Genomic DNA, 57,671 nt, shown 5'->3' on the forward strand with positions numbered 1-57,671 from the left:
TCTTCCTTTTTATTCATACCCACACCCCCCACAGATTCTCCACCCTACCTCTTCGTCGGCAGCATAAGAGGTATATAAGAAACACCCCCAGGACCCCACCCCGCCATGACCCTGAAGAACAGCGCCGACCGCTGGGGTGGCATCAGCCAGTTGCTGCACTGGAGCATCGCCGTGCTGATCCTGTCGATCGGCGCGATCGGCCTGGTGATGGGCGAACTGCCGCGTTCGCCGAAATTCTTCTGGGTCTACACCGTGCACAAGTCGCTGGGCCTGACCGTGCTGGCGCTGGTGCTGGCCCGGATCGGCTGGCGCCTGTATGCCGGTGCGCCGCAGCCGGTCGCGGGCACGCCGCGCTGGCAGTCGAAACTGGCGTCGCTCACGCACGGCGCGATCTACATGCTGATCCTGGCGATGCCGCTTTCGGGCTGGCTCTACGACTCGGCCAGCGGGCTGAGGCCACTGCGCTGGTTCGGCCTGGCCGAAGTGCCCAAGCTCAGCCGGCCCAACGAGGGGCTCGCCGGTGCGATGCACGAAACCCACGAACTGCTGTTCTGGGTGCTGCTCGCGCTGGTCATCGGCCATGCAGGCGCAGCGCTGTACCACCACTTCGTCCAGCGCGACGCGACCCTGGCGCGGATGCTGCCCCGCCGCTGGATCGATGCCCCCCCACCCAAGGAATCCGAATGACCATCAAGCTCACCTCGCCGGCGGCTGTCGCCACCGCGCTGGCCGCGATGCTGGGCGCCGCCCCGGCTGCAGCCGCCGACTACGTGCAGGCGCCCGGCTCGACCCTGGCCTTCGCCAGTCGCTATGACGGCGAACTTTTCACCGGGCGCTTCTCCAGCTTCGACACCAGGCTCAGCTTCGACCCGGCCAAGCCGGAAACGGGCACGCTGGACGTGACCATCGGCCTGGCCAGCGCGGTCACCGGCAATGCCGATCGCGATTCGACGCTGAAGACCTCGGACTTCTTCGACGCCGGCCGCATCGCGCAGGCGAAATACAGCGCCAGCGGCTTCCGCAAGCTGCCCGATGGACGCTACGCCGCGGACGGCACGCTCGAACTGCGCGGCGTGCGCAAGCCGGTAACCCTGACCTTCAGCTGGAGCGGCGGAGCGCAGCCGGTGCTGGAAGGCAAGGCGGTGGTGAAGCGCCTGGATTTCGGCGTCGGCGGCGGCGACTGGGCCGACACCGCGACCATCCCGGACGAAGTGAACATCAGCACCAAGGTGGCGTTCAAGCCGCGCTGAGCGGCAGCCGCACGCGGGTCCATGCGCGGCGGCGGCGCGCTCGATCCAGCGAGGGAAGCGACGATGCGAAGGCGGCGTCGCAGCCCTCGGCCACACACCCGCGGGCGCGAGGCAGCCCACCCACGTTCACCCCAGCCACCGGCGCAAGCCTTCAGCGTCGAACGGCCAATCCAGTTCGGCGCCGGTCGTCACATCGCGCAGTACCGGCACCCGGTGCCCGTAGCGCGCCTCCAGCGCCTCGTCGCCGTCGATGAATACGCTCTCCGGCTCGTCCAGCCGTGCCTGGGCCAACACGCCCAGCGCCATGTCGCAGAGGTGGCAGTCGTCGCGCTGGTAGAGGAGGTAGGGCGGCATGCAGCTTCCTGGTTCGGGGCGATGCGGGGGGCGCCACGGTAGCCCAGCCGGTATCGCCCCGCATCCCATCATGCCGGTTGCAGGTGCAACCAATACAATGGCCGTCCTTCCGGTTTTCCGTACTCCCGCCCCTATGGCCGTCAGCACCTTCGACCTGTTCAAGATCGGCATCGGGCCGAGTTCCTCGCACACGGTCGGTCCGATGCGCGCCGCCGCGCGCTTCGTCCAGCGCTGGCTGGCCGAACCCGGCCACCTGGACCAGGTCGCGCGCATCCGCTCCGAGGTGTTCGGCTCGCTGGCCCTGACCGGTCGCGGCCACGGCACCGACAAGGCTTTGCTGCTGGGACTGGAGGGTTACCTCCCGAACAGCATCGACCCGGACATCATCCCGGCCACGCTGGACAGGATCCGCGCCGACAAGTCGCTGCGCCTGCCCGGTGGGCGCGTCATCGGGTTCGAGGAAAAAGGCGACCTGGTGATGAACAAGCGGCAGAAGCTGCCGTTCCACACCAACGGCATGCGCTTCACCGCCTACGACGCCAGTGGCGCGGAGATCGCGACCCGCGATTACTACTCCGTCGGCGGCGGCTTCGTGGTCAACCAGGACGAAGCAGCCGAAGACCGCATCGTCGCCGACGACACCGTGCTGCCGCATCCGTTTTCCAGCGGTGACCAGCTGCTGCAGCGTTGCCGCGAGACCGGCCTGCCGATCGCCCGGCTGATGTTCGAGAACGAACTGGCCTGGCGCAGCGAAGCGGAAGTCCGCGACGGACTGCGCGAGCTCTGGGAGGCGATGCAGGCCTGCGTGGCCCGCGGCATGCGCTCGGACGGCACCCTGCCCGGCGGCCTGCACGTGGTCCGGCGGGCGCCCGCGCTGTATCGCGAACTGTCGTCCAAACCCGAAGCGGCGATGCGCGACCCGCTGACCACGCTGGACTGGGTGAACCTGTACGCGCTGGCCGTGAACGAGGAGAACGCCGCCGGCGGCCGCGTGGTCACCGCGCCGACCAATGGCGCGGCCGGGATCATCCCGTCGGTGCTGCACTACTACGACCGCTTCTGTCCCGGATCGAACGAGCAGGGCGTGTTCGACTTCCTGCTCACCGCCGCGGCCATCGGCATCCTCTACAAGGAGAACGCCTCGATCTCCGGCGCCGAAGTCGGCTGCCAGGGCGAAGTCGGCGTGGCCTGCTCGATGGCCGCCGCCGGCCTGGCCGCCGCGCTGGGCGGCAATCCCGGCCAGGTCGAGAACGCGGCCGAGATCGGCATGGAGCACAACCTGGGGCTGACCTGCGATCCGATCGGCGGCCTGGTCCAGATCCCCTGCATCGAACGCAACGCGATGGGCGCGGTCAAGGCGATCAACGCCGTGCGCATGGCCATGCGCGGTGACGGACAGCACAAGGTCAGCCTGGACAAGGTCATCAAGACCATGCGCGACACCGGCCGGGACATGCAGGACAAGTACAAGGAAACCAGCCGCGGCGGCCTGGCGGTCAACGTCATCGAATGCTGAATAGGGGAAGTTTCAGATTTCGGCGTCCGGGCCGCTAGTGCAGCTCAAGGAAAAGCCTTAAAACATGTCCACGGGAACCGGGGGGATCTCGATCAACGGCTTCGTCGCCATGCTTCGTCGGCCCCGCCTGCCGGGCAGGCCATCGATATCCGCACGCCGCGCGTGCCGGGCAGGCCTCCGCCTGGCCGGCGGCCTGTTGCTGTGCGTGGCCGGCGTCGCGGGCGCCCTGCAACCCGACAAGCCGTTCCGCGACTACGTCGGCGACACCTGGGGCGTGGAACACGGGTTACCGCAGATCAGCGTCCTGTCGATCACCCAGGACCTCGAGGGCTACCTCTGGCTGGGTTCGCAGGGCGGCCTGGCCCGTTATGACGGCAGCCGCTTCGTGGCCTTTGGCCAGGAAGATGCGCCCGAGCTGGGCAGCCACGTGCTGGCGCTGCAGGGCGACGCGGAGGGCCGCCTGTGGATCGGCACCTCGCAGGGGCTGCTGGTCCACAGCGACGGCCACTTCCAGTCGATCCCGGTCGCGGCCGGACCAGACCAGGCGCAGGGCGCGTTCCCGATCCGCAGCATCGTCGAAAGCGGCGGTGAGCTGCGCTTCGCAGGCCCCGACGGCGTGTATTCCACCAACGGTGCATCCCTCGCGCTGCATTCCCCGCTGGACGGTCCGGCACTGAGCCTGCTGTCCGATGCCGATGGCCTGTGGGTCGGCAGCACCGGGCGGGTGTTCCGCATCGATGCCGAAGGCGTACAGCAGACCACCCTCCCCGCCAGTGCCGCCCTGGCCCAGGTGTCGCACCTGGCCGCCGATGCCCAGGGAGACCTGTGGGCCGGCACCGCGCAAGGCCTGTACCGGTTGCACGCGGACACCTGGCAGCGGATGGACGCCGGTCCGGTCGAAGCCCTGCGCAACGACCACGATGGCAACCTCTGGGTCGCCACCACCACCGGGCTGCTGCGCTTTCGCGATGGCCGGCTGGTCGAGCGCGTGCAGGAGCTTCCCGGCAGCCGCGCGATCCGCTCGATCCACGAGGACCGCGACGGCAACCTGTGGCTGGGCAGCCTGACCGACGGCGTCACCCGCCTGTGGGACGGCTGGACCACGCGCCTGGGCGCCGCCCAGGGCCTGGGCAATCCGCTGCTGTGGGCGATCGCCCCGGGCAGCGATGGCGAGGTGTGGGTGGGCGGGAGCGATGGCGTCGACGTCTACCGCCAGGGCCGCTTCCACCTGCGCGTGCCCGGCACGCGCCTGCCGCACCCGGAAGCCTACAGCCTGCTGGTGGAGCGCGACCGCGCCTGGATCGGCACGCGCAGCGGCGTGGCCCTGCTCCAGGGCAACCGCGTCGAGGTGCCTCCCAAGCTGGGACTCCTGCGAGGTTCGCAGGTCAACGGCATCGTCCGCGATCGCGGCGGCCGCCTGTGGTTCGCCACCACCCAGGGCTTGTTCGTCCTGGGGCCCGACAACCAGCTCGCCCACTACACCGAAGAGCAGGGCCTGGGCGACCGGCGCGTGCGCCTGGTCCACGAGACCCGCGACGGCCGCCTGCTGGTAGGCACCTACCGCGGCCTGTACGAGTGGCGCGACGGCCGGATCCTGCCGCTGGGCCACGATACCGGGCTGGATGACCCGGGCATGGTCACCGCCATCCACGAACTGGATGATGGTCGCTGGGTGGTCGGTGTCAGCGGTGGCGAAGACCTGCGCCTATACGACGGTCGCCGCTGGATCCGGCTCGGCCGCGAACAGGGCCTCCCGGCGAACATCGCGTTCCACATCGCCAGCGCCAACGACCACCTGTGGGTGGCGGGCATGCGCGGCGTGTACCGCGTGCCGCTGGCGGCGCTCGAAGCCCACGCCCTGGATGCCGCGATCGCGCAGCAGTCCCCGCTTGCCGCGGAGATCGTGATCAATTCCGGTGCCGACCGCGCCGGTGGCCAGGCGGACAAGTGCTGCAACGGCGCGGGAAACAGCCGCGGCCTTCTGGTCGGCGACACCCTGTGGTTGCCCACGCGCGACGGCGCGTTGCTTATCGATACGGCCAAGCTGCAGGCACGGGGCGCCGAGCCGCAGGCGCAGATCGAGCGCCTGCAGGTGCAGGGCCGATGGCGGCATCCGCAACGCGATGCGGCGCTGGCGCTGCCGCTGGGTGCGCGCGACATGCGCTTCGAGTTCAGCGTGCCCTCGTTCCAGCCGATGCATCCGGTGCACCTGCGGTACCGGCTCGTCGGCTACGACCCGGACTGGCGCGAGCCCGATGCACCGCACCTGCGCACCGCGACTTATACCAACCTGCCGCCGGGCGAATACAGCTTCGAAGTCGCCGATTTCGCGCAGGCTGATCCGGTCGCGCGCGCGGCACGACTGGCGCTGTCGGTGCCGCCCCGCTGGCACGAGACGCTCGCGTTCCGCCTGCTGCTGCCGCTGCTGGTCGGCGGCCTCGCGTACCTGGCCTACATATGGTTGCAGCGCCGCCACACCAGCCAGCGCGCCGCGCTGGAATCGCTGGTGCAGGAGCGCACGCGCGACCTGCAGGCGGCGAATGCACGCCTGGAGGCGCTGAGCTTCACCGACCCGCTCACCGGGCTGCACAACCGGCGCTACCTGTCGCGGCAGATCCCCGCCGACCTGTCCTTCTACGAGCGCGACGCGGCCTACCAGTCCGGCGAGGAGGCGCTCGTGTTCGCGCTGCTGGACGTGGACCACTTCAAGTCGATCAACGACACCCATGGCCACGCCGCCGGCGACCGCGCACTGGAACAGCTGGGTGGGTTGCTGAGCGCGCTGGTGCGCAAGGGCGACTACGTGGCGCGCTGGGGCGGCGAGGAATTCCTCCTCGTGCTGCGGCCGTTGCCGCGCGGAAGCGTGCCGCAGATCGGTGCGCGCCTGTGCGAGGAGATCCGTGCCCATGTCTTCGAACTGGACGACGGCGCCACGCACCGCATGACCGCGTCGGTCGGCCTGATCGAATGCCCGCTGTTCACGGCCGCGCCTCGCCTGCTGCGCTGGGAACAGATGGTGACCCTGGCCGACCGCGCGCTGTACCGGGCCAAGGCCGCCGGACGCGACACCTGGGCAACCTACCGGCCGCGCGAAGGCGCGCAGCCGCCCGCCGGCATGACCGCGTTCGGGGGCGACCCGTCGTGGCTGGTCGAGACCGGGCTGCTGGAGCTGTCCGGCCCGGAAGAAAACGCGGGGGCGGCGACTACGCCGCGCTGATCCGCAACACGTCGTCCAGCAGAGCGGCGGCCGTGACCTCCGCACCTGCGCCCGGCCCCTGGACCACCAGCGGCTGCACCGGGTAGCGGTCGCTGACCACCGCAACGCGGTTGTCGGTGCCGCCACCGCCGCACAGCGGATGGTCGGCCGGCAACGCGCGCAACCCGACCGTGGCCGCTTCACCGTCGAAGCGTCCGACGAAGCGCAATCGGGCCCCGGCAGCCTGCGCTTCGCGCAGGCGCGCCGCCAGCGGCGCATCAAGCAGTTCGAGCAGGCCTGCGGACGCCTCCTGCGAGGCAGCCGCCAGCGCCGGCGGCAGCAGCGATTCGACCTGCACCTGCGCAGGCTCCAAGGGCAGCCCCGCCGCGCGCGCCAGGATCAGCAGCTTGCGGCGCACGTCCTCGCCGGACAGGTCGATGCGCGGATCCGGTTCGGTGTAGCCGGCCGCCATCGCCTCGCGCACGCATGCCGAGAATGGCCGGGTGCCATCGAAACGATCAAACAGCCAGGCAAGCGAGCCGGACAGCACGCCTTCCACCGCGTGGATGCGGTCGCCACCGGCGACCAGCGCACGCAGGCTGCCAAGCAGCGGCAGCCCCGCCCCGACCGTGGCGCTGTCGCCGTAGCGGCCGCCGGTCCCGCGCTGTGCATCGGCGATGGCCTGCGACCGGGCGAGCAGGGAACCGTGGCCCAGCTTGTTGGCGGTGACCACGCTGACGCCCCGCGCCAGCCATTCCGGATGCCAGTCGGCGACCAGTTCGCTGGCGGTCGCATCGACGAGAATGTCGCCCGCCTGCAGCGCTTCGGCCTCTGCCCAGCCCTGCAATGCCAGCGTGCGGCGTGGCGCGGCGTTGGCGCGCTCAATCGCCGGCAGCAGGCCCTCGCCGCAGCCCTGCACGCTGCGCGAATTCGCAAGCCACGCCACGCGCGGCAGTTCCAGGCCGCGCGCCTGCAGGCGCTGGTAGCGATCCACGAAGGCCGCACCCACCGTACCTGTCCCGAGCAGCGCCATACGGCGCACTGGCGCGCTTCGCTCCAGCGCGGTGCGCGGTGCGATTGCGCGCCGTGGCGCCAGCCCGGAGGCAGCGCTCATGCATCCACCCGCTGCACCACCACTTCCCCGCGCGCGCCGACCACGGCAGCCTGCGCGGCCTGCAATGCCGCAGCGACATCGGCGACCAGGTCCTCGCAGGCCTCGATGCCGATCGACAGGCGCAGCAGGCCGTCGGAGATGCCAGCCTTGGCCCGCGCTTCGGGGCTCATCGCCGCATGGGTCATCGTCGCCGGATGCGCGACCAGGCTTTCCACGCCACCCAGCGACTCGGCCAGGGTGAACCAGCGCAGCGCATCGACGAACGCGCGCACCGCGCGTTCCTTGTCGCCATCGGCGCCGCCGGCCAGCTCGAAACTGAGCATCGCGCCGAACCCGCTCTGCTGGCGCGCGGCCAGCGCGTGGCCCGGATGCGACTCCAGGCCGGGGAAGTAGACCTTCTCCACCGCAGCGTGCCCGTCCAGCAGTGCCACGATCGCCGTGGCGTTCTCCTGGTGCACGCGCATCCGCGCGTCCAGCGTGCGCAGGCCGCGCAGGGTCAGGAAGCTGTCGAAGGGCGAGCCGGTCAGGCCCAACGCGTTCGCCCACCAGACCAACTGCTGGTGCAGCTCCGGATCGCGCGCGACGACCGCCCCGCCGACGACGTCGCTGTGGCCGTTGACGTACTTGGTGGTCGAATGCAGCACCACGTCGGCGCCGAAGGCGAGCGGACGCTGCAGCGCCGGCGAGAGGAAGGTGTTGTCGACCACGGCCAGCGCGCCAGCGCGGTGCGCGGCCTCGATCACGAAGCGCAGGTCGGTGATCCGCAAAAGCGGGTTGGACGGCGTCTCGATCAACACCAGCTTCGGCGACTGGCCCAGCGCATCGGCCAACGAGCGCGGATCGGTGAGGTCGGCGGTGATCAGCTCGAAATGCCCCTTGGCCGCCAGCGCGTTGAACAGGCGCCAGCTGCCGCCGTAAGCGTCGTGCGGCACCACCAGCCGGTCGCCGGGCTGCAGCAATGCGTGCAATACCAAGGTGATCGCGCCCATGCCGGTGGCGGTGACCACGCCGCCGGCGCCGCCTTCCAGGTCGGCCAGCGCCTCGCCCAGCAGGTCGCGGGTGGGATTGCCGCTGCGCGTGTAGTCGTACTGGCGCTTGTTGCCGAAGCCGTCGAAGCTGAAGTTGCTCGACAGCACGATCGGCGGCGTGACTGCACCGTAGGCCGTGTCGCGGTCGATGCCGGCGCGTACCGCCGCAGTGGCGGGGCGACAGCCGGGGGTTTCGTTCGCGGGGGTGGGGGTCTTGCTCACGTGGAAGCTCCGTTGCCGCGCAGGACGGCGGCGAGAATGAGGTCGATGCGATCGGTTTCTTTCAGGAAGGCGTCGTGGCCGTACGGCGAGCGCAGCACGCGCAGCTGGCCGCGGTCGTGCAGGCCCTCGACCAGGGCCACCGAATCGGCCAGCGGCACCAGGCGATCGCCTTCCACCGCGACCACCGTCACCGGCACGCGCACCGAGGCCGGATCGAGCCGGTGCAGGTCGATCGATTCGGACAGGCGCAGGTAGGCGGTGACCGGCGTGCGGGCGACGTACTGCGCGCCTGCGGCGTCCAGGTAGTCCTCGGCGGCGCAGCGCACGCGGCCGTTGATGATCTCCGGCGCGCTGTCGAAGCGCTCGCCGAACTCTTCCGGGGTGCGGTAGCTGAGCATCGCGAATTGCCGTGCCAGTGCCAGGCCCTGCGCGTCGGCGCACTGCAGCTGGCCCAGTGCCACCGCACGGCGTTGCAGCGCGCGCCACGCCGAGGCGTAGGGATGCGGGCGATGCGCGCCACTGACCGCGATCAGGCGATCCAGGCGACCGGGGTGGCGGGCGGCGAACTGCAGACCGACCATGGCCCCGTACGAATAGCCGACGAAGGCCTGCAGCCGGTCGATCTCCAGCGTCTCCAGCAGCGCGGCGATGGCGTCGGCCTGGTCGATGGTGTCGATCGGAGCGTCCAGGCGCCCGTCGGCACCGACGTAATCGAAGGCGAGGATCCGGTGGCCGGCCGGATCGAGCGTGCGCCCGGTAACTACCAGCGCATTGGCCCAGCCCGGTTCGGCGAAGGCTCCGCTGGCCGAGACATGGCGATGCGCGGAAATGCCGCCGGCGACGAACACCACCGGCGCGTCGGCCGGACCTTGCAGTTCGTAGCGCAACACGACCTGGCGTACGCCGGCATGGCGCATCGGCAGCGTCACCGCGATTTCGCCGCGCTGGGCGGAGGGCACGGCATCGGCCGCGGGCGGCGCGCTGCTCAGGTCGGGAAATTCGGATTGCAGGACAGTGTTCACGAGGCTCATGGCGGGGATCCGGAGGGAAACCGCCATCGAGCCTTCGCGGGGCCCGCGTTCGCCGTGCGCTGGCACGGTACGAACCATCTTCCGACGGACGCTAAGGTCCCCCGCAGGATTTGGCACCTACGCGGACGCTTTGCGTCCGCGGGCTGCCCCGGCATCAAAGGGCCTGTTCCCTCCGCCGGTCTCGATGGCGGGGCCAGATTGCCACCCCCCGCCGGCGGCTGTCAATCTTTTCATCCGGATAGAGAGATGGTTACAAACTTCACGTTTTACCCCGTACCTGCCGATAATCACGTCCATGCAGGCCATCCCCCGACTCCTGCGAGCCTCCGCGGTCTTTCTCGCGGCAGCCCTCGCCCCCTCCGTCCCCGCCGCCCCGGCCGCCGCCGCGTCCCTCCCGGTCATCCACGAATCCTGGATCTCCGCGCCCATGACGGGCGAAGAGATGGATTCGCTTGCGGTCTGGCAGAACACCGGCCAGCGTCCATGGCTGATCGCCTCGGCCAAGGAGGGCCAGCGCCTGCTCCTGTTCGACGCGGACAGCGGCGTGCGCATCGGCGCCTCCGGTGGACCGGGCACCGGGCCCGGGCAGTTCCATCGCCCGAACGGCGTGGCCGTGTCGGGCGACCTGCTGTTCGTGGTCGAGCGTAACGGCCAGCGCGTCCAGGTGATCCACCTTCCGGACTTCACCGTGCTCGGCGACTTCGGTACCGGCGAGTTGCAGCTTCCTTACGGCATCTGGATCGATGCGTCCGCGCCGGAAGGTCTCGTCGTCTACGTCACCGACAGCTTCATGGCCGATTTCGCCACCGCGCAGTTGCCGCCGCGCGAACGCCTGGCCGAACGGATCAAGCGCTATCGCGTCTCGGTGGATGCCGGTGGCCGCCTGCAGGCTGGCTACCTCGGCGCCTTCGGCGATACCGGCGACGCCGGCGCCCTGCGCATGGTCGAATCGATTGCCGGCGATCCTGCCCATGGACGCCTGCTGATCGCCGAAGAGGACAAGCGCGTCGGCGCCACGCTGCGCGAATATTCGCTCGATGGCCGCTTCCTCGGGCGCAACCTGCCACCGTTCGAGGACGACGCCGAGGGCGTGGTGCTGTGGCCCTGTGGCGACGACGCCGGCTACTGGGTCGCGGTCGACCAGCTGGATCCGACCCGGTTCCACCTCTTCGAACGGACCACCCTGAAGCCGGCCGGCAGCTTCACCGGCGCACGGACCGCGTTGACGGACGGCGTCGCACTGCACCCGCGTGCCACGACCCGCTTCCCCCACGGCGTGCTGTTCGCCCTGAACCGTGACCACGCCGTGTCCGCTTTCGACCTGGGCAACCTCGTGCGCCGCCTGCGGCTGGCGCCCGCCTGCCTGGAATGACGCACGGCCGCGCCCGCCCGGTCGGCTGGCTGCTGGCGGCTGCGGCCGGAGTGGCGCTGGCGATCGCGCTGCCCGCGGACGCTGCACGCTTCTGGCGCTGGAAAGACGCACAGGGCACGCCGGTCTTCGGCGATCGCCCGCCTGCCGGGGAAGTGGACGGGGTACAGGCGTCCTCGTTCCGGCGCAGCCCCACCGATCCGGTCGGGCTGCATGTGCAGGACCGCGGCAGCCATTACGAGGTGGTGGCCGACAACCGCGCGCCGGGCCCGGTGGAAGTGCAACTGGCGCTGGCACGCGCGGAGAACGTGCGTCCGGTGCCCGCGCTGCCGGCCAGCAGCGTGGTCCCGGCCGGTGGCAAACGGGTGCTGGCGAGGGTCTACCCGGTCGATCCGCGCATGCCCAACGCCTTCGAGGTGGTCCTGGACCAGCTGCCGGGCGACCCGCGGGCGCGTCCCTTCGATTTCGAGTACCGCGTGCCGTTCGACTACGGGCGCGTCCGCGTCGACCAGGGCTTTGGCGGCCGCTTCAGCCACAACGACCCGCAGAACCACTACGCGGTGGATTTCGCCCTGCCCGAGGGCACGCCGGTGCTGGCCGCGCGCGGGGGCGTGATCCTGCAGGTGGAATCGGATTTCGAACGGACCGGGCTGGATCGCGAACGCTACGGCGGTCGCGCCAACTACATCCGCATCCTCCACGACGACGGCAGCATGGCCCTGTATGCGCACCTCAAGCCCGAGGGCGTCGAGGTGCGCGTCGGGCAGCAGGTCCGGCAGGGCCAGCGCATCGCCCTGTCGGGCAACACCGGCTTCAGCACGGCTCCCCATCTTCATTTCGTCGTCCAGGCCAACCGCGGCATGCGCCTGGAGGCCATCCCGTTCCGCATGTTCGGCGCGCTGGGTGAACTGAAGTTCGCCCGTGACGAAACCGGCCGCTGAACCCCGGTCGGGTCCGGGAGGGCCGGGCCGGTATAATCCGCCGTTTCCGCCAGCACCCCGCGCCTCCCGGCGCCAGCCCCCATGTCCGAAATCTCCCTCGAAGCCGCGCGCCGGCGCACCTTCGCGATCATCTCGCACCCCGACGCCGGCAAGACCACGCTGACCGAGAAGCTGCTGCTGTTCGGCGGCGCGATCCAGATGGCCGGCTCGGTCAAGGGCCGCAAGGCGGCCCGCCATGCGACCTCGGACTGGATGGCGCTCGAAAAGGAGCGCGGCATCTCGGTGACGTCCTCGGTGATGCAGTTCCCGTACGAGGGTCGCGTCATCAACCTGCTCGACACCCCCGGCCACGCCGACTTCGGCGAGGACACCTACCGCGTGCTCACCGCGGTCGACTCGGCGCTGATGGTCATCGACGTGGCCAAGGGCGTGGAGGAGCGCACGATCAAGCTGATGGAGGTGTGTCGCCTGCGTGCCACGCCGATCATGACCTTCATCAACAAGCTCGACCGCGAGGGCAAGGACCCGATCGACCTGCTCGACGAGGTCGAGACGGTGCTCGGCATCCAGTGCGCGCCGGTGACCTGGCCGATCGGCATGGGCCAGCGGCTGAAGGGCGTGGTCCACCTGATGACCGGCGAGGTCCACCTGTACGAACCCGGCCGCAACTTCACCCGCCAGGACTCGACCATTTTCCCGTCGCTCGACGCGCCGGGACTGGAGGAGAAGATCGGCAAGGAGATGCTGGCCCAGCTGCGCGACGAGCTGGAGCTGGTCCAGGGCGCCAGCCACCCGTTCGACAAGGCCGCCTACCTGCGCGGCGAGCAGACCCCGGTGTTCTTCGGCTCGGGCGTGAACAACTTCGGTGTGCAGCCGCTGCTGGACTTCTTCGTCGAGCACGCGCCGTCGCCGCAGCCCCGCGCGACCACCGGGCGCGAAGTGGCGCCGACCGAGAACAAGCTGACCGGCTTCGTGTTCAAGATCCAGGCCAACATGGACCCGCAGCACCGCGACCGTGTCGCGTTCATGCGCGTGTGCTCGGGCCAGTTCACCGCCGGCATGAAGGCTTTCCACGTGCGCACCGGCAAGGAAGTGAAACTGGCCAACGCGCTGACCTTCATGGCCTCCGACCGCGAGATCGCCTCCGAGGCCTTCCCCGGCGACGTGATCGGCATCCACAACCACGGCACGATCTCCATCGGCGACACCTTCACCGAAGGCGAGGCGCTGTCGTTCACCGGCATTCCCAACTTCGCCCCGGAGCTGTTCCGCCGCGCGCGCCTGCGCGACCCGCTCAAGCTCAAGCAGCTGCAGAAGGGCCTGGCCCAGCTGTCGGAGGAAGGCGCCACCCAGTTCTTCCGCCCGCTGATGAGCAACGACCTGATCCTGGGCGCGGTCGGCGTGCTGCAGTTCGACGTGGTCGCCTATCGGCTCAAGGACGAATACGGCGTGGATGCCAGCTTCGAGCAGGTCGGCGTGGCTACCGCGCGCTGGATCCATTGCGCCGACGCGAAGAAACTGGAGGAGTTCCGCGAGAAGAACGCGATGAACCTTTCAATCGACGCAGCCGGTGAACTGGTCTACCTCGCGCCCACCCGGGTCAACCTGCAGCTGGCCCAGGAGCGCGCGCCGGGCGTCATCTTCCGCGCCACCCGCGAGCATGCGCACAGCGTCGCGGTCGATTGAGCCCGTCAGGCGCCGCTTGCCGGCGCCTGCCATGCACGACCCGCCACCATCCCATTCGGGCCTGCTGCGTACAGATGCACGCATCGCGTGCTTGCAGTAAGTTGCGGCGCATGCCGGCCGCCCCGTCCCCCACCCGCGACGCCGCGCACCACGTGCGCGACGAAATCGCCAACGCACTGACCCATGGCCTCGGCGCCGCCGCCGCGCTGGCCGGTGGCGCGGTGCTGATCACCCTGGCGGCGATCTATGGCGATGGCTGGCAGCTGGCCGGGGCGATCGTGTTCGGCGTGGCGCTGCTGCTGCTCTACACCGCTTCCACCCTGTACCACGCCATCCAGCACCCGGTGGCCAAGGGCCGGCTGAAGGTGTTCGACCACTGTGCGATCTACCTGCTGATCGCCGGTACCTATACGCCCTTCACCCTGATCGGCCTGCGCGGCCCCTGGGGCTGGGGATTGTTCGCGGCGATCTGGACGATCGCCCTGGCCGGCGTGGCGTTCAAGCTTTTCTACACTGGGCGCTTCCCGCGCCTGTCCACGGCCCTCTACATCGCCATGGGCTGGCTGATCGTGGTGGCGTTGAAGCCGATGCTCGAATCGATCGATGCATGGACGCTGGGCTGGCTGCTCGCGGGCGGCGTGTTCTACACCCTCGGAACCTACTTCTACCATCGCGAATCGATCCCCTATTCGCATGCGATCTGGCACCTGTTCGTGATCGCCGGCAGCGTCTGCCATTTCGTCGCGGTCAGCGCGCAGGTATTGATGCCGCGCCTGCAGCAGGCCTGACCCGCAGGCCTCGCGTGAACATGCGCTCCGGCGCTTCGCGTGGCGTGCACACGGCATGCCGATACTGGCCGCATGAACGGGTCAGCTTCCAGCAGGAACCGCCTTTATCGTGTCCGCCAATGGCGCCCCTCGCGCCGGGCCGGCATCGTGCTCGGCACGCTGGCGCTGGTCGTGCTGGTGGTATGGCTGCTGTTCGACTGGAACTGGTTCAAGCCGCCGCTCGAGCGCGCGGTCAGTAGCGCCACCGGGCGCGAGTTCCGCATCGACGGTGACCTGGACGTCGACCTGGGGCGCACGATCACCGTCTCGGCCGACCAGCTGCGGCTGGCGAACGCGCCCTGGTCTAAAGAGCCGCGCATGGGCAGCGCCGAACGCGTGGAGATCGACATCGCGCCGTGGCCCTTGCTGGCACTGCGCCTGCGCATGAAGGAGGTGCGCGCCACGCGCGCCAATGTCTGGCTCGAAACCGCTCCGCGCGGCGGCGGCAACTGGGTATTCGACGACGGCAAGCCCGACGCGGCCGAGACCGATGAGCCTCGCTGGCGACTGGACCGCTTGTGGATCGAGGACAGTCGGCTGCGCTTCACCGATGCGGCCGAGAAGACCGACATCGACATCACCCTCGACAGCGTTGCGCCGGAAGCCGCGCAGCGCGCCCAGCCCGCGCAGGCGGCTGCCCCGGTTGCGGTGAAGGGGCGCGGGCACTGGCGGGGCGCGGCGTTCCGGCTCGAAGGCCAGGCCGCGTCGCCGCTGGCATTGGCCGACAGCGACACGCCCTACCGCATCGACCTGGATGCCCGCGCCGGGGCGACCCGGGCCAGCGCCAGCGGCACGCTCACCAATCCATTCCGGTTCCAGACCTTCGACGTGCAGATGCAGCTCGCCGGGAAGGACCTCGAGGACCTGTACCCCCTGCTCGGCCTGGCCCTGCCGCCCTCGCCGCCCTACCGCCTGGACGGGCGCCTGCGCCGCAACGGCGATGTGTGGCGCTACGACGGCTTCAAGGGCGTGGTCGGCGACAGCGACCTTGCCGGCGACGTGCAGGTCGACGTCTCCGGTGCGCGCCCCATGTTCACCGCGCAACTGCTCTCGCGGCGCCTGGACTTCGACGACCTCGCCGGGTTCCTCGGCGCCCCGCCTTCGACCGGGGGCAAGGAGACGGCCAACGCCGAGCAGAAGGCCGAGGCGGCCAAACGGGCGGCCAGTCCACGCCTGCTGCCGGATACGCCCTACGACCTCACCAAACTCAACGCGATGGATGCGGACGTGCGCTGGCGCGCGGAGAGGATCCACGCGCCGAAGCTGCCGATGATCGACGACATGGACGCGCACCTGCTGCTCGACGGGGGCGTGCTGCGCCTGGAACCGCTGAACTTCGGCGTAGCCGGCGGCGACGTGCGCTCGACCATCCGCATGGACGCGCGCAAGCAGCCGATCGATACGCGGGCCCGGATCGCGGTGCGCGGGGTGGAACTGCCCAAGCTGCTGGCCCAGGCCGAACTCGCGCAAGGCGCTGCCGGGCGCATCGGCGGGGACATTTCGCTGCACGGCCGCGGCGATTCGATCGCCGCCATCCTCGGCAGCGCCGACGGCGACGTCGGACTGGGCATGGGCCGCGGCCGGATCAGCAACCTGGTCATGGAACTGGCCGGCCTGGATATCGCCGAGTCGCTCAAGTTCCTCCTCACCAAGGACCGCCAGGTGCCGATCCGCTGCGCGTTCGCCGACTTCGGCGTGCAGGATGGCCTGATGACTTCGCGCGCGCTGGCGTTCGACAGCACCGATACGATCATCGTCGGCGAAGGCACGATCAACCTGGAAGACGAGAGCCTGGACCTGCTCCTGCGGCCGCGCCCGAAGGACCGCAGCATCCTCTCGCTGCGCTCGCCGCTGCGGGTCGGCGGAACCTTCAAGGATCCGTCGTTTCGCCCGGATTTCGCCGCGCTGGGCCTGCGTGGCGCGGTGGCGCTCGCGCTGGCCAGCATCACGCCACCGGCGGCGCTCCTGGCGACGTTCGAGACCGGACCGGGCGAAGACAGCGACTGTGGCGGGAAGTACGCGCGCTGAAGCCTGCGCGCGCCGCTCAACTGGCGATGTAGCGCTGCAGCTGTTCCAGTTCGAGCTGCTGGTCGGCGATGACCGCCTTGACAAGGTCTCCGATCGAAATCACGCCGATCACATGCCCGTCCTCGACCACCGGCAGGTGGCGGATGCGGCGCTCGGTCATCAGCTGCATGCACGCGTGCACCGGCGTGTCGGTCGAAACGGTGATCACCTGGGCGGTCATGATGGCGCTGGCCGGCGTATCGGCGGACGACCGTCCCTGCAGCACCACCTTCCGCGCGTAATCGCGCTCGGACAGGATGCCGGCGAGTACGTCGCCGCGCAGGACCAGGACCGCGCCGATCGACTTGTCGGCCATCAGGCGGATCGCTTCCACGACCGGCGCCTCCGGCGCCACCGCGAAGACTTCAGCCGGCTTGTCCGCCAGCAGTTGGCGTACCGTGCGCATGGACAACTCCGTCAGCGTATTCCTCGCCAGAGGATACTCCTGCGGCGACCGGTTGCCATGTATCCACCACATACAGCGGCCGCTGCTTGGCTTCCTCGTACAGGCGGCCCAGGTATTCACCGATGAGGCCCAGTGCGATCAGCTGAACCCCGCCCAGGAACAGGATCACGACCATCATGGTCGGCCAGCCGGCCACGCGATCCCCCCAAAGCAGGGTCTTGGCCATGATCGACAGTCCACCCACGAACGCGGCAAGCGCGGTCATGATGCCGACATAGGTGGCCATGCGCAGCGGCGCAGTGGAAAAACTCGTGATGCCTTCCAGGGCGAAGTTCCACAGCCGCCAGAAGCCGAACTTGCTGCTGCCGGCCAGCCGTGGCGCGCGCCGGTACGGCAGCGCGATGCGACGGAACCCGACCCAGCCGAACAGGCCTTTCATGAACCGGTGCCGTTCGCGCAGCCGGGCCAGCGCCGCCAGCGCCCGCGGCGAAAGCAGGCGGAAATCGCCGGTGTCGGCTGGAACGGGCGTGGGCGAGAGCCGGCCGATCAACCGGTAGAAGACCGCTGCCGCGCCGCGCCGCATCCAGCCGTCGCCCTCGCGTTCGATCCGCGTCCCGTAGACATCGTCCCAGCCTTCGCGCCAGCGCGCGACGAATTCCGGGATCAGTTCGGGCGGATCCTGGCCATCGGCATCGAGGATCATGGCCGCCCCCTCTTCGACCTGGTCCAGGCCCGCGGTCAGGGCCGCCTCCTTGCCGAAGTTGCGCGAAAGCCGCAGCAGCGCCACCTGCGGATCGGCAGCCGCGATGCCCTGCAGCACCTCCCAGGTACCGTCGTGGCTGCCATCGTCGACGTAGAGGACGCGGGTACGCAGCCCGGACAAGCCGGCCAAGGTCGCGCGGATCCGCGGATGCAGCAGCGGCAGCGCCTGCGCCTCGTTGCAGGCAGCCACTACCACGGTGATCAGTTCGTGCCCGGGTGATTCTGGTCGCATGGAGCCGATGGTACGGAGCACCCGCCGCCGCGGCCAGCCCGATGCGGTCGTGCCGGCAACGACGCGGCGTCGCGACGGTTCAATCGAGCTGGTCCAGGTAGTCCGGCCCACCGAGCTGGCGCATCTGCCGCTGGATCCACTGCGCGCGGCGCTGCACGTAGGGCCCGGGATTGCGCGCGCTGTAGCGCCGCGGCGCCGGCAGCACCGCGGCCAGGCGTGCGCTCTCGGCCGCGGTCAGGCGGCTGGCGTCCTTGTGCCAGTAGCTGCGCGCCGCCGCCTGCGCGCCATAGATGCCATCGCCGAACTCGGCGACGTTGACGTACACCTCGAGGATGCGCTCCTTCGGCCACATCACCTCGATCAGCAGCGTGTACCAGGCTTCCAGGCCCTTGCGCAGCCAGCTGCGCCCCTGCCACAGGAACTGGTTCTTGGCGACCTGCTGGCTGATCGTGCTGCCGCCGCGCACGCGCTTGCCGCGCGCATTGTGGTCGATCGCCCTCTCGATGGCCTTGAGGTCGAAACCCGAATGGCTGGCGAAATTCTGGTCCTCGGCGGCGATCACCGCCATCGGCAGGTAGGTGGATATCTCGTCCAGGTCCCGCCAGTCGTGGGCCACCCGGAAATCCCAGTCGCCCTGCCGCCAGGCCTCGCCCTGCCGCGCCAGCATGAATGCCGAAACCGGGGGATCGACGAACCTGAGCACTGCCACCTGCAGCGCGGTCCCGGCGACGAACACCAGCGGCAGCCACAGCAGCCACTTCCACAGGCGTCGCCTACGCGTGCTGGTTTCGCTTGCGATGACACGCCCCCTGTCTGCCGGTGCCCGCTGGAATGATAATGCGTCCGCCCACCCTGACCGGCCCCACCATGGACACCCGCCGCCCCGAACAGCTCGCCGCCCTCGTCGCCGAAGCCGAGGCGCTGACCCGCAATGGCCGGTCACAGGAGGCGCATGGCCTCTGGGAGCGGATCCTGGCCATCGATCCCGAGCACGCGAGCGCACTGAACCAGCTGGGCGCGCAGGCCCTGGCCCGCGGCGACCTGGACAGCGCCGAGTCCTACCTGCAGCGCGTCCTGGCCGTGGCGCCGCGCACGGCCACCACGCATGCCAGCCTCTCGCGCCTCCACGCGATCCGCGGCGACCGTGACAGGGCCCTGGAGGCCATCGATGCGGCCATCCAGATCGATCCGACCGCCTGGGTCCCCCATGTGGAGAAGGCCCGCCTGCTGGAGGAGGCCGGACAGCTGCGCGTGGCCGGCCTGCACTGGGGCAACGCGCTCAACTACATGCCCGAATCCGTGCAGCGCCAGCAGCACCTGCAGCAGCTGGTGATGCACGCCCAGGCGGCGGTGCGCCGCAACCAGGACGATCTGGCCGGGCATCTGGAGGACAACCTGTCACCGCTGCTGCACGGCCACGGAACCCGCGAGGTCGAGCGCATCCGCCACAGCCTCGACATCCTCGCCGGGCGCCGCAGCTTCCCCGCCGCCCGCCCGCTCACCCTGCCCATTCCACGGCTGCCGGCCATCCCGATCTTCCATCGCGAGGATTTCGACTGGGCGCCCGACGTGGAGGCGGCGTTTCCCGACATCCTCCGCGAACTGCATGCCCTGCTCGACCACGATGCCGACTTCGAGCCGTACGTGCAGACGCCCGACGGACAGCCCAAGGGCCAGTTCGCCCCGCTCGACCGCAACGTCGACTGGGGCGCCTACTTCCTCTGGAAACATGGCCGCCGGATCGACGACCAGGCCGACCGTTGCCCGCTGACCGAGGCCGCCATGGCCCGCGCGCCGCAGATGAAAGTTCCCGGTCGCGCGCCGGTGGTGTTTTTCTCCGCACTCAAGCCCGGCGTGCACATCCCGCCGCACAATGGCGCCACCAACGCCCGCCTGACGGTGCACCTGCCGTTGATCATCCCTCCCGACTGCGCCCTGCGCGTGGGGGACGAGACCCACGTGTGGGAGCCCGGCAAGCTGGTGATGTTCGACGATACGATCCGGCACGAAGCATGGAACCGCAGCGACCGGCTGCGGGTGGTCCTGATCTTCGATGTCTGGCATCCCATGCTCACGCCGCTGGAACGCGACCTTGTGACCGCGATGACGGGCGGACTGATGAGCTTCTACGGCAGCGACGCCGACCTGGGGGAACTGTGACCGATCCGATGCCCGACCTGATCACCCGTTTCCTGCTCCCGCACGCAGGCGTCCGTGGCGTGCACGTGCAGCTGCATGACAGCTGGACCACGCTGCTGTCGCATGCCGAGTACCCGCCCGTGGCGCAGCGCCTGCTCGGCGAGGCCTGCGCCGCGGCGGCGCTGCTGAGCGCGCACGCCAAGGTGGACGGGCGCCTCTCGCTGCAGCTGCGTGCAAATGCCGGCCTGCGCCTGCTGTTTGCCGAATGCACCGCCGCTGGCCAGCTGCGCGGCATCGTCCAGCTGGACGAGACGATGGACCTGCCATCGGACCTTCGCAGCCTGGAGCGCCCGATGCTGGCCATCACCATCGAGAATCCCGGCCTGGACCCGCGCGAGCCGCTCCGCTACCAGAGCCTGGTCGAGCTCTCCGGCGCGTCGCTGGACGAGGTGCTGGAGGACTATTTCCGCCAGTCCGAACAGCTCCCCAGCCGCCTCCTGCTCGTCGCGGGCAGCGGATATGCCAGCGGGCTGATGCTGCAGAAGCTGCCGGGCGATGAAGGCGACCAGGACGGCTGGGTACGCGCCTGCGCGCTGTTCGACACGCTGGGCACGGATGAACTGGCCACCACGCCTGGGCCATTGCTGCTGCACCGGCTGTTCCACGAGGAAGCGCCACAGGTACTGGCGGAGAAGGCCCTGGCTTTCGGCTGCTCGTGTTCGCGCGAGCGCGTCGCGGCCATGCTCCAGTCGCTGGGCGAGGACGAGGCCCGGGCCGCGGCACAGGATGGCCAAACCGAGATCCAGTGCGGCTTTTGTGGCCGTCGTTATACCTTCCCTTTGACCGAAATCGGCGTATTGTTCGAGCAGCCGCCGGCCAACGCGCCGGCGCCGGATCGCCTGCAGTAAACGGTTACAGGGGCAACGGATCCAGCTGTTCTGGGGAGGGCGGCAACTTGTTAATCAATTGTAAATCCCATACGATCGGGTCACCGTGGATCCGGGAACTGCCGTTCCCGCCGCGGGTCTGAGAATCCATCATGTCCCTGCGCCGCCTGCCCCTGCTGGCCGTCCTGCTGACCGCGCTCTGCGCGGCGCCGATGGTGCACGCCCAGGGCAGGACGAACTCCCCGACGCCGGACAAGCAGACCGTGCTGCCTGTCTGGAACAAGGGCAGCGGCAAGGTCGAGGCGATCCTCCTGCTCGAGCCTACCGGTGAAGCCGGACCGGGTGCCCGCTGGCACTTCGGCAACAATTCGCTCGACGCGGCTTTTGGCCTGGGCGCCGGTGATTCGCTGGGCCTGCTGTGCAGCGGCCCCGGCGGCGGCGACATCAACAGCCTCGCCAGCCACTGCCTGCTGGCCAGCCTTGGCGCCGATGGGCGCGCGGAAGCTCCCGGCGCACGCCGGCTCTCCGCCACCACCGCCATCAGCCGCCAGGGCAGCCGTTTCGGCCTGTCCGCCGGCACCACCCAGAACGCAGGGCTGCCGGCCTGGCTGAGCGCCGATGGCGGCAGCGCGCTTGCGCATGCCGACCGCATCGAACAGAACGACCTGCAGGTGTTCGGCCAGAAGAACCTGGGCGCCGAAGCCTACGTATCCATCGCCGGCACCTATGCGCGCGCGCGGCTGGTCCCGCTCGCCGATGCCGCACCCGGCGTGGCCGACCGCTGGGACAGCAAGAGCCTGAGCGTTGGCGGCGGCTACGGCCCCTTCAGCGCGAGCATCATCGGCCGCGTGGTGGACATGCCCGGCCAGCCTGATGGCAAGTGGGAAGGCCTCGGACTCGGCCTGACCTGGCGCACGCCGTGGAGCGGCCAGCTCACGGTCGGTGCCGAGAACGTCGTCACCCGGGGCAAGAACCCGTTCTCGCCGTCGAACAGCGACGGAGACGAGGGCACCGTGCCCTACGTGCGCTACGAGCAGGGCCTCTGATCCACGCACCCGGCACATGCCGCATGGCATGCAGCTCTTCCGGGTAGCGAACGGCACATCGGGACGATCCGGCGATAATGTCTGTCCTGCAGCGCGGACAGACCACCAATGCATCCCTCCAGCCCCATTTCCGGCACCCTGCGGCAAGCTGCGCTTCTGGAGCGCGACGGCAAGGTGGATGCCGCCCTGCGCCTGCTGAAGCAGCCGGGCATCGTGGATCCGGGAGATGCGGATGCGCACCGGCAGGTGGCCCAGGTAGCCATGCGACTGGGCGATGCGGAAATGGCGATCGTGCACATGCGGCATGCGACGGACCTGATGCCGGGCGATCCGGCCACCCGCTTCCAGTTCGCCTGCCTGCTCGCCCATGAAGGGCGGCACGCGGATGCGGTGACCCACTTCCAGCACAGCCTCGAGCGCGCGCCGGGCAACGCCCAGGGATGGCACCTCCTCGGCATTGCCCTGCAGCGCCTGGCACGCCATGGCGACGCCCTCCAGGCGTTGCGCCGCGCATACGGGCTGGCCCCGGACAACGTCCGCACGCTGGAGGCACTGGCAGAGTCGGAGTTCCATGCTGGCTATCCGGAGGACGCGTTACCACTCTGGCGGCAGTTGCTCACGGCCCGACCGGACGATGCCCATGTGGTCCTGCGCACATCGGAGACGCTCAACCGGCTCGGCCGGCACGGCGAAGCCCAGGCGATGCTGCGTGAAGCGACCACCCGCCATCCGCAGACCGGAGATCTGTGGATGGCCCTGGCACAGACCGAGGAAGACGTCGGCGACCGGGATGCAGCGCGCTCGGCCTATCGCGCGGCACTCGTGGAGCATCCCGGCTGGGCGCCGCCGGTCAGCGGGTTGCTCGGGCTGGACCGGGGCAAGGCCGACGACACCCTGGTCGCGCAGGCACAGGAATTGATGGCGCAAGCCGACCTCCCCGACGCTGACCGGGCACTGATCGGCTACGAGCTCGGCAAGGTCCTGGATGGGCGCGGCCTGCATGCGGACGCGATCGGATGCTGGCACCAGGCCAATGCCGCGCGCCGGCGCATGACCGGCCCCGGCGACGTGGCCGCGTTCGAACGCAATGCAGCCCATACGATGGCCACGCTGACGCGCGCCCGGCTCGACGCCCGTCACGCACGCTGGTCGGGCAATCCCGATCCTCGCCCGCTGTTCATCGTCGGCATGCCCCGCAGCGGCACCACCCTCACCGAGCAGATCCTGGCGGCGCATCCCGCCGGTCACGGCGGCGGCGAACTGCCCGACATCGCCCTGATCGCACGCAACCTGCGCAGCGGCCCCGCGACGCGCGATGCGTGGCCCGATTCGATCGACGCGCTCCCCGACAACCTGCTGGAAGCGGCGGCGCAACGCTATCTGCGTGCCGCCACGCGGGAGGCATCGCCCGATGCGTTGCGCCTGGTCGACAAGGCTCCGTTGAACTTCTTCCACCTGGGCCTGATCGCGCTGCTTTTTCCCCGCGCCAGGGTGATCTGGTGCAGGCGCGATCCGCGCGATATCGCGGTGTCGGTCTATGGGGAGAATTTCTCGCTGGACGAAAAGCTCGCCACCGACCTGGAAGACATCGGCCACTACATCAATACCCAGGTCCGCCTGATGCGGCACTGGCAGGCGTCGCTTTCGATACCGATCCTCGAACTGGACTACGAGCAGCTGGCGACCCGACCGGAGGAGCAGGCGCGTCGACTGATCGAGTTCGCGGGCCTTCCATGGGACCCCGCCTGCCTGGAGTTCCATCGCAGCGAACGCGGCGTGCAGACGCCAAGCCGGTGGCAGGTCAAGCAGCCGGTCTACACCCGCTCCATCGGTCGCTGGCGCAACTACGAGCAGGCGCTCGGACCGCTGCTCGCAGCGCTTGCGGAAGACGCTTACACGTCGCCGGTCGCCGGACTTCCCGACGGCGTGGAAACCAGCGACCAGGCCAACACGCCCTCGGATTGACTCAACTCGCGGCATTCAACGGAGCTGCCTGGCCTGGCCGACTGCAACTGTTCGCGCAGTTGCTCCACCTGCGAGCGATCCAGCGCATGCGACACCATCTCGGCCGTCCGCAACCTGCCCCGTTCGAGTTCTCCGCGGTAGGCATCGAGGTCGGCCAGCACGGAAGCGGCGTTCCCGGCCCTCACACTGGCGAGCAAGCGGTGGACCTCCTCGCGCGCCTCGAGGAGCAGGTCAGGCGCCAGTGACGCATGGGCCGCGGCAGCCAGCGCTTCCATCGCATGGTTGTAACAGTCGCGCGCTCGCGACGCCGCCACCGGATCGCTGGCAGGCACGCCCGACCTCGCCCGCGCGATCCATGGAATCGCGTCGTGCGCGGCATGCATCAGGCCGTCCTCCGCCACCAGCCTCGCATGGTGGCCGAGTTCCTCGCGCCCTACCTTGACCAGTACCGAACCCGCGTGGTGCATCACGAACGCGATATGCGCCTGCGGCCGCGCGACACGCTGGCATTCCGCCAACGCGCGGGCACGATCGGCATACTCGAATCCGAACTGGCTGACTACGCCGTCGAAAGACGCATCGGCGAAAGGCAATGCCTCGATGCGCACCGCGGAATGGAATCGCACTCCACCGTGCAGGGATGGCTCGTGCCAGGCCGGCGCCAGTTCCGCCAGGTCAACCGCATCGATATCGGCGGCATCCTTGCGCAGCTCCCACAGCATGTGCGGCAACGGCCCGTTGCCGGTCGCCAGGTCGAGCAACCTGCCGGACGGCGGGAATCGGCCGAAGAAGCCACGCCAGAAGCCCGCGATCGCGCCCCCATAGTTGTTCCCGTAGCTCGTGGCACAGGAATGCATGCGCCCGCTGGACCAATAGGCGGACCACGCTGCGCGACGCGTGCTGTCGTCACTGGAACTCATCGAAAACTCCGGCGTGTCTTGAGATCAGCATGGCGGCGATCGACAGGCATGCCAAGTGATGCCGTCGTCGCGGGAAAGCGTACAAAAAAAGAAGGCCCCGTTTCCGGGGCCTTCCAGTTACCGCAGTCGTTCAACTATCAACTATCAGAACGTCTGGGTGTAGCGCAGGTAGATCGTACGGCCGTAAGCGTCGTACAGGTAGATCGTACGGCCGTAAGCGTCGTACAGGTAGAAGTTCCACGGACGGCCGTCGAACGCCTTCAGCTCCGGATAGCGATCACCCACGTTGGTGGCACCGATCGCGACCTTGCCGTTCCACGGAGCGCTCCATGCAACCTGGACGTCGTTGGTGGCGTAACCGCCAACCCGCGTACCCGCGGCGCCACTGGCGGTGCGCGGATTCTGCTGGCCAGCGATGTAGTTGACGTTCCAGGTGAAGGCCCAGTCGCCAAACGCCCAGTCGTTGGCCAGACCGGCACGCAGATCCGGGTAACCGTGACGGCCGGCGTACTCGATGACTTCGCCGTTGATCGTGGTCACGTCGTACTTGTTGATGTACGAAACGGTCAGACGGTTCTGCAGGCGACCCGCGCTGCCGAAATCGAAGTCCGTGTTGGCACGGAAGTCGAGGCCGTCGGTCTCCAGGTCACCCTCGTTGGCGTAACCAGCGGTGATTTCGCGGATGCTGCCGTCGGCACGACGGGTGATGCTCAGGCCGGCCGGGATCGTGCCGTAATTGGCCGGATCCACGTCCATGTTGATGATGTCCTGGGCGCCGATCTGCGAGATCGTGTCCTCAACCGTGATGTTGTAGTAGTCCAGGCTCAGGTCCAGCCAGTCGACCGGGTCATACACCACGCCGATGCTGAACTGGTCGGACTGCTCCGAGGACAGCGCCGGATTGGCGATGAAGTAGGTATCGACCTGCAGCTGGCAGGTGGACGGCTCGGCCTGCGCAAGGCAGGACGCCACGTCGTTGACCGGCTCGGCCGAGAACGAACGGGCCTGGGTCAGGATGTCCAGACCGGGAGCCTTGAAGCCCTGGCCGTACGAAGCACGGAAGGTCAGGTTGTCCAGCGGCTGCCAGCGGGCGGCGATCTTCGGCGAGAAGTCGTTGCCGTAGTCGCTGTACTTGTCGTAACGGCCGGCCAGGGTGATGTCGAACGAGCTGGTGAACGGCAGCAGCCACTCGAAGTAGGCCGAGGTCACGTCGCGACCACCGCCCGAGGAACCACCCGAGGAACCCAGCACCACGCCCGCCTGCGACAGCGAGTCGTAGACGTCCTGGAAGCGGTCTTCGCGGTATTCCGCACCGACCACGGCGTTGGAGATGCCGCCGCCCATTTCGAACAGGTCGAAGTTGACGTTGGCGAAGTACTCGGCGCTCTTGTAGAACGAGTTGCGGCCGATCGTGGCGGTGAAGCCCTTCAGGGTCTCCGGCGTCGCGCCGAACGGATCGGTGATCATGTAATCACCTTCGTTCGCAGCCTGCTGGGCGAGGCTGGCGATCACGTAGCCGTTTCCGGTCTCGATGTACTTGTAGCTGGTGCGACGCGCGCCGAAGTCGACCGAAATCGTGTCGGTCAGCTGGCCCTGGAAGCCCACCAGGAAGTCGTTGTTGGTGGTGTCCGTGAAGTTGTCACGGTTACCGGCCGCGGCGAAGCGGTGGTAGAAGTAGGTCGGACGGCCGTCGCCCGGGCCACCCATCACGCCACCGTTGATGTCGTTCGGCGTGCCGTCTTCGACGCGGATCACGCCCGGGACCGGCGCGTAACGACCGAAGGTCTCGACCTTGGTGGTGGTCGCCGTCATGTAGACGGTCCAGTCGTCGTTGATCTGGTAGTCGCCGCGGACGAAGACCGAGGTGTTGTCGACCGCAGCGTCGTTGGCCGCGACCGAGTTGAAGTCGAACGAGCAGCGGCCGTTCGACTGGGTCCAGAAGCCGTTGTCGTTGCAGGCGAAGCCCGGGACCGGCGCGATGGCGCCGGCAGTTCCGGTCGGGTTGGTCCAGGCGTAGTAGTTGTTGCCGTAGACCGACACGCCCAGCGTGTCGCCGCCGATCTGGTCGCGGGTGTAGACCATGCCGCGGCTGGAGTGCGAAGCGCCACCGATCAGGCGGCCACGGTCGCTGGCGGTACCGAAGACAGCCGAAACGTCTTCCAGGTCGCCGCCGGTGACGGCGGTGGAACCGTAGCCGTAACGCAGCTCGGCACCGTTGAAGTCCTTGCGCAGGATGATGTTGACCACACCACCGATCGCGTCGGAGCCGTACACGGCCGAAGCGCCGTCGGACAGCACTTCGATGCGCTCGACGGCAGCCAGCGGGATGGCATTGAGGTCGGAGCCCGAGGAGGCCGACATCGGGTTGGTCGGGGCGCGACGGCCGTCGATCAGGACCAGCGTACGGCCCGAACCCAGACCACGCAGGTCGACCGAAGCCAGCGACTGGGCGGAGCTGCCCGACTGCGGCTTGAAGTTGCCGAAGGAAGCGAAGGTGCTGTCACGCAGCACATCGGCCACCGACACGTCACCGCTGGCATCGATCGACGCACGGTCGATCACGATGACCGGCACGGCGCCTTCGATGTCGGCGCGCTTCAGGCGCGAACCGGTAACTTCGATGCGGTCGAGGGTCTTGGCCTCGGCGTCTTCGGTGGCGTCCTGGGCGAACGCGGCCGGTGCAACGACGGCGGCGGCAAGACCGGCCACCAGGCCGAAGCGCACGGACTCGCTCAGCGGATTACGGTTGAACTTCATCATTCTCTCTCCAGCTTTAAAGAGGGTCCCGACGCTTGTGCCAGCATCAAGAATTTGGGTTGCCGGATGGGGAGGGAGCCCGATCCAGCTGTTCCGGAAGTTAGCAATTCCTTAATTTTGTCGCAAGGGTGCGTTATCGACTCATTTGCAACCAATGCGACTGAACCAGAATTTCCTTGCCAATTAGCAACATACGGATTTGGCTCGGCGTTTCGTCTTCCCTATTCATTTTCGAGGCACGAAATCGGAGTTTGCGAATCACCGGGGTTTGCGCGCGACAGCGGCCCATGCGGACCCCACTGGAGCGACTGTGGTTGCATCTGATTCAGACCATGCGAGGCAGCGCCGTCCACGCCGCCGCAGGCGCGCAACGCAGCCCAGCCTCATTCGCCAGCCCGCGCACTGCTGCGACGCAACATCACCACCGCGCTGACGCGGCTCGCGCGTCTGCCGCGCTCCCCTACTGCCGCAGCGCCTCGATCGGATCCAGCTGCGAAGCCTTGCGCGCCGGGTAGTAACCGAAGAACAACCCGGTCGCCACCGAGAACGCCGCGGCCAGGGTGATGACCCTGCTGTTGAGCTCGATCGGAAGCTCGGTGTTGTACTGGCCGACCAGCAACGCGCCAGCGATACCGAACGCGATGCCGAGCACGCCACCACCGAGCGACAGCAGCATGGCTTCAGCGAGGAACTGCCGGCGCACATCCGAAGGCCCGGCCCCGACCGCCAGGCGCAGTCCGATTTCGCGAATCCGCTCCGTCACCGACACCAGCATGATGTTCATGATGCCGATGCCGCCCACGATCAGCGAGATCGTGGCCACCGCACCGAGCAACCACGACATCTGACGCGTGGTCTGGGTGCGCGTGGCCACCAGCTGGGAAACGTTGCGGACCTGGAAGTCGTCGGCATCACCCGGCTCGATCCGGTGGCGCTGGCGCAGCAGCGATTCCACCTCGCCCTGCACATAGGCCAGGTCGCGCGCATCGGCGACGGCCAGTGACACATCCATCACCGACCCGGGCGGAAGCCCCATGCCTGACAGGCGCCGCCTTGCGGTGTCCAGCGGCACCATCACCACGTCGTCCTGATCGCGACCGAAGCCGCTCATGCCCTTCGGTGCAAGCGTGCCGGTCACGGTGAAATTGGTACGGCCGATACGCACGGTTTCACCGATGCCGGTGCCGCCGCCGAACAGTTCGCGGCGGACAGTCTCGCCGAGGATCACCACCTTCTCGCCGCCGTACTGCTGCGGCTCGAACGCGGCGCCGTTGGCGATCTGCCATCCGTTGATCTGCAGGAAGTCCGGCTGGATGCCCTGCCAGCTGGTCGCCCAGTTGTTTTCGGCGAAGACCACCTGGTTGCTGCCGCGCAGCGAGCCGGAAACGTACTGCACCTCGGGGATCTCCTCGCGGATCGCCTCGATGTCGCCCTCGGTCAGGGTAAAGAAGCTGCTCGCGCTCATCCGCACGCCGCCCATCGCGCGCTGGCCCTGCGGACCGATATCCAGTTTCTGCGCGCCCAGCCCGGCCAGCTGGCGATCGATCTCGGCCTGCGTGCCCTGCCCGACCGAGACCATGATGATCACCGCGGCGATGCCGATGATGACGCCCAGCGAAGTCAGCGCGCTGCGCATCCAGTTGCCGCGAAGCGCGAACACCGCGGTACGCAGGATGTCCAGGAAACTCATGCGGCCACCTCGTCGTGCGAAGCCTCGTGGAGTTCGCCGTCACGCATCACGCAGATGCGGTCGGCATGCGCGGCGACATGCGAGTCGTGGGTGATCAGCACCACCGTGTGGCCGTCGTCGCGCAGGCGCTTGAACAGGGCCAGGATTTCCTCGCCGGTACGACTGTCCAGCGCGCCGGTCGGCTCGTCGGCGAGCAGCACTGGCGGGTTGTTGATCAGCGCGCGGGCAATGGCCACGCGCTGCTGCTGCCCACCGGAAAGTGCGTTGGGCCTGTGGTCGACGCGCGCACCCAGGCCTACCGCCTCCAGCGCGACGCGCGCGCGATCGCGCCGTTCGCCGGGGGGAACCCGGGCGTAGCCCAGCGGCATGGCGACATTGTCCAGCGCACTCATCCTCGGTAACAGGTTGAAGCCCTGGAACACGAAACCGATCTTGTCGCGTCGCAGCGCCGCCAGCTCTTCGGCATCCAGGGTCGCCACGTCCACGCCGTCGCACAGGTACTGGCCGGCCGTGGGCGTGTCCAGGCAACCGATCAGGTTCATCAGCGTCGACTTGCCCGAACCTGACGGGCCCATGATCGCGATGAATTCGCCAGCCGCCACGCTCAGGTCGACGTTCCTCAGCGCGACCACCTCGGCTTCGCTGCCGGGCGAATAGACCTTGCCCAGGCCGAGCGTGCGTATCACCGGAACCGCTGCGGGAGCGGTGGCTGCGGACGCCGCACTCATTGCGCGCTCGCCCGCTCGCCGGTAACCAGCTGGTCGCCTTCCTTCACGCCGCCGGAGATCTCGGTGCTGGTGCCGTCGCTGGCGCCCAGGCGCACCTGGACCGGCACCGGCTTGCCCGACTCCAGCCGATAGACCGTTACCCGGCGCGCGCTGGACAGGCTGGACAGCTGGCGCTGGACCGCCTGCCGCTGCGATTCGTCCAGGGTGCCGAGGAAGGTGGCGAAATTCTGCTGGAAACGCTCCAGCATCCGCTGCCGCATCTGGCCGCTGGCACCGGCGCCCTGGCCACCGCGCTGGACCATCATCGGCCCCTGCGGCATGCCGCTGCCGGCGCGCTGCGCTGTCTGCAGCGCCGCTTCCATCGCCTTGCGCATCTCCTCCTGGCGCGCGCGCGCGGCGTTGGCATCGGCATCGAAAGCCGCCTGCTGCTGCGGGGTCAACTGCAGGGTTGCGACGAAAGCGGTCAGGTCGTCGATCATGCCCGTGCCACCGCCGCGCATGCCGGACGGCATCGCGGCCGCCGCTCCGCCCGCCGCGCCCTGGTCGGTGGGTTTGAAGCGCAGCGCGGCGTTGGCCACCTTCAGCACGCCGTCGCGGCGGCTCACCTCGATCTCGGCGTTGACGGTCAGGCCTGGAAGCAAGGTACCGTCGCTATTGTCCACGGCCACCACCACCGGGTAGGTCACCACGTTATTGCTGGTGGTCGCCGCCAGCCGCACCTGCTGCACCTCGCCACGGAACTGCCGGTCCGGAAAGGCGTCGACGGTGAAGGACACGCCCTGCCCCGTCTCGACCTGGCCGATGTCGGCCTCGTCCACCGCCAGCTCGATCTTCATCTGCGCCAGGTCTTCGGCGATGGTGAACAGCTCCGGCGCCTGCAGGCTCGCGGCCACGGTCTGGCCCGGCTCGATGCTGCGGGTCAGGACCACGCCGTCCACCGGCGAACGGATCACCGTGCGGTCCAGGTTGACCCGCGTGGTCTGGGTGGCCGCGGCCTGCTGCTGGATCTGCGCCTGCGCCGAGGCGACCTGGGCGTTGGCCTGGTCAAGCGCCGCCTTGGCCAGATCGACGTCGCTGCGAGCGACCAGCTGGCGCTGCACGAGTTCGGCCTTGCGCTGGTAGTCCAGCGCCGCATTGCGCTGGGTCGCCTGGGCCTGGCTGAGGCTGGCCCGGGCACTGGCGACCTGGGCGTTGCCCTGAGCGATCTGCGCTTCGTAGGTCTTCGGGTCGATCCGGGCCAGCACCTGGCCCCGTGTCACCCGGTCGTTGAAATCCACCAGGATCTCGGTCACCTGCCCGGAAATCTGGCTGCCCACGGTCACCGTGGAGGTCGCGCTGAGCGTGCCGGTAGAAGAGATCGCCACGCGGATGTTGCCGCGCTCGACCGGTGCCGTGCGGAACGCACCCTCGGCACCGGCGGACTGATGTTGCCGCCAGAACCAGATTCCCGCACCGAGCAGGGCCAGCACTGCGATCGCGCCACCCGCACGGAGCAGCATGGAACGGGAACGGGAAACCTGGGGACGGGACGGTCGGCTCATGCGCGCAACTTGAATGGGGGTCGCACACTCTAACGCGCGGGATGGCGCCGGGTTGACCGGCTCAGGCAGCCGTCGTGCCCGTTGCGGGCGCCGTGGGCAACGCACCACCCGTCGGAGGTGCGAAGCGGATGCGCGCCACCGTGCCGGTATCCAGGGTGCTGTCCAGACTGATCGTCCAGCCGAAGCGTTCGCACAGGCGCAGGACGATCGACAGGCCCAGCCCGGTGCCCAGCGGGCGTTCCGGCGCGGCCCGGTAGAAAGGTTCGAACGCCCGCGCCAGCGCGTCGGGAGCCATGCCGATGCCGGTGTCGCTCACCACCACGCTGTCCGCCTCGATGGTGACCGTCACCGTGCCCCGGTCGGTGTAGCTGCAGGCGTTGCGCAACAGGTTCCCCACCACGACGTGCAGCACCCGCGGGGGCGCATACAGCTGGGGCCGGGCAACGCAATCCACTTCCAGCGTGACCGGCTTGTCGCCAAGCAGGGCACGGGCGCTGTCAGCCTCCTCCTGCACCACTTCGCAAACCTGGAACCACTCGCTCTGCGGCTCGATGTCCGAGTCGCGCGCCAGGATCAGGAATGCGTCGATCACCGCCTCCATGTCGCGCCCCGAGCGCTGGATACGCTGCAGGCTGCGGACCACGCGTTGCGGCACGTCCGCCTCGTCCAGGGCCATGTCGCTGGCGACCCGGATCACGGTCAGTGGCGTACGCAGCTCGTGGCTGGCATCACGGGTGAAGTTGCGTTCGCGCTCGAGCTGGGCCTCGACCCGTCCGCCCAGCGAATGCAGCGCCCGCGCCAATTGCCTGGCCTCACCCTCCATGTCGGCCGGCAGGCGCTCGGGCGCTAGGGCGGCGATGTCGGGATGCCGTGGATCCCAGCGCGACACCTGCCGCGCCAGCCAGGCGACCGGCGACACCATGCGCTTGGACGCCTTGTAAGTCAGCCAGGTCGCACCGTAGATCGCGAACAGCGCCAGCATCGCCGGCAACACCGCGAACCACACCGCCACGCGCGTGGCCTGGTCGCGCAGGTACACAAGATAGAGGGTGCCCGCTTCCTGGCGGTCGACCCATACCAGCTGGCCGTCGCTGGCCAGTTCGTGGAAGCCGGGCGTCAAGGGCCGCAGGTTCGCCGGCAGGGAGAGGTTGGAGTAACCGGCCTCGACCAGGTAGCCGCGCAGGGCGAAGTTGTTGGGCGGTGGCTGCGCGGGCGACGCCTGGTACAGCTGCCAGTAGTGCGCCGCTTCGTCCTGCAGCGTGGCCTGGATGAAACTGTACTTGTACAGCGTAGCCACGACGTAGAAAGCGACGAGGATCGCCAGGCTCGCCATCACCATCTGCACGATGAAGGCGATCCTGATCTTCCTTGGCAGGCCGTGTGGCATCGATACGGGGTTCGAACGAGGCTGCCGAGTGTAGGCAGGAACGGATCGCCCCGGCGTGATTGCCGGGGCGATTCCCTGCCGGGCGTCGCCGTTGTTGCATGGCGCCGCGCCGCTCATTGGCCTGGATCAGTTGGCAGCGACCGGCTGGGCGATATCGGCCACGCGGTAGCCGGCGCTCTGCACGGTATGCAGGAGCGGGCGCTCGAATGGCTTGTCGATCACCTTGCGCAGGTTGTACAGGTGGCTGCGCAGCGTGTCCGAATCAGGCAGGCTGTTGCCCCAGATCTCGCGCTCGATCTCCTGGCGGCTCACCACCCGGGGCGATTCGCGCATCAGGATGGTCAGCAGCTTCAGCCCGATCGGCGACAGCTGCAGTTCGTTGTCGCCACGCGTGACGCGCATGCTCACCGGGTCGAGCACCAGGTCGGCCACGGTCAACACTTCCGAACCGACCTGGCGGCGCTCACGGCGGATCAGGGCGCGCAAACGCGCCTCCAGCTCCTGGATCGCGAACGGCTTGGTCAGGTAATCGTCGGCCCCGTGGCTCAGGCCGGTGAGCTTGTCGTCCAGGGTGTCGCGCGCGGTCAGCATCAGCACCGGGGTGGACTTGCGCGCGTCACTGCGCAGGCGCCGGCAGACCTCGATGCCATCCAGCCGCGGCAGCATCAGGTCCAGCACGACCGCGTCGTAGCTGTTCTCGGCAGCCAGGCGATATCCATCCAGGCCATCGGCGGCGTAGTCGACCTCGAACCCGCGGCTTTCCAGATACTCGCCGATCATCTCGGAAATGTTCCGGTTGTCCTCGACCACCAGCACCAGTCCCGAGGTTTCTTTGCCCTGACGCATGTGTCCGCTCCGTGTTTTCAGCTTTGTGAAGCGTGCCCAAGAACCGGTAGATGGCATGTGAAGGCGGCCGAACGGCGGACGCTGCTTCAACCACCGTTCAGAGCAGCGGCTCCAGCGCCGGCCAGACGTTCTCCAGCAACCGCGGCTGGGCCTTCGCCGTCGGATGCAGGCCGTCGGCCTGCATCAGGCCCGGTTGCAGGGCGACGCCTTCGAGAAAGAACGGCACCAGCCCGGCGGCGTGGGCGGCCGAGAGCTCGGCGTAGCTGCGCCGCAGCCGTTCGCGGTAGGCCGGGCCATAGTTGGGCGGGACATCGATACCCAGCAGCAGCACCTTGGCGCCGGCATCGTCGGCCAGCACCAGCATCCGCTCCAGGTTGCCGCGCAGCTGCGCGGGGCTGAGTCCGCGCAAGGCGTCGTTCCCGCCCAGTTCGATCAGCAGCACCGACGGCCGGTGCTTCTCGAGCAATGCGGGCAACCGGACCAGCGCTCCGGCGGTGGTCTCCCCGCTGATGCTGGCGTTGACCACTTTCGGCGGGGAGGCGACCTCGGCGGCGATGCGCCGCTCAAGCAGGCTGACCCAGCCCGAGCCGGCAGGTATGTTGTGTTCTGCACTGAGGCTGTCGCCCAGTACCAGGACCGGACCTCTGGCACAGGCCAGCACCGGCGCCAGCAGCGATCCTGCCAGCAGCAGCGCGCAGGCCAGCCCTCTTCGCATCGAACCCGTCTCGAACCGCATTCCTGGAGTCTCCCATCGATACACGATCGCCTTCCGCAAACAGCATAGCCACTGCGGCCATCACGATTCACGACGTCGGTAAGTCGGTGAACGGGCCCGAAGGCGAAGTCCGGATTCTCGATGGCGTGGACTTGACCGTCGATGAAGGCGGAACGGTCGCCATCGTCGGGGCGTCCGGTTCGGGCAAGACCACCCTGCTGGGCCTGATGGCGGGACTGGACCTGGCCAGCCAGGGCTCGGTCAGCCTCGCCGGCCAGGCGCTGGAATCGCTGGACGAGGAGGCGCGCGCGGCGCTGCGCGCACGCGAAGTCGGATTCGTCTTCCAGAGCTTCCACCTGCTGCCCTCGCTGACCGCCGAGGAGAACGTGTCGCTGCCGCTGGAGCTGGCGGGACGCGAGGATCCTGCGCGGGTACGCGAGGTCCTCGAGGCGGTCGGTCTGGAGAAGCGTCGTCGCCATTACCCGCGCCAGCTGTCCGGCGGCGAGCAGCAGCGCGTGGCGCTGGCACGCGCATTCGTCGGCCGCCCGCGGATCCTGTTCGCCGATGAACCCACAGGCAACCTCGACCAGGCCACCGGCCAGCACGTCAGCGACCTGCTGTTCGAACTCAACAGCCACCATGGCACCACCCTGGTGCTGGTCACCCACGACCTGTCGCTGGCCCGTCGTTGCGGGCGCATCTACCGGCTCGACGGCGGGCGCCTGCATCCGCTGCCCCGAGCCGATGCAGCGGAGTCCGCTGCATGAATGTGCTCCGGCACGCGGCGCGTTCGCTCAGGCGCGAATTCCTCGCAGGCGACCTGCTGACCGTGTTCGCGGCGCTGGTCCTGGGCGTGGCCGCGATGACCGCGGTCGGCACGCTGGTGGACCGGGTGACCTCGGCCCTGTCCTCGAGCGCGGCCGAAGTGATCGGCGGCGACCTCGGGGTGCGCGGCCGCCAGGACCTGCCCGCGGAATTCGCCGCGGAGGCGCAGCGGCGCGGCCTGCGCAGCGCGCGCATGGTCGCGTTCCCCAGCGTCCTGTTCCATGGCGAGGCCAGCCAGATGGCCACGATCAAGGGCGTGGACGCAGCCTATCCGCTGCGCGGCGAGCTGCGCGTGGCGAGCGATGCGGGCGGACTGGACGCACAGCGCGCCGGTGCGCCGGCACCAGGCGAAGCCTATGCCGACCCGCGCGTGCTCGACGCGCTGGGCGTGGGCATTGGCGACGAGATCGAATTCGGCAGCAGCCAGCTGCGGATCGCGCGCGTGCTCGTGGCCGAGCCGGATGCTTCCGGCGAGTTGCTGCAGATGGCGCCACCTTTGCTGGTCAATCGTGCCGATATCGATACTGCCGGCCTGCTCGGACCGGGCAGCCGCGCCTCCTATCGACTGATGTTCGCCGGTGACCTGGCCGACATCGCGGCATTGCGCGAATGGTTGCAGCCGCGGCTCGATCCGGGACAACGCCTGGTCGGGCTGGAGGATGCGCAGCAGGGCCTTCGCAACTCGTTCGACCGGGCCGGCCGCTTCCTCGCACTGTCGGCGCTGCTGGCGGTGCTGCTGGCAGGCGTCGCGACCGCCCTGGCCGCCAACCGCTTCGCCCTGCGCAGGATCGACACGGTCGCGATCCTGCGCTGCCTGGGCGCGCGCCAGCGCGACATCCTCGCCGCGCTGGCGCTGCAGCTGTTGCTGCTGGCGATCCCGGCGTGCGTGCTCGGCATCGGCATCGGCATGCTCGCGCAGGTTGCACTGGTGGAAGCGCTGGGCAGCCTGATCCCGGCGCGGCTGCCGCTACCACAGGCCGCGCCGGTGCTAAGCGGCGCCGGCATCGGCCTGCTGCTGCTGCTCGGCTTCGGCCTGCCACCGCTGCTGCGCCTGCGCGGGGTGCCGCCGATGCGCGTACTCAACCGCAGCTTCGCGGCGCTGCCTCCGACTTCGGCGCTGGCCTACCTGGCAGCTCTGGCCGCCACCGTGGCGCTGGCGGTCAACGCGACCGGCGACATGCAGCTTGCGATGTGGGTACTGGGAGGACTGGCGGTGCTCGCGCTGCTCGCTGCCGCCGTCGGCGCTGCGCTGCTGTGGCTGTTGCGCCGCCTGCAGGATCGCCTGCATGGACCGTGGAAGCTTGGCCTCGCCGCGCTGACCCGGCGACGCTCGCTGGCCGTGGTCCAGCTGGTCGGCCTGTCGCTGTCCCTGTGCGCGCTGCTGTTGCTGGCGGTAATCGGCCCCGGCCTGCTCGGCGAATGGCGGGACCGCTTGCCGCCGGATACGCCGAACCACTTCCTGCTCAACGTGCAGCGCGACCAGGCCGGCGCGGTGGAGGCCACCTTGCGCGGCATCGGCGTCGCCGATCCGGACCTGCAACCGTTCGGCACCGGCCGGCTGGTGGCGATCAACGGGCAGCCGCCGCAGCGTGCGCAGCGCGATGCGGGCGATCCAGACGACGACGCCAACCGCCCGATCAACTTCTCCTGGCGGCATACCTTCCCGCAGGCCAATACGCTGACCGCCGGCCGCTTCTGGACCGCGGACAGCGCCACCGCCGAAGCGTCGGTCGAGGAAGGTTGGGCGCAGCGCTACGACGTCGACCTCGGCGACACGGTCACCCTGCTGCTCGGCGAACAGGAACGCAGCTTCACCGTGACCAGCCTGCGCAAGGCCGACTGGGATTCGTTCCGGGTGAACTTCTTCCTGCTCCTCAATGCCGGCGCGGTCGACGACGCCCCCTACAGCCTGATCTCCAGTTTCCACCTGCCCTCCGGACGCACCGCGCAACTGGCCCCGGTGGCGCGCGAATTCCCGAATGTGTCGGTGCTGGAGATCGACGCGATCCTGCAGCGCGTGCGCGAGGTGATCGAACAGGTGGCGCAGGCGGTGCAGCTGGTGATGGGCTTCAGCCTGGCCGCCGGCGTGCTGGTGCTGCTGGCCGCACTGCAGGCCACCGCCGGCGAGCGTCGCTACGACAGCGCGGTGTTGCGCACCCTGGGGGCACGCCATGGCCAGTTGCGCGGCGCCGTGCTGGTGGAGTTCGGTGCGCTGGGCCTGCTCGCCGCGATCCTGGCGGTGGGTGCGGCGGCGATCATCGGCACGCTGGTGTCGCGGCAATTGTTCGAACTGGCTTTGTCGCCACCATGGCCTTCGCTGCTGGCGGGCGGTGCCGGCGGCGTGCTGCTGAGCCTGCTGGCTGGATGGTCGGGCACGCGGCGGATCCTGCGCACGCCCCCGGCCCTGGCGCTGCGCGAGGGCTGAGGCGACGGCCGGAAGGGGCGCTGGTTATGCTGCGCTGCCCTTCCCTGCCTTCGCCGCCATGCCCAGCCTGCCCTCGTCCAGCTACCTGATTCCCATCCTGTTGCTGCTGGGCAGCAACGTGTTCATGACCTTCGCCTGGTACGGGCACCTCAAGTACAAGCACGCGCCTTTGCTGACCGTGATCCTGGTCAGCTGGGGCATCGCGTTCTTCGAGTACCTGCTGATGGTGCCGGCCAACCGGATGGGCAGCAGCGTGTATTCGGTGGTCCAGCTCAAGACGATCCAGGAAATCATCACCCTGGTGGTGTTCGCCGGATTCTCGGCCTGGTACCTGGGCCAGCCGCTGAAGTGGAACCACTACGCGGCGTTCGTGCTGATCGTCGGCGCGGCCTTCCTGATGTTCTACGACGGTCCGGCGCCTGCGCACTGAAGCGCGACGCGCGCGCTCAGAAGCGGATCTTGCCGGTGAGTATGTCCTTGAACATCACCCAGTCGCCGGCGAACGAATAGAACGGGTGCCGGAACGTCGCCGGCCGGTTCTTCTCGAAGAAGAAATGCCCGACCCAGGCGAATCCATAACCACAGAACAGCGCGGCCAGCAGCCACCACGGGTTGCGCTGGGCCAGCGCCAGCGCGACCAGCACCAGCACGCCCCAGCTGCCGATGAAATGCAGCCGGCGCGAGACGCGATTGGCATGTTCGGCCAGGTAGTACGGGTAGAACTCACTGAAGCTGCTGAAACGGGCCATCGCGTCCCTCCCGAGGAGCGCCGCGCCTCAGGCCTGCCGCGGCGCGAACATGATGACGGCCATGCCGGCCAGGCACAACGCGGCACCGAGCAGGTCCCAGCGGGTCGGGCGCTCACCGTCGACCCACCACAACCAGACGATCGCCAGGCTGACGTAGACCCCGCCATACGCCGCGTAGACCCGGCCGGTCGCGGTGGGATGCAGGGTCAACAGCCAGGCGAACAGGGCCAGGCTGGCGGTGGCCGGCAGCAGCAGCCAGGCGCTGCCGCCATTGCGCAGCCACGACCACACCAGCCAGCAGCCGACGATCTCGGCCAGTGCGGTGACGGTAAACAACAGGAAGGTCGCCATGTCGGGCGGCTCAGTCCGGCTGGCCGCGTTCGATCCGCTTGACGCGATTCCAGTAGGCGTCCTGCTGCTCCAGCGCCAGCGTCGGCAGCGGCGTGCCGTCGGCCTGCGCCAGTTGTTCCATCGCGCGGAACCGGCGCTCGAACTTCAGGTTGGCCTGCCGCAGCGCCGCGCCCACGTCGACCTTCGCATGCCTGGCCAGATTGGCGGCCACGAACAGCAGGTCGCCGAGCTCGTCCTGCAGGCGCGCCTGGTTGGCCATCGCGTCGCCCTCGCCCGCTGCGACCCGGCCGAACTCGACGCGCACTTCCTCGATCTCCTCATGCAGCTTGGCGATCACCGGCTCCGGTCCGGGCCAGTCGAAGCCGGTGCGCGCCGCGCGCGACTGCAGCTTCACCGCGCGCTGCCATTCGGGCAGGCCACGCGAGATGCCGGCAAGGGCTGACCGGTCCTGCTCGCCGGCCGCTTCGCGCTCGGCGCGCTTGATCGCTTCCCAGTTGACCGTCTGTGCTTCCGCATCTGCGAAGCTGGCATCGCCGAATACGTGGGGATGCCGCCGCACCATCTTGTCGCTGATCGCGGCGGCCACGTCGTCGAAGCCGAACGCGCCCTGCTCGCGCGCCATCTGCGCGTGGAACACCACCTGCAGCAGCAGGTCGCCGAGTTCGTCCTTAAGCCCACCCAGGTCGTTGCGGTCGATCGCATCGGCGACTTCGTAGGCTTCCTCGATCGTGTACGGCGCGATCGTGGAAAAATCCTGCTCCAGGTCCCACGGGCAGCCGCCTTGCGGATCGCGCAGGCGGGCCATGATCGCGAGCAACTGGTCGATGGGACGTTCGGCCTGGTTCATGCGGTGACTCTATCGCGGCCCACCCGGCAAGGCGATCCGTAGCCTACAGCCAGTCCCGCCACGGCAGGTCCGGATCGCCCAGCGCGACGAAATCACCATTGAGCAGGGATTCGCGCCGGTTGTAGCGGAACGGCTTGCCGGTGTCGGCCGACAGCAGGGCGCCACCAGCCGCATGCAGCACGCACTGCGCCGCCGCGGTATCCCACTCCGAGGTCGGGCCGAAGCGCGGGTAGACATCCAGTTCGCCTTCGGCGATCCGGCAGAACTTCAGCGACGAACCCAGCGCCACTTCCTCGATCGCGCCCATCCTATCGAGCACAGCCTGGGTGTGCGCATCGCGGTGCGAACGGCTCGCAGCCACCCGCAACGGCGGCGTAGCCGGCGCGCGCGCGCGCAGCACCGTGTCCCGGTGGCCGTCGCGGCGATACGCCTGCTCGCCACGGACGGCATGCCAGACCTGGCCGCCGACCGGGGCCTGGACCACGCCCATCGCCGGCGCACCCTGGTGGATCAGCGCGATGTTGACGGTGAACTCGCCGTTGCGCTTGACGAACTCGCGGGTGCCGTCGAGCGGATCCACCAGCCAGTAGGTGGACCAGCTCCGGCGCGTTTCCCAGGGCACGTCCGCCGACTCTTCGGAGAGCACAGGCAGGTCCGGGGTAAGCCGCTCGAGTCCCTCGACGATGATCCGGTGCGCGGCCAGGTCGGCGGCGGTCAACGGACTGGCGTCGTCCTTGTGCGTCACCTCGAAGCCGGCGGCGTAGACCTCCATGATCGCGGCACCGGCCTGGCGCGCGATGGCGATGACCGTTTCCCGCAGGTCGGCGGTGATCCGGATCATTGCGAGGCCAGCCAGGCCCGGGCGATGAAAAGCGCGGCCAGCGAGCGGCCCTCGGAGAAATCTTCCTGCAGCATCAGTTTTTCCAGTTCCTGGATCTTCCAGGGAATGACTTCGAGCTCCTCCGGCTCGTCACCGGGCAGCCTCTCGGGATACAGGTCGCGCGCCAGCACCAGCCATGAAACGTGGCTCATGTAGGTGGGCGCCAAGGTCATGCCACGCAGCACGTCGATGCGGCGCGCGCCATAGCCGGCTTCTTCCTTGAGCTCGCGGTCAGCCGCCTGTTCCGGCGACTCGCCCGCATCGATCCGGCCCTTGACCAGGCCCAGCTCGTAGCGGTGCACGCCGGCCGCGTACTCGCGCACCAGCAGTACCGTCTCGTCGTCCAGCATCGGCACGACCACCACCGCGCCATGGCCACGGCTGACCATGCGTTCGAAACGGCGGCGTTCGCCATTGGCGAATTCCAGGTCCAGCTGTTCCAGGCGATACGGGCCGGCATCCTGGGCGACCGTGCCGTGGATGAGCGGCAGCCGACGGCTCACTGCGGTTCCCCGCGGCGCGACCGGGGTGCGGCCGATATCATGGCGGGATGCGCGGACGTACTCATGAACCCCGAATGCTAGCAGACCCGGCACTGGCACAGTCCGCCGCGCAATGGCGCGATCGCGATCTTGCCGTGCTGTGGCACCCCTGCACGCAGATGCGCGAGCATCCGGACATCCTGCCCCTGGTCCCGATCGAGCGCGGCGACGGCGCCTGGCTGGTCGGTCGCGACGGGCGCCGCTACCTCGACGGCATCAGCAGCTGGTGGACCAACCTGCATGGCCACGCCGAGCCACGCATCGCCGAAGCCATCGCGCGGCAGGCCCGCAGCCTCGAACAGGTGATCCTCGCCGGCTTTTCCCATGCGCCGGCGGTGAAGCTGGCCGAGCGCCTGCTCGCCATCGCGCCCCGGCAGCCGGGGCGCGCGCCGCTGGCCAAGGTGTTCTACGCCGACAACGGCTCGGCCGGCGTCGAGGTCGCGCTGAAGATGGCGTTCCACTGGTTCCGCAACCGCGGTGAGCCGGGTCGCACCAAATTCGTTGCACTGGAAAACGGCTACCACGGCGAGACCCTGGGTGCCCTGGCCGTGGGCGACATCCCGCTGTACCGGCGCATCTATGCGCCCCTGCTGGCCGAAGCACTCTTCGCCCCCTCGCCCGACGCGTACCTGGCAGCGCCCGGGGAGGGCGCGGAGCAATGCGCGATGCGGGCGGCGGATGCACTGGCCGGGTTGTTCGACCGCCATCCCGGCGAAGTCTGCGCGGTGATCCTGGAGCCGCGACTGCAGTGCGCCGGCGGCATGCGCATGCACGACCCGGTCTACCTGCGCCGCGTGCGCGAACTGTGCGACGCCAACGGCGCGTTCCTGATCGCTGACGAGATCGCCACCGGATTCGGTCGCACCGGCACGATGTTCGCCTGCGAACAGGCGGGCATCGCACCGGACCTGCTGTGCCTGTCCAAGGGACTGACCGGCGGCTTCCTGCCGCTGGCCGCGGTGCTGGCCACGCAGACGATCTACGACGGCTTCCTGGACGATTCGCGCGAGCGCGCGTTCCTGCATTCGCACAGCTATACCGGCAATCCGCTGGCCTGCGCCGCCGCGCTGGCTTCGCTCGATATCTTCGAAGGCGACGACGTGCTGGCGCGCAACCGGGGCACGGCCGCGCGGATGTCGCAGCTGGCCGCCTCCCTGGCCTCGCACCGGCACGTGGCCGACGTGCGCCAGGCCGGCATGGTCGTGGCGTTCGAACTGGCCCGGGAGGGCCATCGCGACACGCCATTCCCGCCTGCAGCGCGCGTGGGCCTGCATGCTTACCGCGCCGCGCTGGAACGGGGCGTGCTGCTGCGCCCGCTCGGCGACATCCTCTACTGGATGCCGCCCTATTGCGTCGACGAAGCCCAGCTGCAGCTGCTGGCCGAGGTCACCCACGCCGCCATCGAGGAGGCCACCGCATGCGCCTGACCCGCTGTCACGTCGACCTGCCACTGCAGCCGGAGCGCGAGTTCGTCCTGCCCGAGCACGCCGCCGGCCACCTGTCGCGGGTGCTGCGCCTGCGCGAGGGCGATGCCTGCGTGCTCTTCAATGGCGATGGGTGCGATTACTCGGCGCGGCTGGTGGCCGTCGGCAAGCGTGAAGTGAAGGCGCAAGTGCTGTCATCCACGCAGGTGGACAATGAATCGCCATTGCGGATCGGACTGCTCCAGGGCATTGCCCGCGGCGAGAAGATGGACCTGATCCTGCAGAAGGCGACCGAACTGGGCGTAATCGCCATCGTGCCGGTATCGGGCGACCGCACCGAGGTGCGCCTCGACGCCGAGCGCGCCGGCAAGCGCGTGGCCCACTGGCGCAGCGTGGTGGTGTCGGCCTGCGAGCAGTCCGGACGCGCGCGCATCCCGGCACTGGCGGCACCCGCCGCACTGGACGTGGCAGCGCGTGCCCTTGAAGGCGACGGCCTGCGCCTGATCCTGGATCCGCATGCACGCGATCGCATGGAGGACCTCGAGGCACCTGCCAGCGCGACGGCATGGATCGCGATCGGTCCGGAAGGCGGCTGGTCGCCGCGCGATCGCGACATCCTCCAGGCATCCGGGTTCACCGGCCTGCGACTGGGGCCGAGGGTGTTGCGCACCGAGACCGCGGGATTGGCCGCCATCGCCGCGCTTCAGGCGCGATTCGGCGACCTGTAGCGGAAGCGGAGGGCTCGGGCGAGGCGTGCGAGAGTGGCCGCGAAGGACCCTCGCGGCGATCCGACCGGCAGGCGTCCTTCAGCGGGTCGCGCGTGATCGCGCGAACTGGACGATCCGTCCGATGCCATGGAGCACGATCCCACCGAGGAAACCGGCCCTGGTGCCCCAGGCCAGCAGGAAGGCCGCCTTCCCCGAAACCGGCCAGGCCAGGTACGTCCAGCCCGCGCAGAACAACCCGATCCCCAGAAGGACCATCCCGGTCGTGAGGTAAGGGTTGGCGGGTCCGAAATGGATTCGCGGCATTGGATGCTCCTGCCAGCGGGGCGACATGGCCGGTTGACGGCGCGATCGCCCCGCACCGGCACGAATCAGACCGCGGCCAAGGCCTCGCCGATCATGCGCTCCACGTCTTCCAGGTCAGGCAGCAACGCGCTCTGGTCACCGAGCAGCACGCGCATCTGCACGCCGCGCGGCAGGTCTTCTTCGGAAGCGTCCGCCAGCAGGCTGTCGCGCGGTACCGACACCAGCTGCGGAAACGATGCGGTGAGCAGGGCGAAGTACGGCAGGGTTTCGTCCTTGCCCAGGCCCTTGAGCACGATCACGCGGTTGTTGCGCATCGCCGGTTCCGGACCCAGCCCCGCCAGGCGCGAAAACGCCACCAGCGGGACGTTCCACCCGTGCCACACGATCTGGCCCGGCAGCCATTCCGGCGCGCCGTCCACCGGCTCGATCGCCACGCGCGCGAGTACTTCGGCCACCGTGGCGTTGGGCAGCAGGAGCCGCTCTTCGCCCACCTGGATCATGACTCCGCGGATTTCGTCGCTGTTGTAGGCCATCTGTCCTTCGTCCTCGAACGGTCGCCGCCGGCTCAGGGCCAGCGAGCGCCCAGCTGTTCGGCAAGCTGCGCCGGCGTGCCCAGTTCGGCACCACCCGCCGCCATCAATTTCACCGCGGTCGCGTCGTAGCAGCCTTCCAGCGCCTGGCCGGCGACGTGGCCGCCACGGGTGGCCAGGGCCAACACCGCGTCGATCCGCGACGGCTCCGCGCCGCTGAGCACGATGACCGCGCTCTCCGCCGGCGGCAGGGCAGCCACCGGTTCACCACCGCCGTCGATGAAGACCATGCCGTCTTCCTTCGCCTCGACGCCGACGCGCTCGGGCAGCACGTAGACCGTGCCCGCGGCGATCGCATCGCCCGGCATCGCCATGGCGACCGGCAGCGCGGAGACACGCGCCAGCTGCTTGACCAGGTTGTCGTAGCGCCCGCCGTCGAGCTTGAGCTGGACCAGCAGTGGGCGGGAGAACCCGGACGGCAATGCTGTCATCAGCTTGCGGACCGCATCCGGGCCACCTATGCCAGCGATCACCAGCACCGCGCCCCTGACCACGGCATCCGCGCTTTCTTCCGCGATCGCAACGAGTTCGAGGCGGGAAAAGTCGGGCAGTGGCTTCGATTCCGGCGCCGTGCGTCCCGCCGCCGCATGGGCCCCATGGGTCAATTCCCAGTCGTGCCCCGTAGACGTGGATGTCGCAAGCTCCGGCAACGGTTCGCCCGGTCGATCCTGCGGCAGTTCGGCGGCTAGCGCGACGGCTTCGACCAGGTGCGTTTCGAAGGGCGCTTCGGCATGCAGTTGCTGCGGCGTGGCCGGATGGCCAGGCTGCAGGTCGATCAGCATGTCCTGTTCGCAACCGGGCGGAAGCACGTCGGCATGCCCGTGCAGCTTGGCCGCCAGATGGCGGATCCAGCGCTGCGCCTCCCAGCCGTCTCGACGCGCGGCCAGGTCGGCCTCGTCGAAAATCACCAGCAGGCCCGGTGCCTCGAGCGCGGGCTCGAGCGCGACCAGCGCGTCCTCGACCGCCGGCTCCAGAGCGACCAGCGCGGCCTGCGGCGCGGCCGCGGCCAGCGTGGCGGCATCGATCGCCGCCGGGTCTTCTTCCAGCACCACCAGGGCGCCCGCCGCGTCGAGCGCCTCGCGCAGGCGATCGCGCGCCGCGCCGGCGCGGGCCAGCAGCGCCACTGGCTTGCGTCCGTCAGCCGCGTGCACGTGCGATCCCCAGCAGGTCGTAGACATTGCGCATCAGGTCGAGCTCCTGGTACGGCTTGCCCAGGTAACGCTGGACGCCGATCTCGAACGCGCGCTGGCGATGCTTCTCGCCGGTACGCGAAGTGATCATCACGATCGGCACGCCGCGGAAGCGTCCGTCCGCGCGCATCGCCGTTGCCAGTTCGTAGCCGTCCATGCGTGGCATCTCGATATCCAGCAGCATCAGGTCGGGCACGCGCTCCTCGAGGCGCTCCAGCGCCTCGATGCCGTCGCGGGCCACCACCACCTCGAAGTTGTGGCGTTCGAGCACGCGCCCGGTGACCTTGCGCATGGTCAGCGAGTCGTCGACCACCATCACCAGCGGCACGTGGCGCGCCTGCGGCGGCTCGACCGCGACCGTACGCTCGGGCTGTGCAAGGTGGCGACGGACCAGCGGCGCGACGTCCAGGATCACCACCACGCGGCCATCGCCGGTGATGGTGGCGCCGTAGATGCCGGGCACCGAGGAGATCTGCAGGCCGACCGGCTTGACCACGATTTCGCGGTTGCCGACCACCTGGTCGATCGCCACCGCCGCGCGCAGGTCGCCGGCGCGGACCAGCAGCAATGGGACCTGCGTCTGGCCCTCGGCCTTCGCTGCACCCTGCCCGACCAGCAGGCCGAGATCATGCAGCGCGTATTCCTCGCCTGCGTAGCGATAGATGCCGCCACCGGCCTCGAAACGCTCGCGCGAGATCCGGCCGATGCCGCTGACCGAAGCCACCGGCACCGCGTACGTCGTCTCGCCGATCTGCACGAACACGGCCTGGGTGACCGCCAGGGTCTGCGGCAGGCGCAGGGTGAACGTCACGCCCTTGCCGGCGACCGAGTCGATCTCGACCGTGCCGCCAAGCTGGCGCACTTCGTTGCGGACCACGTCCATGCCCACGCCGCGGCCGGCCAGCTGGCTGACCTTCTCGGAGGTGCTGAAGCCGGACTCGAAGATCACCGAATCCAGCTCGGCGTCGCTCAGCTCGGCGTCGGGCTTGAGCAGGCCGCGCTGTTCGGCGCGGCGCCGGATCGCGGCGCGATCCAGGCCACGGCCATCGTCGGCCACCTGGAGCACGATTTCCGAGCCTTCGCGGCGCAGCGCGATGGTGATCGTGCCTTCCTCGTCCTTGTCCGTGTTGCGGCGGTCCTTCGGCGATTCCAGGCCATGGGCCACCGAATTGCGCAACATGTGCTCCAGCGGCGCGACCATGCGGTCGAGGACATTGCGGTCCAGTTCGCCGTGGGTGCCGTCCAGGCGCAGCTGCACCTGCTTGCGGGTGTCGTGCGCGGCCTGGCGAACCACGCGGCGCAGGCGCGGGACGATGCTGTCGAACGGCACCATGCGCGCGCTCATCAGCCCGTCCTGCAGCTCCGAGCTCACGCGCGACTGCTGCTGCAGCAGGACGTCGTACTGGCGCGCCAGGTCGTCGAGCACGCCCTGCAGGCCGGTCAAGTCGGCAGCCGACTCGGCCAGGCCGCGGCTGAGCTGCTGCAGCGTGGAGAAGCGGTCGAGCTCCAGCGGATCGAAGGTCGCGTCCGTGCTGTCCTGTTCGCGCTGGTAGCGCGCGACGATCTGCGCTTCGGTCTCCAGGTCCAGACGGCGAAGCTGGTCGCGAAGACGCGCGTTGGTACGGTCCAGCTCGGACATGGCGCTGCGGAACGCGCCCAGCTGCTGTTCCAGCCGCGAGCGGTAGATCGCCACTTCGCCGGCGTGGTTGACCAGGTTGTCGAGCAGGTCGGCGCGTACGCGCACCTGTTCCTGTGGAGCGCGCGGTACGCCCTCCTCGGTCGCTGCGGCCTGGGCCTCGTCCTCGACCGGTGCCGACAGGGGCACCTGGACCTGTGCGAGCGAGGGTTCCGGCGCCGGCACGACGGCATGGAGGGAAGGCGTCTCCTGCCGCACCGGCTCGGACGGCGGCGTCGCCAGCGCGGCGACATAGCTGGCCTCGGCCGATTCGCCGGCCGCGGTCGGCGCCTCGCCACGGATGCGGGCCTCGAACTCGTCGATCAGCGCCTGCGGCATCTCGGTGACGCGATGCGCGCGGGTGTGCTGCAACAGGCGATGCAGGGTATCGAAACCCCGCTCGAGCAGGTGGATGTCGCTGCGCTGCAGTTCGGTGCGCTGCTCTGCCACCGCTTCGAGCAGGGACTCGATCACATGGCCCAGGTCGCCGATCGGGGCGATGCCGGCCATGCGCGCGCCGCCCTTGAGCGTATGCAGGTCGCGCTGCAGGCCGATGATCGGTTCGCGCGCCGTGGCGTCCTCGCGCAACTCCTGGATCAGGCCGTCGATATGGTCGAGCAGATCGATGCCTTCCTCGACGAAGATGTCGACCAGGTCGCGATCCAGTTCGGTGAAGTCGAGCATCGGACCATCGGGCACCACCACCTCCTCGGAACCGGCCTCCGGCAGGAGCGCTCCCAGGGCCGGCAACACGGCCGCTCCACGCGCAATCGACGGGATGTTGTCCACAACGCTGGCTTGCGTGACGGCTTCGGCCTCGACGGCTTCGGCCTCGACGGCTTCGGCCTCGACGGCTTCGGCCTCGACGGCTTCGGCCCCGACGGCTTCGGCCTCGACGGCTTCGGCCTCGACGGCTTCGGCCTCGACGGCTTCGGCCTCGACGGCTTCGGCCTCGACGGCTTCGGCCTCGACGGCTTCGGCTTCGACGGTCTCGGCCTCGATGGCTTCGGCCTCGATGGCTTCGGCCTCGATGGCTTCGGCCTCGATGGCTTCGGCCTCGATGGCTTCGGCCTCGATGGCTTCGGCTTCGATGGCTTCGGCCTCGATGGCTTCGGCCTCGATGGCTTCGGCCTCGATGGCTTCGGCCTCGATGGCTTCGGCCTCGATGGCTCCGGCCTCGATGGCTCCGGCCTCGATGGCTTCGGCTTCGACGGCCTCGGCTTCGATGGCTTCGGCCTCGATGGCTTCGGCCTCGATGGCTTCGGCCTCGATGGCTTCGGCCTCGATGGCTTCGGCTTCGATGGCTTCGGTTGCAACGGCCTCGGCTTCCTCGCTCATCGGCGCGGAAGGCGCTGTATCGGCGTTAGGCTGGGCACCGGCATCCGCAGCGAGGAAGGCGCCAGTGGCAACCAGGCCTGCTGCAGCGGTTTCGATGTCGCGCCCATGTCCGGCCTCGGCCGTGTCGGCCGGCGCGGTATCCAGGTAAGGCGCCAGGTCTTCGACGGCCGTCAGCTCCACGCCGTCGCGCACCAGCTTCTCGACCTCGCCCTCCGGAGCCTGCGGCCAGCGCGCTTCGGGCAGGGCCTCGGCCAGCGCACGCAGGCGTCCGGCCAGCGCGGTGAAAGGAGGGATCCGCGGGGACTGCGCCTGCAAGGCGCGGACGCATGTGCGGATCGCTTCGGCCATCTCCGCCAGCGCTTCCACCGCCTCCGCACCCGGCACTTCCGACGCGGCGAGCGAGCGCTTGACGAGCGTCTCGGCCGGGTCGGTGACCGCAGTGATCTCCGGCACGTCGGTCATCGCAAACGCGCCATTCATGGTGTGGATGGCGCGAAGCAGCGCTTCGGTCGCCGGCTCCGGCGCCCGTCGCGCCGCTGCGAGCCAACCGTCCACGGTTTCCAGGTGCTGGGCGACCTCGGCTTCGAGGATCTCGCGCAGCACGCTGTCCACCGATGCCGGCGTACCCTCGATGTCCACCGTCGGCTCGTCCACGACCGCGCTGTCCGCGACGGGCTCGACCACGGCGGGCTCCACGGCCGCGACCGGGGCCACCGCACGGGCAGCCGGGGTGTAGAACGCATCCTCGCCCGCCGCAATACGATCGGCGACCGCTTCGATCGCATACAGGTCGGCACTGACGCCTCCCTGCCCGCGCAACGCAGCGTCGAACTGCGGCAACACTTCGCAGACCTGCGAAACCATCGCCAGCACCGCCGGACTTGGCGCACGCGTGCCGTCGAGCACGCGATTGAGCATGCCCTCGACCTTCCAGCTGAACTCACCCAGCGCACGCGCGCCGACGAGGCGACCGCTGCCCTTCAACGTGTGGAACACGCGACGGATGGGGCGGACCCGCTCCATGTCCTCCGGCGCCTGCTGCCAGTGCGGCACCATCCGGGCCAGGTTGGCGCGCTCCTCGTCGAACTCTTCGAGGAAGACTTCCCGGATGTCGGCATCGATGTCGTGGTTCTCGTCGAACCCGCCGATCGAGACGGGTACGGCGGCGGCCGCGACCACGGCCGGCACCGCCGCCGCGTGAACGGAGTGCGTGCCCTCCATGCCTGCCGCCGCAGCGGAAATCTCGGCGATCAGCGACGTCGACTCGTCGTCGAGCTCGATGCGGCTGATCCTGCTTTCGAATACCTGGGCCGGGCGCGTGTCTGCCTCGACCCTCATGTTCAGATCGAACCACTGGCCGTTTTCGCCGGCACGCGTGCTGCGCAGCGCGTCTTCCGCTTCCTGCGTCCCGGCGACCGCTTCCACTGCAACCAGGGCATCGGCCTCATCGATCCCGGCGGCGACCTCGGCCTCCGTGGCGACCGCATCGGCGGTGGCTGGCACCTCGTCGCTCTCTGCGGCGACCGGATCGAAGCTGACCCATTGGGTCGCCACGATGGCGGCCGCGGGCGCCTGGACCGGGGCCGGCTCGATCACCGGCAATTCGATTTCCAGCGCCGGGATCTCCAGCGCCTCCGGCTCCAGTACCGGGACGCCGGTGGCATCCGCCTGGTCCGTCGGTTCCTGCTCGGCGGCGACCGGATCCCATTGCGCGGCGGCGGCAGGCGTTCCGAGGGCGACAGCGGTCACTGCCGGCATCGGCTGTACGGCGACCTGCGCGGCGGGCTCGTCTTCGGCCTCTTCACCCGGCAGCGGCCAGTAATGCAGGCTTTCCAGGCTGCTGCGAGCGATCTCGAGGATCTCGTCGCGGTTCGGACGGCGATCGCGCAGGGCCTCCAGGTAGTACTCGAGGCTGGCCATCGCATCGGCCAGGGTGTCGAGTTGGCGGCCGCTCGGCACGCGCCGGCGCTGCAGCAGCTCGGTACCGATGTAGCGGCGCACCCCTTCCAGGTAGTCGGCCGGCTGCGGCAGGTCGAGGATGCGCAACGCACCCGATACTTCCGACAACAGCTGCGGCACGCCCTCGAGCCTGGCGTGGTCCCAGTTGGTCTCGATGAAGGCCACGAAGTGTTCGCGCGCGGCGGCGAAGTTGGCGATGGCCTCGTGCGCCAGCACCTCGACCGTGCGCCGTGCTTCCGCGGCGGCGGCATCCTCGCCGGCGTCGTCGCCCGGCGCGCCCAGGCGTGCGACCTGGTCGTCCAGCGAAGCGTCCACGTAGAGCAGCGCGCCGGCGATATCCAGCAAGGCGCTCTCACTGGCAGCCTGTTCGCCACGGGTGATCGCTTCCAGCGCATCGCGCTGCTGCAGGACCACGTCGCGCGCGACGCCCAGCCCCAGCATCCCCAGGGTATCGGCTACGTTTGCAAGTTCGGCCGCCTGCGGCTGCAGCGCGGCGGCATCGCCACCCGTGCGCAGGTGCAGGTCGAGGGCGTCCTTGACCCGCAGCAGTTCTTCCTTGACCACGCCGCCGACGGTGTTGAGCAGGTCGCGGTTGCGGCCGGCGAGGCTTCCACGGGCGTGGTCGAGCTCGGCCTCGCTCGGGGTGTGCGCATCGAGGTCGAAGGCACCGCGCAGGGCTTCCAGCGCCGGGTGCGGCGCGCGCGCCTGGGCGACGAGGTAGAGCAGCTGCCGGGTCGGTTCCTGGCTGGCCACGCCCTGGGCGACGGCCGGGGTGGATTCGTCCTCGTGCGCCTGGCGCACGGCGCGGCCGATGCCGGCGAAGGCACCGCGCAGCGCATCGGTCGGTGCGAGCGCGCCATCGCGCAGCGCGTCAGCAGCCGACGACGATACCCAGAGCATGCGCCGCGTGGTGTCGTGGCGCGCATTCTCCAGCAGGTCGGCGGCGGCCGCGGCAAGCCCGGCCGGATCCGCGGGGGCCGCATGCTCAGGCCAGGCGGCCAGCGCCTGCTCGAAGCGGACCTGTGCGGAGGCGACCTTGCCCTGGCGCTGCGTCCACGGCAGCGGCGACGCTTCCGGCACGTCATCGGGCAGCGGGCGGCTCAGGTCGGGCGCGAACAGCACGCTCTCGCTCAGGCCGGCGGCACCGCGCGCGGCGCGGATGTCGTTCAGCAGCGGCAGCAGCACGATCGGAATATCGCGATGACCGTTCTGCAGGCGCTCAAGGTAGTCGGGCAGCAGCACCGTGCCACGCATCAGCGTGGCGCAAGCCTCGTCCCGGTCGCTGGCGGCGCCCTGCTGCAGCGCCTGGGCGAGCAGCTCCATCTCCTCGGCGACCATCGCCGGGGCATACAGCTCGACCATGCGCAGGGTGCCCTGCACCTGGTGCAGGTAACCGGCGCAGAAGCGCATCCGGCTGCCGTCGGCCGGGTCCTCGACGAAGGCCTCGATCTCGTTGCGCGCCTGGCGCAGCGTCTCGTCCAGCTCCGGCTTGACCCAGCCCAGCACCGCATGGCTCATCGCATCGCGGAGGGCGCTCATCGGCGGCCTCCGGCGGGACGGGACCGGCCGGCGATGCCGGGCACGGGCGGGCGCTTGTTGCTAACCATCGTCATCGACTCATTCCCCCGTCGCGCGCTCAGGCCGGCAACTTGAAGTCGGCCACCGAGCGGCGCAGGTCCGCCGCAAGTTGCGCCAGGTGTCCGATCGAGTCGGCCGTCTGTCCCGCGCCACGCGAGGTCTGCCCGGAAATCTGCTGGACCACGCCCATCGTCTTGGTGATGTCGGCCGCCGCGCCCGCCTGCTGCTGTGCGGCCACCGAGATGTTCTTGATGAGGTCGTTCAACGCGTTGGACACGCGCTCGATCTCGGTCAGTGCGGTACCGGCGTCCTCGGCCAGGCGCGCGCCGGACACCACTTCGGCGGTGGTCTGCTCCATCGAGCTGACCGCCTCGTTGGTGTCGGCCTGAATCGCCTGGACCAGGCCTTCGATTCGCCGGGTCGCGCCGGAGGTGCGTTCGGCCAGTCGCTGCACTTCGTCGGCCACGACCGCGAAGCCGCGGCCCGTTTCACCGGCTGCCGCGGCCTGCACGGCCGCGTTGAGCGCCAGGATGTTGGTCTGCTCGGAAATGTCGTTGATCAGTTCCACGATCGAACCGATTTCCTGCGACGACTCGCCCAGGCGCTTGATGCGCTTGGAGGTCTCCTGGATCTGGTCGCGGATCTGGTCCATGCCCTGGATCGTCTCGCGCACCACGCCGGCGCCCTCGGCGGCGATGACCACCGACCGCTGCGCCACTTCCGCCGATTCGGTGGAGTTGCGGGACACCTGCTCGATGCTGGCGGCCATGTCGTGGATGCGCGTGGAGGCGGCGGTGATCTGCTCGGCCTGGTGGTTGGAGGCCTCGGCCAGCTGCAGCGCGGTGGCCTGCGTCTCCTGCGAGGAGGCGGCGACCTGCACCGAGGTGGTGGTGATCGTGGTCACCAGGTTGCGCAGTTCGTCGACCGCGTAGTTGATGGCGTCTGCGATCGCGCCGGTCATGTCCTCGGTCACCGAGGCCTTCACCGTCAGGTCGCCTTCACCCAGCGAGCTGATTTCGTCCAGCAGCCGCATGATCGCCTGCTGGTTGCGGCTGTTGAACTCGACCTGCGCCTGGTAGCGGACTTCCTGGTCCCGGGAGCGGCTGCGCACCGAGCTCCAGACGAAACCGATCAGCGAAATCAGCGCCACCACGCCGGAGACGATGCCGAGCCAGAAATTCGGGAACAGGCGCGTGTCGCGCACCGAGCCGAACGCGGAGAACGCGTCGAACAGCTTCTTGGCGGCCTCGAGCATCTTGTCCGAGCCGGCGGCGAGGCTGGCCGAGGCGGCCTGCGCGGAGAACAGGTTCTTGGAGCTGCCCAGGATCGCGTCCAGGTCCTTGCGCATTTCGTCCCACTGCGACTGCGACTGCTGCAGCGCCGACAGCGCGGCAGCGTTGCGGACCGGCGCGATGCCCAGCTCCTCGTTGCCCTTGATCAGGTTGTCGAATGCCTGGCCGAACACCACCGCATCGCGCGCCAGCGCGTCGCCGGCCGCGGCCGCACCCGGACCACCGGCGCGGATTTCGGTCACGCGCCGGGCCATGGTGCCGGCCACGACGACCTGCTGCAGCGCACTGAACACCTGCGAGGCGGGCGCGCCGCCGGCGGTCATCGCGCGCACCGCTTCGTTGAGCTGCGCCTGCAGCTGAGGCACGCGACCGGCGAAGCGCTCGGCGTTGCCAGCCAGCGCCAGCACGGCCGGTTCACTGGCCACGATCTGCTCGGCACTGGTGCCCAGGGGCGTCCATACCGCGACCATCTGGTCCAGCGCACCGGATACACCCGGTTCCTGGCCGAAGCGGCCCTGCAGGTCGCTCACGGTCGTGTCGACCTGCGCCTTGGTCTGGCGGAAGGCCTTGAACGCTTCCGCATTACCTGACACCGCGTCGCGGCCCTGGTTGGCCAGCTGCTGCGACAGCACCTGCAGGTCAGCCGCACCGGTACCGGCACCGGCAAGCTTGTTGCCCTGCCACCACGCCGCACCGGTGTTCAATGCGAACAGGATGACCGAGAGCGTAAGCAGGACAAGCCAGAAGCCGGTGCTGACGCCACCCAGGCGGCTGGTCTTGGGAGTGTCAGGTGCAGTGCTCATGCGTGGTGAACCTCAGGATTGGTGCGGGCCGGCGCGATCAGACGGCGGCTTGGCGGAATTCGGGGGTGCGGGCCAGGCGCGACAGGGAGAACACGCTCCAGTCGGCGTCGTCGCTGTGGAACGCCCGGTCGACGAAGTGGGCGTAGCGGCCCTGCGCGAGCGGCGCCGGATCGATCGCCTGTTCTTCGCCGAAGCTGCGCTGGCCGTAGAGTTCGTCGATGGTCAGGGCCACGTCGCCGCCCTGCTGGCGCATCACCAGCACACGCTGGCCTTCGTGCAGCACCGTGCGCTCGCCCTCCAGGAACAGCTTGAGGTCGACCACCGGGAACAGGTTGCCGCGCAGGTTGCCGATGCCCAGCAGCCAGGGCTGCGCACCCGGCACCGGGGTCACCGGTGGCATCGACAGGATCTCGACCACCTCGCCGAACTGGGAGACCAGCCGGTGGTCGCCAACCCGGTAGCCGACGCCGCGCCAGGTTTCCGGGCCCAGCTCGCGCGCCGGCAACTGGACTGCATGCACCAGGCTGCGCTGCTCGTAGTCGGCGAGGATGTCGAAGGGGGTACGCATCAGGTGGTCACCAGCTGGTTGATCCGCTCGAGCAGGTCTTCCTCGCGCGGCGGCTTGACCACGTAGTCGACCGCGCCCTGGCGCATGCCCCAGGCACGGTCGGTTTCCATGCTCTTGGTGCTGACGATCAGCACCGGGATCTTGCTCGTGGCCGCGTCGCGGGTCAGCGCGCGCGTGGCCTGGAAGCCGCTCATGCCAGGCAGCACGACGTCCATCAGCACCAGGTCCGGCAGCTGCTTGCGCGCGATGTCGATGCCGTCCTCGGCATTGGTGGCGAGGATGACCTGGTGGCCACCGCGCTGCAGCCACTGGGTGAAGACCGCGCGATCAGTCGGCGAGTCTTCGATCAGCAGAATTCGAGCCATGTTGTTGCCTGCCCCCCGGTCAGGCGTTGACGTATGTGCGGATGGCGCCCAGCAGTTCTTCGCGTGTGAATGGCTTGGTCAGGTATTGCTCGGAACCGACGATGCGGCCCCGCGCCTTGTCGAACAGGCCGTCCTTGGACGAGAGCATGATCACGGGCGTGGACTTGAATTTCTGGTTGCCCTTGATCAGCGCGCAGGTCTGATAGCCGTCCAGTCGCGGCATCATGATGTCGACGAAGATGATCTGCGGCTGCTGGTCGGCGATCTTGGCCAGGGCCTCGAAGCCGTCGCTGGCAGTGACCACCTCGCACCCTTCGCGCTTGAGCAAGGTCTCGGCGGTACGGCGGATGGTCTTGGAGTCATCGATAACCATGACCCGCAAGCCGCCCAATGCCCCGGTAGGGGCCGTGTTGTCTGTCATTACCCTAATTCCCCATGCGCGCGGCGCTTCTTGCGGCGCCACTGCGAAGATGTCTATATCCCAGTACGGCCAAGGACTGTCAAGCCCGCTGTTGGGGCGCCGCGTGGCTGAACGGGGAGATGCGAACACCGTCTCATTCCGTGGCTGCCATCTCGTTCCCCGCGCCCCGGCGCTGGCGGCCGGATCGGCTAACATCGACGGCCCGCCTCCTGCCCAGTCGTCCCTACATGCCCGCGCCTTTGGACGTCATCGTGGTGATGGACCCGATCGGGTCGATCAAGATCGCCAAGGACACGACCTTCGCCATGCTGCTGGAGGCGCAACGGCGTGGCCATCGCCTGCACTACGTCCGCCCCGGCGGCCTGTCGATCCGCGAGGCCCGCGCCTGGGCCCGGGTCGCGCCGCTGGCGGTACGGGACGACAAGGCCGGCTGGTTCGAGCTGGGCGACTGGACGGACCTGACCTTCGGCCCCGGGCAACTGGTGCTGATGCGCAAGGACCCGCCCTTCGACGGCGAATACCTGTACGACACCCACATCCTGGACCTGGCGCGCCTGGCCGGCGCGCAGGTGGTCAACGATCCGCAGGGCCTGCGCGACTTCAACGAGAAGCTGGCGACGATGCTGTTCCCGCAGTGCTGCCCACCGACCCGGATCAGCCGCGACCCGGCCGAACTGAAGGCCTTCGCCGCCGAGCAGGGCCGCGTGGTGCTCAAGCCGCTGGACGGCATGGGCGGGCGCTCGATCTTCCTCAGCCAGGCCGGCGATCCCAACCTCAACGTGATCCTGGAGACGCTGACCGAGGGCGGCAGGAAGCTGGCCCTGGCGCAGCGCTACCTGCCGGAGATCTCCGCAGGCGACAAGCGCATCCTGCTCGTCGACGGCGAACCGGTCGACTACTGCCTGGCGCGGATCCCGCAGGGCGACGAATTCCGCGGCAACCTGGCCGCCGGTGGCCGCGGCGAAGGCCGCCCGCTGAGCGAGCGCGACCGCTGGATCGCCGCCCAGGTCGGACCGGAAATGCGCCGCCGCGGCATGCGCTTCGTCGGCCTGGACGTGATCGGCGACTTCCTCACCGAGGTCAACGTCACCAGCCCGACCTGCGTGCGCGAACTGGACGCCCAGTTCGGGCTGAACATCGCCGGGATGCTGTTCGACGCGATCGAGGCCGACGGCGCGGCATGAGCGCCACCGCAGTCGCGCCGCCGTCCCCGCCACCCATTGGCGCCCGCCAGCGCCTCAACGCCACCGTCGTGCTGTCGCTGCTGGTCCACGGGATCCTGATCCTGGGCCTGGGCTTCGCCTTCAAGGACGAGGCGCCGCTGGTGCCGACCCTGGACGTGATCTTCAGCCAGACCCAGACCCCGTTGAGCCCCGAACAGGCCGACTTCCTGGCCCAGGCCAACAACCGCGGCGGCGGCGAGCACGACAAGGCGCAACGCCCGCGCGACCTCCAGGCCGGCGCGATTCCGCTGGCCGAACCGGGTGATGAGCCCCTCCCGCAACGGCAAAGCGCCGCAGTGGAAGCGCCTCCACCCGAGGCCCGGGTGGTCGCCAGTCGCCGGGGCGAGGATGTGGTGGCGCAGGCGCAGCCACGCGAGCCCCTGCAGTCGCCGCTGCCGCCAGTCAGCGAGGCGCGCGCCGCGCGCGATGCGGAGATGGCGCGACTGGCGGCGGAGGTCTACCTGCGCTCCGAGCTATACGCCAAGCGGCCGACCCGCAAGTTCGTCTCGGCCAGCACCCGCGAGTACGCCTACGCCACCTACCTGCGCGCCTGGGTCGACCGCGCCGAGCGGATCGGCAACCTCAACTATCCCGACGAGGCGCGCCGCCGCCGGCTCGGCGGCCAGGTCGTCGTCAGCGTGGGGGTGCGCCGCGACGGTACCGTCGAGAGCACGCGGATCCTGCGCTCCAGCGGCACGCCACTGCTGGACGAAGGCGTGCTGCGCATGGTCGGCCTGGCCGAACCGTTCCCGCCGCTGCCGGAAACCCCGGACAAGGTCGACGTCCTGCATGTCACCCGGACCTGGGTGTTCGTGCCGGCGGGGAACGTGCGGACCGAGTAGCTCCCGCGCCCGCCGGCAAGCTGCGAGCCCGGTGTTCGCGCAGTCGACGAAACCATCGAGCGAAAGCAGAAAGCCGACGCGCTCCGATGCCCGGCTTCGGCTGTAGTTCTGGCTGTTGTTGCTATCGGAGA

Annotated in this window: 48 protein-coding genes, 1 pseudogene and 1 riboswitch; of the genes and pseudogenes, 20 read left to right on the plus strand and 29 right to left on the minus strand. The window is 69.2% G+C overall.

The features are described from left to right. Positions 1-105: 105 nt before the first annotated feature. The gene (locus CSC65_RS01675) at positions 106-687 is read left to right on the plus strand and encodes a cytochrome b (protein ID WP_162408252.1); all 582 of its coding nucleotides are present in this window, start codon (positions 106-108) and stop codon (positions 685-687) included. Next, a complete protein-coding gene (locus CSC65_RS01680; protein WP_162408253.1) occupies positions 684-1,250 on the plus strand; it encodes a YceI family protein in 567 nt (188 codons plus the stop codon). Before CSC65_RS01675 ends, CSC65_RS01680 begins: the two co-directional genes overlap by 4 nt. A 126-nt stretch (positions 1,251-1,376) precedes the next feature. Here the strand turns inward: CSC65_RS01680 and CSC65_RS01685 are convergent, their stop codons facing one another. Continuing rightward, positions 1,377-1,604 (minus strand): glutaredoxin family protein, encoded by a 228-nt coding sequence (locus tag CSC65_RS01685; protein WP_162408254.1) that lies wholly within the window; start codon positions 1,602-1,604, stop codon positions 1,377-1,379. A 133-nt stretch (positions 1,605-1,737) separates the two neighbouring features. On the opposite strand from CSC65_RS01685, the gene CSC65_RS01690 reads away from it, so the two are divergent. Then, positions 1,738-3,120, plus strand: coding sequence for an L-serine ammonia-lyase (locus CSC65_RS01690; protein ID WP_162408255.1), 1,383 nt, complete (start codon positions 1,738-1,740; stop codon positions 3,118-3,120). A gap of 64 nt (positions 3,121-3,184) precedes the next feature. Beyond that, positions 3,185-6,337: a ligand-binding sensor domain-containing diguanylate cyclase gene (locus tag CSC65_RS01695; protein ID WP_162408256.1), complete on the plus strand. Its 3,153-nt coding sequence runs from the start codon at positions 3,185-3,187 to the stop codon at positions 6,335-6,337. On the opposite strand, the gene CSC65_RS01700 is transcribed toward CSC65_RS01695, so the two are convergent. From CSC65_RS01700 to metX, 3 genes are all read right to left on the minus strand, one after another. Continuing rightward, positions 6,324-7,349: a homoserine dehydrogenase family protein gene (locus CSC65_RS01700; RefSeq protein WP_238390255.1), complete on the minus strand. Its 1,026-nt coding sequence runs from the start codon at positions 7,347-7,349 to the stop codon at positions 6,324-6,326. The two genes, CSC65_RS01695 and CSC65_RS01700, sit on opposite strands and share 14 nt — an antisense overlap. Before the next feature lie 77 nt (positions 7,350-7,426). Next, entirely contained in the window at positions 7,427-8,680 is a 1,254-nt protein-coding gene (locus tag CSC65_RS01705) for an O-succinylhomoserine (thiol)-lyase (RefSeq protein ID WP_162408258.1), read from the minus strand. Next, positions 8,677-9,711, minus strand: a complete 1,035-nt coding sequence (gene metX / locus CSC65_RS01710) for a homoserine O-succinyltransferase MetX (protein ID WP_162408259.1) — start codon at positions 9,709-9,711, stop codon at positions 8,677-8,679. Before metX ends, CSC65_RS01705 begins: the two co-directional genes overlap by 4 nt. Before the next feature lie 71 nt (positions 9,712-9,782). Beyond that, a riboswitch (SAM riboswitch) is annotated at positions 9,783-9,902 on the minus strand. A 236-nt stretch (positions 9,903-10,138) separates the two neighbouring features. Between metX and CSC65_RS01715 the strand changes: the two genes are divergently transcribed. The 5 genes from CSC65_RS01715 (at position 10,139) to CSC65_RS01735 (ending at position 16,562) form a co-directional block, all read left to right on the plus strand. Beyond that, complete coding sequence (locus CSC65_RS01715; RefSeq protein WP_162408260.1) at positions 10,139-11,083, plus strand: NHL repeat-containing protein; 945 nt, start codon at positions 10,139-10,141, stop codon at positions 11,081-11,083. Then, on the plus strand, positions 11,080-12,021 hold the full coding sequence (locus CSC65_RS01720; protein WP_162408261.1) for a peptidoglycan DD-metalloendopeptidase family protein: 942 nt from the start codon (positions 11,080-11,082) through the stop codon (positions 12,019-12,021). The genes CSC65_RS01715 and CSC65_RS01720 overlap by 4 nt, the downstream gene beginning before the upstream one ends. A gap of 81 nt (positions 12,022-12,102) precedes the next feature. Then, positions 12,103-13,707 (plus strand): peptide chain release factor 3, encoded by a 1,605-nt coding sequence (locus tag CSC65_RS01725; protein WP_162408262.1) that lies wholly within the window; start codon positions 12,103-12,105, stop codon positions 13,705-13,707. A gap of 110 nt (positions 13,708-13,817) precedes the next feature. Continuing rightward, positions 13,818-14,495, plus strand: a complete 678-nt coding sequence (trhA, locus tag CSC65_RS01730; RefSeq protein WP_162408263.1) for a PAQR family membrane homeostasis protein TrhA — start codon at positions 13,818-13,820, stop codon at positions 14,493-14,495. A gap of 72 nt (positions 14,496-14,567) precedes the next feature. Further along, entirely contained in the window at positions 14,568-16,562 is a 1,995-nt protein-coding gene (locus CSC65_RS01735) for an AsmA family protein (RefSeq protein WP_162408264.1), read from the plus strand. Positions 16,563-16,578: 16 nt separating this feature from the next. On the opposite strand, the gene CSC65_RS01740 is transcribed toward CSC65_RS01735, so the two are convergent. The 3 genes from CSC65_RS01740 to mtgA form a co-directional block, all read right to left on the minus strand. Further along, entirely contained in the window at positions 16,579-17,007 is a 429-nt protein-coding gene (locus tag CSC65_RS01740) for a CBS domain-containing protein (RefSeq protein WP_162408265.1), read from the minus strand. After that, a complete protein-coding gene (locus tag CSC65_RS01745; RefSeq protein ID WP_162408266.1) occupies positions 16,967-18,001 on the minus strand; it encodes a glycosyltransferase family 2 protein in 1,035 nt (344 codons plus the stop codon). Before CSC65_RS01745 ends, CSC65_RS01740 begins: the two co-directional genes overlap by 41 nt. Positions 18,002-18,080: 79 nt before the next feature. Next, a complete protein-coding gene (mtgA, locus tag CSC65_RS01750; RefSeq protein WP_162408522.1) occupies positions 18,081-18,800 on the minus strand; it encodes a monofunctional biosynthetic peptidoglycan transglycosylase in 720 nt (239 codons plus the stop codon). A 38-nt stretch (positions 18,801-18,838) separates the two neighbouring features. Here mtgA and CSC65_RS01755 point away from each other — a divergent pair, with 38 nt between their 5' ends. The 4 genes from CSC65_RS01755 to CSC65_RS01770 all read left to right on the plus strand — a co-directional run bounded on the left by CSC65_RS01755 (position 18,839) and on the right by CSC65_RS01770 (position 24,038). Continuing rightward, positions 18,839-20,161 carry an aspartyl/asparaginyl beta-hydroxylase domain-containing protein gene (locus CSC65_RS01755; RefSeq protein WP_238390238.1) on the plus strand — a complete coding sequence of 441 codons (1,323 nt, stop codon included), beginning with the start codon at positions 18,839-18,841 and terminating at the stop codon, positions 20,159-20,161. Continuing rightward, positions 20,158-21,048, plus strand: coding sequence for an Hsp33 family molecular chaperone HslO (hslO, locus tag CSC65_RS01760; protein ID WP_202922813.1), 891 nt, complete (start codon positions 20,158-20,160; stop codon positions 21,046-21,048). Before CSC65_RS01755 ends, hslO begins: the two co-directional genes overlap by 4 nt. 167 nt (positions 21,049-21,215) lie before the next feature. Next, entirely contained in the window at positions 21,216-22,073 is an 858-nt protein-coding gene (locus CSC65_RS01765) for an XOO1806 family protein (protein WP_162408523.1), read from the plus strand. Between the two features lie 108 nt (positions 22,074-22,181). Beyond that, complete coding sequence (locus tag CSC65_RS01770; protein WP_162408269.1) at positions 22,182-24,038, plus strand: tetratricopeptide repeat-containing sulfotransferase family protein; 1,857 nt, start codon at positions 22,182-22,184, stop codon at positions 24,036-24,038. Here CSC65_RS01770 and CSC65_RS01775 read toward each other — a convergent pair. From CSC65_RS01775 to CSC65_RS01810, 8 genes are all read right to left on the minus strand, one after another. Further along, the gene (locus tag CSC65_RS01775; protein ID WP_162408270.1) at positions 23,966-24,958 is read right to left on the minus strand and encodes a class I SAM-dependent methyltransferase; all 993 of its coding nucleotides are present in this window, start codon (positions 24,956-24,958) and stop codon (positions 23,966-23,968) included. The genes CSC65_RS01770 and CSC65_RS01775 overlap by 73 nt on opposite strands. Positions 24,959-25,102: 144 nt before the next feature. Next, complete coding sequence (locus tag CSC65_RS01780; RefSeq protein ID WP_162408271.1) at positions 25,103-27,715, minus strand: TonB-dependent receptor plug domain-containing protein; 2,613 nt, start codon at positions 27,713-27,715, stop codon at positions 25,103-25,105. 460 nt (positions 27,716-28,175) lie between these two features. Next, positions 28,176-29,405, minus strand: coding sequence for an ABC transporter permease (locus tag CSC65_RS01785; protein ID WP_162408272.1), 1,230 nt, complete (start codon positions 29,403-29,405; stop codon positions 28,176-28,178). Then, positions 29,402-30,133: an ABC transporter ATP-binding protein gene (locus CSC65_RS01790; RefSeq protein ID WP_162408273.1), complete on the minus strand. Its 732-nt coding sequence runs from the start codon at positions 30,131-30,133 to the stop codon at positions 29,402-29,404. Before CSC65_RS01790 ends, CSC65_RS01785 begins: the two co-directional genes overlap by 4 nt. Then, positions 30,130-31,632, minus strand: a complete 1,503-nt coding sequence (locus CSC65_RS01795; RefSeq protein WP_238390239.1) for an efflux RND transporter periplasmic adaptor subunit — start codon at positions 31,630-31,632, stop codon at positions 30,130-30,132. Before CSC65_RS01795 ends, CSC65_RS01790 begins: the two co-directional genes overlap by 4 nt. Positions 31,633-31,735: 103 nt before the next feature. Next, positions 31,736-33,061, minus strand: coding sequence for a sensor histidine kinase (locus CSC65_RS01800; protein ID WP_162408275.1), 1,326 nt, complete (start codon positions 33,059-33,061; stop codon positions 31,736-31,738). Between the two features lie 126 nt (positions 33,062-33,187). Then, on the minus strand, positions 33,188-33,907 hold the full coding sequence (locus CSC65_RS01805; RefSeq protein WP_162408276.1) for a response regulator transcription factor: 720 nt from the start codon (positions 33,905-33,907) through the stop codon (positions 33,188-33,190). 97 nt (positions 33,908-34,004) lie between these two features. Continuing rightward, positions 34,005-34,643 (minus strand): arylesterase, encoded by a 639-nt coding sequence (locus CSC65_RS01810; protein WP_238390240.1) that lies wholly within the window; start codon positions 34,641-34,643, stop codon positions 34,005-34,007. Positions 34,644-34,687: 44 nt separating this feature from the next. Here CSC65_RS01810 and CSC65_RS01815 point away from each other — a divergent pair, with 44 nt between their 5' ends. The 3 genes from CSC65_RS01815 to CSC65_RS01825 are packed head-to-tail and all read left to right on the plus strand — an operon-like array spanning position 34,688 to position 38,302. Beyond that, the gene (locus CSC65_RS01815; RefSeq protein WP_238390256.1) at positions 34,688-35,389 is read left to right on the plus strand and encodes an ABC transporter ATP-binding protein; all 702 of its coding nucleotides are present in this window, start codon (positions 34,688-34,690) and stop codon (positions 35,387-35,389) included. Next, a complete protein-coding gene (locus CSC65_RS01820; protein ID WP_162408277.1) occupies positions 35,386-37,872 on the plus strand; it encodes an ABC transporter permease in 2,487 nt (828 codons plus the stop codon). Before CSC65_RS01815 ends, CSC65_RS01820 begins: the two co-directional genes overlap by 4 nt. 58 nt (positions 37,873-37,930) lie before the next feature. Beyond that, positions 37,931-38,302 (plus strand): DMT family protein, encoded by a 372-nt coding sequence (locus CSC65_RS01825; protein WP_162408278.1) that lies wholly within the window; start codon positions 37,931-37,933, stop codon positions 38,300-38,302. Between the two features lie 16 nt (positions 38,303-38,318). On the opposite strand, the gene CSC65_RS01830 is transcribed toward CSC65_RS01825, so the two are convergent. Genes CSC65_RS01830 through nudE form a run of 5 tightly spaced genes read right to left on the minus strand, consistent with a single transcriptional unit; the run spans position 38,319 to position 41,202 of the window. After that, complete coding sequence (locus tag CSC65_RS01830; protein WP_162408279.1) at positions 38,319-38,621, minus strand: Mpo1-like protein; 303 nt, start codon at positions 38,619-38,621, stop codon at positions 38,319-38,321. Between the two features lie 27 nt (positions 38,622-38,648). Next, positions 38,649-38,972: a YnfA family protein gene (locus CSC65_RS01835; protein WP_162408280.1), complete on the minus strand. Its 324-nt coding sequence runs from the start codon at positions 38,970-38,972 to the stop codon at positions 38,649-38,651. A 10-nt stretch (positions 38,973-38,982) separates the two neighbouring features. Then, complete coding sequence (mazG, locus tag CSC65_RS01840; protein WP_162408281.1) at positions 38,983-39,819, minus strand: nucleoside triphosphate pyrophosphohydrolase; 837 nt, start codon at positions 39,817-39,819, stop codon at positions 38,983-38,985. Positions 39,820-39,862: 43 nt separating this feature from the next. Further along, positions 39,863-40,660 carry a 3'(2'),5'-bisphosphate nucleotidase CysQ gene (gene cysQ, locus CSC65_RS01845; RefSeq protein ID WP_162408282.1) on the minus strand — a complete coding sequence of 266 codons (798 nt, stop codon included), beginning with the start codon at positions 40,658-40,660 and terminating at the stop codon, positions 39,863-39,865. Beyond that, positions 40,657-41,202 (minus strand): ADP compounds hydrolase NudE, encoded by a 546-nt coding sequence (nudE, locus tag CSC65_RS01850; protein ID WP_162408283.1) that lies wholly within the window; start codon positions 41,200-41,202, stop codon positions 40,657-40,659. The genes cysQ and nudE overlap by 4 nt, the downstream gene beginning before the upstream one ends. A 47-nt stretch (positions 41,203-41,249) precedes the next feature. On the opposite strand from nudE, the gene bioA reads away from it, so the two are divergent. Continuing rightward, positions 41,250-42,668, plus strand: coding sequence for an adenosylmethionine--8-amino-7-oxononanoate transaminase (bioA, locus tag CSC65_RS01855; protein ID WP_162408284.1), 1,419 nt, complete (start codon positions 41,250-41,252; stop codon positions 42,666-42,668). Beyond that, complete coding sequence (locus CSC65_RS01860; protein ID WP_162408285.1) at positions 42,659-43,393, plus strand: 16S rRNA (uracil(1498)-N(3))-methyltransferase; 735 nt, start codon at positions 42,659-42,661, stop codon at positions 43,391-43,393. Before bioA ends, CSC65_RS01860 begins: the two co-directional genes overlap by 10 nt. 78 nt (positions 43,394-43,471) lie before the next feature. On the opposite strand, the gene CSC65_RS01865 is transcribed toward CSC65_RS01860, so the two are convergent. The 9 genes and pseudogenes from CSC65_RS01865 to pilG all read right to left on the minus strand — a co-directional run bounded on the left by CSC65_RS01865 (position 43,472) and on the right by pilG (position 55,475). Next, on the minus strand, positions 43,472-43,696 hold the full coding sequence (locus CSC65_RS01865) for a hypothetical protein (protein ID WP_162408286.1): 225 nt from the start codon (positions 43,694-43,696) through the stop codon (positions 43,472-43,474). 65 nt (positions 43,697-43,761) lie between these two features. Next, entirely contained in the window at positions 43,762-44,229 is a 468-nt protein-coding gene (locus CSC65_RS01870) for a chemotaxis protein CheW (protein ID WP_162408287.1), read from the minus strand. Positions 44,230-44,261: 32 nt separating this feature from the next. Next, positions 44,262-45,464, minus strand: coding sequence for a chemotaxis protein CheB (locus tag CSC65_RS01875; RefSeq protein WP_162408288.1), 1,203 nt, complete (start codon positions 45,462-45,464; stop codon positions 44,262-44,264). Beyond that, on the minus strand, positions 45,424-51,570 hold the full coding sequence (locus CSC65_RS01880) for a hybrid sensor histidine kinase/response regulator (RefSeq protein ID WP_484573189.1): 6,147 nt from the start codon (positions 51,568-51,570) through the stop codon (positions 45,424-45,426). Before CSC65_RS01880 ends, CSC65_RS01875 begins: the two co-directional genes overlap by 41 nt. Then, positions 51,553-51,987, minus strand: a pseudogene (locus CSC65_RS16330) (Hpt domain-containing protein); the annotation flags it as partial. The pseudogene CSC65_RS16330 and the gene CSC65_RS01880, both read right to left, overlap by 18 nt. A 97-nt stretch (positions 51,988-52,084) precedes the next feature. Next, positions 52,085-54,121, minus strand: coding sequence for a methyl-accepting chemotaxis protein (locus CSC65_RS01885; protein WP_162408290.1), 2,037 nt, complete (start codon positions 54,119-54,121; stop codon positions 52,085-52,087). A 37-nt stretch (positions 54,122-54,158) separates the two neighbouring features. Next, on the minus strand, positions 54,159-54,689 hold the full coding sequence (locus CSC65_RS01890; protein WP_162408291.1) for a chemotaxis protein CheW: 531 nt from the start codon (positions 54,687-54,689) through the stop codon (positions 54,159-54,161). Then, positions 54,689-55,054, minus strand: coding sequence for a response regulator (locus tag CSC65_RS01895; RefSeq protein ID WP_052632651.1), 366 nt, complete (start codon positions 55,052-55,054; stop codon positions 54,689-54,691). Before CSC65_RS01895 ends, CSC65_RS01890 begins: the two co-directional genes overlap by 1 nt. Before the next feature lie 19 nt (positions 55,055-55,073). Beyond that, positions 55,074-55,475, minus strand: a complete 402-nt coding sequence (pilG, locus tag CSC65_RS01900; RefSeq protein ID WP_162408292.1) for a twitching motility response regulator PilG — start codon at positions 55,473-55,475, stop codon at positions 55,074-55,076. A 227-nt stretch (positions 55,476-55,702) separates the two neighbouring features. On the opposite strand from pilG, the gene gshB reads away from it, so the two are divergent. Continuing rightward, a complete protein-coding gene (gene gshB / locus CSC65_RS01905; protein ID WP_162408293.1) occupies positions 55,703-56,659 on the plus strand; it encodes a glutathione synthase in 957 nt (318 codons plus the stop codon). Continuing rightward, positions 56,656-57,540 carry a TonB family protein gene (locus CSC65_RS01910; protein WP_162408294.1) on the plus strand — a complete coding sequence of 295 codons (885 nt, stop codon included), beginning with the start codon at positions 56,656-56,658 and terminating at the stop codon, positions 57,538-57,540. Before gshB ends, CSC65_RS01910 begins: the two co-directional genes overlap by 4 nt. Positions 57,541-57,671 lie beyond the last annotated feature (131 nt).

It is taken from the genome of Pseudoxanthomonas daejeonensis, from assembly GCF_010093205.1.
In the GTDB taxonomy this organism is placed as follows: Bacteria; Pseudomonadota; Gammaproteobacteria; order Xanthomonadales; family Xanthomonadaceae; genus Pseudoxanthomonas; species Pseudoxanthomonas daejeonensis.

Coding starts and splice junctions, on each gene's coding strand:
- gshB (WP_162408293.1), top strand. CDS start 55,703: ATGCCCGCGCCTTTGGACGTCATCGTGGTGATGGACCCGATCGGGTCG.
- CSC65_RS01735 (WP_162408264.1), top strand. CDS start 14,568: ATGAACGGGTCAGCTTCCAGCAGGAACCGCCTTTATCGTGTCCGCCAA.
- CSC65_RS01695 (WP_162408256.1), top strand. CDS start 3,185: ATGTCCACGGGAACCGGGGGGATCTCGATCAACGGCTTCGTCGCCATG.
- CSC65_RS01895 (WP_052632651.1), bottom strand. CDS start 55,054: ATGGCTCGAATTCTGCTGATCGAAGACTCGCCGACTGATCGCGCGGTC.
- CSC65_RS01725 (WP_162408262.1), top strand. CDS start 12,103: ATGTCCGAAATCTCCCTCGAAGCCGCGCGCCGGCGCACCTTCGCGATC.
- CSC65_RS01700 (WP_238390255.1), bottom strand. CDS start 7,349: ATGGCGCTGCTCGGGACAGGTACGGTGGGTGCGGCCTTCGTGGATCGC.
- CSC65_RS01825 (WP_162408278.1), top strand. CDS start 37,931: ATGCCCAGCCTGCCCTCGTCCAGCTACCTGATTCCCATCCTGTTGCTG.
- CSC65_RS01805 (WP_162408276.1), bottom strand. CDS start 33,907: ATGCGTCAGGGCAAAGAAACCTCGGGACTGGTGCTGGTGGTCGAGGAC.
- cysQ (WP_162408282.1), bottom strand. CDS start 40,660: ATGATCCGGATCACCGCCGACCTGCGGGAAACGGTCATCGCCATCGCG.
- CSC65_RS01875 (WP_162408288.1), bottom strand. CDS start 45,464: ATGTCTACGACCTGCTGGGGATCGCACGTGCACGCGGCTGACGGACGC.
- pilG (WP_162408292.1), bottom strand. CDS start 55,475: ATGACAGACAACACGGCCCCTACCGGGGCATTGGGCGGCTTGCGGGTC.
- CSC65_RS01775 (WP_162408270.1), bottom strand. CDS start 24,958: ATGAGTTCCAGTGACGACAGCACGCGTCGCGCAGCGTGGTCCGCCTAT.
- CSC65_RS01715 (WP_162408260.1), top strand. CDS start 10,139: ATGACGGGCGAAGAGATGGATTCGCTTGCGGTCTGGCAGAACACCGGC.
- CSC65_RS01870 (WP_162408287.1), bottom strand. CDS start 44,229: ATGGCCTACAACAGCGACGAAATCCGCGGAGTCATGATCCAGGTGGGC.
- CSC65_RS01720 (WP_162408261.1), top strand. CDS start 11,080: ATGACGCACGGCCGCGCCCGCCCGGTCGGCTGGCTGCTGGCGGCTGCG.
- CSC65_RS01780 (WP_162408271.1), bottom strand. CDS start 27,715: ATGAAGTTCAACCGTAATCCGCTGAGCGAGTCCGTGCGCTTCGGCCTG.
- CSC65_RS01740 (WP_162408265.1), bottom strand. CDS start 17,007: ATGCGCACGGTACGCCAACTGCTGGCGGACAAGCCGGCTGAAGTCTTC.
- mazG (WP_162408281.1), bottom strand. CDS start 39,819: ATGAACCAGGCCGAACGTCCCATCGACCAGTTGCTCGCGATCATGGCC.
- CSC65_RS01890 (WP_162408291.1), bottom strand. CDS start 54,689: ATGCGTACCCCCTTCGACATCCTCGCCGACTACGAGCAGCGCAGCCTG.
- CSC65_RS01690 (WP_162408255.1), top strand. CDS start 1,738: ATGGCCGTCAGCACCTTCGACCTGTTCAAGATCGGCATCGGGCCGAGT.
- CSC65_RS01675 (WP_162408252.1), top strand. CDS start 106: ATGACCCTGAAGAACAGCGCCGACCGCTGGGGTGGCATCAGCCAGTTG.
- CSC65_RS01685 (WP_162408254.1), bottom strand. CDS start 1,604: ATGCCGCCCTACCTCCTCTACCAGCGCGACGACTGCCACCTCTGCGAC.
- CSC65_RS01860 (WP_162408285.1), top strand. CDS start 42,659: ATGCGCCTGACCCGCTGTCACGTCGACCTGCCACTGCAGCCGGAGCGC.
- CSC65_RS01820 (WP_162408277.1), top strand. CDS start 35,386: ATGAATGTGCTCCGGCACGCGGCGCGTTCGCTCAGGCGCGAATTCCTC.
- CSC65_RS01755 (WP_238390238.1), top strand. CDS start 18,839: ATGCGTCCGCCCACCCTGACCGGCCCCACCATGGACACCCGCCGCCCC.
- CSC65_RS01910 (WP_162408294.1), top strand. CDS start 56,656: ATGAGCGCCACCGCAGTCGCGCCGCCGTCCCCGCCACCCATTGGCGCC.
- CSC65_RS01795 (WP_238390239.1), bottom strand. CDS start 31,632: ATGCTGCTCCGTGCGGGTGGCGCGATCGCAGTGCTGGCCCTGCTCGGT.
- metX (WP_162408259.1), bottom strand. CDS start 9,711: ATGAGCCTCGTGAACACTGTCCTGCAATCCGAATTTCCCGACCTGAGC.
- bioA (WP_162408284.1), top strand. CDS start 41,250: ATGCGCGGACGTACTCATGAACCCCGAATGCTAGCAGACCCGGCACTG.
- trhA (WP_162408263.1), top strand. CDS start 13,818: ATGCCGGCCGCCCCGTCCCCCACCCGCGACGCCGCGCACCACGTGCGC.
- CSC65_RS01790 (WP_162408273.1), bottom strand. CDS start 30,133: ATGAGTGCGGCGTCCGCAGCCACCGCTCCCGCAGCGGTTCCGGTGATA.
- CSC65_RS01745 (WP_162408266.1), bottom strand. CDS start 18,001: ATGCGACCAGAATCACCCGGGCACGAACTGATCACCGTGGTAGTGGCT.
- CSC65_RS01680 (WP_162408253.1), top strand. CDS start 684: ATGACCATCAAGCTCACCTCGCCGGCGGCTGTCGCCACCGCGCTGGCC.
- CSC65_RS01785 (WP_162408272.1), bottom strand. CDS start 29,405: ATGAGTTTCCTGGACATCCTGCGTACCGCGGTGTTCGCGCTTCGCGGC.
- CSC65_RS01800 (WP_162408275.1), bottom strand. CDS start 33,061: ATGCCACACGGCCTGCCAAGGAAGATCAGGATCGCCTTCATCGTGCAG.
- CSC65_RS01885 (WP_162408290.1), bottom strand. CDS start 54,121: ATGAGCACTGCACCTGACACTCCCAAGACCAGCCGCCTGGGTGGCGTC.
- CSC65_RS01770 (WP_162408269.1), top strand. CDS start 22,182: ATGCATCCCTCCAGCCCCATTTCCGGCACCCTGCGGCAAGCTGCGCTT.
- CSC65_RS01835 (WP_162408280.1), bottom strand. CDS start 38,972: ATGGCGACCTTCCTGTTGTTTACCGTCACCGCACTGGCCGAGATCGTC.
- CSC65_RS01810 (WP_238390240.1), bottom strand. CDS start 34,643: ATGCGGTTCGAGACGGGTTCGATGCGAAGAGGGCTGGCCTGCGCGCTG.
- CSC65_RS01865 (WP_162408286.1), bottom strand. CDS start 43,696: ATGCCGCGAATCCATTTCGGACCCGCCAACCCTTACCTCACGACCGGG.
- CSC65_RS01830 (WP_162408279.1), bottom strand. CDS start 38,621: ATGGCCCGTTTCAGCAGCTTCAGTGAGTTCTACCCGTACTACCTGGCC.